Origin of the sequence: Streptomyces sp. NPDC001599 (genome assembly GCF_042893535.1) — a bacterium.
GTDB lineage: Bacteria > Actinomycetota > Actinomycetes > Streptomycetales > Streptomycetaceae > Streptomyces.
Window position 1 is genome coordinate 57672 of the sequence record NZ_JBIAVA010000019.1, and the last position, 56629, is coordinate 114300.

Consider the following 56629-nt stretch of genomic DNA (forward strand, 5'->3'; position numbering starts at 1 on the left):
AGATGGCCGAAGGCGCGGACCGGCCCCGGCCGACGCTGATGACGGTGCTCGACATCCTGGGCGGGCTCATATCGGCCGAGGGCGTTCTCGCCGGGCTGCTGGCACGCGAACTCGGGGGCGGACCCCAGCGGGTGGACACGTCCCTGCTGTCCGCGGCGTCGGTTCTCCAGCGCCTGGAAGCAGACCGCGCCCCCTCCGCACGGGCGCATGCGGCATGGGAGGGCCCCTACCGCACGGCGAACGGCCACATCGCCCTGTCGCTGCCGGCCGCCGGAGGTCGGAGCCTTCTGGCCACGGCGCTGAACATCCCGGCCACCGGGCCGCACCCACCCCTGCGTGACACCGTCGCCGCCCGCCTTCTGACCCGCCCGGCCCGGAGCTGGATCGAGGACCTCGGCACGAACGGGATCGACGCGGTCCTCGTCCAGGAAGACATCGCGGCCGTCGCCCGGGACCCGGCCTTCCGGGCGGACCTCCGTCATGGCGCGTGTGCGCTGGTGGCACCCCCTTGGAGATTCCTGTCATGACCGTCCCGCTGCCCGACCTCGTCCCCGCCCGACTGCGCCGGCGCTGGAAGGCCGAGGGCGTCTATCCCGGGCGCCCGCTGTTCGACCTCTTCCGCGAACGGGCCCGCGAACACCCCGACGCCCCCGCGGTGGTGGAGCCGCACGGCACCACCACGTACGCCGAACTCCTGCGCGCCGCCACGGCTCTCGCCGCCGAACTGGGCGAACAAGGCGTTCGCGGAGGCGACGTCGTCGCGGTCAACCTGGCCAACGGATGGCGAGCGCTCGCCGCCGACCTGGCCATCGCGGCGACCGGTGCCGTCGGCCTGCCGTACCCCCTCGGCCGCAGACGTCAGGACACCAGGGCCATCCTGGGAAAGTCCCACGCCGTCGCGGCACTCATCACCCGCACCGTCGGGGACCAGGACTACGCGCGGACGGTCGACGAACTCCGGGCGGACCTGCCCGCACTGCGACACGTGTACGTCGAGGGCCCCCGCCTGCCCGGCATGCGGGCGCTGGAACCGGTGTGGCACAGCCCGGTCCCGCCGCGGAACCGGCTCCCACGGGCGTCACCGGACCCCGACTCGGCCGCGCGCATCATCGTGTCGTCCGGAACGGAGGCGGCGCCCAAACTCGTGGCCTACTCCCACAACGCGCTCGCCGCCAGCCGCGGACGCCTGCTGCTGAACCTGCGCGCCGGCGACCGGGAACCGCTGCGCCTGCTGTGCATGGTCCCGCTGGCCTCGGCCTTCGGCTCGGTCGGCCTGGCCGCGCTGTGCGTGCTGGGTGCGACGGTGCTCGTCACTCCCCGCTTCTCCCCCTCGGCGGTACTCCGCATGGTCGCCGAACGACGCCCGACCCACCTTCTCGGCGTACCCACGATGTACCAGGAACTCCTCACCGACCCGACGCTGCCGGACACGGACGTGTCGTCCCTGCGCTGCGTCGTCAGCGGCGGTGCGCCACTCCAGCCGGCGATCGCCGCACGGTTGCGGCGGAGCCTGTGCGCCACAGTCACCACCGTGTACGGGTCGGCGGACGGGGTCAACTCCCACACCCGCCCCGGGGACCCCGCGGAGGTCGTGGACACCACGGCGGGACGCCCGGACCCCTCCATCGTGCGGCTCAGGATCGCCGACGAGCACGGCGCCGAGGTCCCCACCGGCCACACCGGCGAGATCTGGGCACGCGGCCCCATCACGCCGCTGTGCTACGTCAACGACCCGGACCTCAACCGCCGTTACCGCACCCCGGACGGTTGGGTGCGCACAGGGGACCTGGGGGCGGTGACCCACGACGGAAGACTACGGCTCACCGGCCGCAAGAAGGACATCGTGATCAGGGCGGGTCTCAACATCAGCCCGGCGGAGGTCGAACTCCACGTCTCGTCCCACCCCGACGTGGCCGGCGCCGTGTGCCGTGGCGTACCGGACCCGCTGCTCGGCGAACGCCTCGCGGTCTTCGTGGTCCCGACACCGGGCGCACGACCTCCGACCCTGCCCGCACTCCACCGTTTCCTCCTCGCCGACCGCGGCCTGGAGCGCGCGAAGCTGCCGGAAATCCTGCACGTCCTCCCGGCCTTCCCGTCCGGCCCGTCAGGAAAAGTGGACCGCGCACAACTCGACGCCCTCGTACGCACTCCAGAACCCGGAAATCCCCCACCGGTGAGAGAAGGCACCACATGAGCGCCGCCCTGTTCACCCCCCTCGTCATGCGCTCCCTCGACATACGCAATCGCGTGTGGATGGCGCCGATGTGCCAGTACTCCGCCCCCGTCGACGGAGAGCACACAGGGGCTCCGGGCGACTGGCACTTCACCCACCTCGCGACACGGGCCGTGGGCGGCGCGGGGCTCGTCATGACCGAGGGAACGGCCGTGACGGCGGCCGGCCGGATCACCCCGGCGGACCTCGGCCTGTGGAACGACACCCAGCAGGCAGCGTTCCAGCGCATCGCGCAAGGCCTCCGCGCCCTCGGCTCGGTGCCCGCCATCCAACTGACGCACGCGGGACGGAAGGCGTCGACCGCCCGCCCCTGGGACGGCGGCACCCCCTTGACCCCGGAGTACGGAGGATGGCACCCCGTCGGCCCAAGCCCACTGCCCTACGCCCCCGGCCATCTCGCTCCCCACGAGCTGACCGTCCCCGAGATCCACCAGGTCGTCGACGACTTCGCCCGAGCGGCACGACGCGCCCTGGACGCGGGCTTCCAAGTGGCCGAGGTGCACGGCGCACACGGCTACCTGATCCACCAGTTCCTTTCCCCCTACACCAATCGCCGCGGCGACCAGTACGGCGGCTCCTTCTCCAACCGGATCCGATTCGCGCTGGAGGTGGTCGACGCGGTGCGCTCCGTATGGCCCGACGGCCTCCCGGTCTTCTTCCGCGCATCGGCCACGGACTGGCTGGAGCGGTCTGCCGCCGAGGGCCCGGGACACGGCTGGGAGGTCGAGGACACCGTGCGCCTCTCCGTCGAGCTCCTGGACCACGGCGTGGACCTGCTCGACATCTCCTCCGGAGGGGTGGCCCCCGGGATCAGGAAGCCGGTGGCACCCGGCTACCAGGTCCCCTTCGCCACAACGGTCCGGCACAAGTCCGGCGCCCCGGTCTCCGCCGTCGGCCTCATCACCGACCCGCACCAGGCGGAACACATCGTGGCCACGGGCCAGGCCGACGCGGTGATGCTGGGCCGAGAACTGCTCCGCACCCCGTACTGGCCCCACCGGGCGGCACAGGAACTGGGCGCGAAACCCACCTGGCCACAGCCCTACGAAATGGCCCACCCATGACACCCCCACCGCCCCCGGAGCACCCCACCCCTCACATACGGCGCCCCCAGCGACCGCCGGGACTCACCCGCTACACTGTCGCCAGTCTCCTTCGCCTCCGTAGCTCAGGGGATAGAGCACCGCTCTCCTAAAGCGGGTGTCGCAGGTTCGAATCCTGCCGGGGGCACAGGAAAGGGCACCTACGTTTTTCTCGTAGGTGCCCTTCACCGGTTCAGGCGGCGTGCGGGGTGAAGGTGACGTGTGAGTCACCTTCGTCAATGGTGAGGTTCAGCGTGCCGTCCAAAGCCTTGGCCAACCGCCGCAGCAGCGGGAGCGTCGGCACGGTGTCACCCCCCTCCATCCGGGAGACCTGGGGCTGGGTCATCCCGGCCCGCTCTGCCAGTTCCGTCTGAGACAGGCCGAGCTCGATCCGCCGGTCGTAGACCGCCTGCCCGAGGTCGCCGGCCAGGCGGGCGTCGACGTACTCCTGGTCGTACTCCACCGACTCACCCGCGAGCTGCCGAGTCCGACGCGTCCTCCATGTGCTGTGATTCATCAGCTCTCCTTGCGCCGCTCGTAGATGTGCTGGGCGTGGCCGTGTTCGGTCTCGCAGACCTTCTGGACTTGGTGCGCGCGCTCAACTTCTGCTGCCTCACGCATCCTCGTCTTGCGGAAGACCGTCAGCAGCACGATCCGCTGCCCGGGCGCGAGCCAGTAGGGGATGCGCACCGCCTCGCCGTCCAACTCGAAACGGAGCTCTCGTAGTTTGCCGCCCAGGTGGCGCGAGTACGGCTCTCCAAGGGTCGTCGGCTCGTCCAGCAGCCGGTCCGTCTTGTCCTCGACCCGCCGGTACAGGCGGAACGGAAGCAACTCCAGCCAATCCCGCACTTCGGGCTCGATCTCGATCTGCCATCGCTCCGTCATGCAATCAACGGTATATACCTCGAAATGCATGACGCAAGCCGCCGCAGGCCTCGGTGCCGCGCGCCTGTAACTCGCGCGGCCACTGGCCCGGCCGGCACGGGTACGACTCACACGAGGACGGGTTCCCGGACCGGACAGCTACCAGCACACCTTTCCGCTTGATGTGGGCTCGTCACGACAGACGGCCTTCAGGACGCGTCGGCATAGGCGAGGTGGTCACCACAGACGGTGCAACGGAAGAGCATGGCGGTCATCCCCCCGCCGAGGTGGGTCAAGAGGCTCTCAAGCCGGCTTTCGTCATGGCAGCCATCCATGCGCAGGTCGGTCCGCAGCTGCTCGAGCGCTTCGGGGTGCTCCGCCAACTCGCTGTACCCGACTTCACCCACGAAGGCACTGGCGTCGTAGCAGTGGACGAGCCAGTGCGGATCCTGCCAGGCGTGGAACCCGGGTGTGCGGCGGGTGACCTCGTGCAGCACGTCGCCGCTCACGCCGTCGAGACCGTAGGAGTCGGTGAATTCACCCGCGAAACGATCAGCCGCGCTCCCGTCTGCGATGCACCAGGGGCAGAAGCGTCCACCGACCTCATGCGCCGAGTAGAAGGTGGCTGTGTAGATCCAGCCCGTGCTGCGGCCGCAGCAGACGCACGACTCGGCGGACGCGTGGATGGACCCGCTTGCCACGGGGTCCGGGTGATACCGGAAGAAGGGCAGGTCGACGTTCATCGCGACTTCATGATGCCGCCGCCCTGCCGCGTGCCGGTGGCCGGGGCGGTCTGGTCCAGGCGGGTGGCCAGGGTGGTGGCGAAGTCCTCGGCGCGGGCCAGCTGGGTCCGGAGTTTGCCCACCTGTTCGGCGGCGGCCTGGTGGTACGTGCGGACGCGTTGCAGCAGGGCGTCGCGCTCGGCCGTGTCGAGAGCGGCGTCGCCGTCCAGGCGGTCGGTGGCGTCGAGCAGGTCGCGCATCTGCTCGAGGGTGAAGCCGAGCGGCTTCATGCGGCGGATGACCATGAGCCGGGCGACGTCGGTCTCGGTGTAGAGGCGGAAGCCGCCCTGGGACCGGGCGGAGGGGATGACCAGGCCGGTCTCCTCGTAGTGCCGGATGGTGCGCAGGGACAGCTCCGTCCGCGCGGCGACCTCACCGATCTGCATGTGCCTGTCGTCCACGTCGTCCACGCCGTTCTCCTGGCTCTTCCCGTCGGCCCGTCGGCTCGCCGACCTCTACTCTAACGTTAGGGTAGAGTTGGGGACGGTGAGGGCGGCCTCGGCTGCCCACCCTGCCGTTCCGGGGCCGATGACGCCCCCGGCGAAGATCCGATTCCCGCGGGAGAGAGCGTGCGCGAGCCCCTGACGCCGATCGCCGCCGCCGCGTGCCCGCCGTGACCCTTCGCCCCTGGATGTGAGTCGCCCGGCCGGGACCGCGTCGGCCCCGCCCCGCCTCCCTAGCCTCCCTCGCCCTTGAGACTTCCGGCCCGTGCGCGGGTCGCCCGCCCTTGCCGCACGCCCGGCCTGCCCGTGGGTGTGCCCGAGCACGACAGGTACGCATCTCCTTGTCTTCCGCTGCTGTGACTCCCTCGACTCCCGCCGCGCGGCTGCGCGCCCTCAAGCCCGACTGGCTGAACGATCCGAAGGTCTGGCGCACCGAGGTCCTGGCCGGCCTGGTCGTCGCCCTGGCCCTGATCCCGGAGGCCATCTCCTTCTCGATCATCGCCGGTGTCGACCCGGCGATCGGCCTGTTCGCCTCCTTCACCATGGCCGTGACGATCTCGATCGTCGGCGGTCGCCGCGCGATGATCTCGGCCGCCACCGGCGCGGTCGCGCTCGTCATCGCGCCGGTGAACCGGGAACACGGTCTGGGCTACCTGGTCGCGACCGTCATCCTGGCCGGCGTCTTCCAGATCGTCCTGGGCGCGCTGGGGGTGGCCAGGCTCATGCGGTTCGTGCCCCGGTCGGTGATGACCGGCTTCGTCAACGCCCTCGCCGTCATGATCTTCATGGCGCAGGTGCCGGAGATGCACGACGTGCCCTGGCCGGTCTACCCGCTGATCATCGGCGGCCTGGCGCTGATGGTGTTCTTCCCGAAGGTCACCAGGGTGGTCCCGGCCCCGCTGGTGTCCATCGTCATCCTCACCGTGATCACCGTCGCCGCCGGGATCGCGGTGCCCACCGTCGGCGACAAGGGCGAGCTGCCGTCCTCGCTGCCGGTGCCGGGCCTGCCCGACGTGCCCTTCACCCTGGACACCCTGACCACCGTCGCGCCCTACGCGCTCGCCATGGCGCTGGTCGGCCTGATGGAGTCGCTGATGACCGCCAGGCTCGTCGACGACATCACCGACACCCACTCCTCCAAGACCCGCGAGTCCATCGGCCAGGGCGTCGCCAACATCGTCACCGGCTTCTTCGGCGGCATGGGCGGCTGCGCCATGATCGGTCAGACCATGATCAACGTGAAGGTGTCCGGCGCTCGTACCCGCGTCTCCACCTTCCTCGCCGGCTCGTTCCTGATGGTGCTGTGCATCGTCTTCGGCCCGGTCGTCTCCGACATCCCCATGGCCGCTCTGGTCGCCGTCATGGTCATGGTCGCCTTCGGCACCTTCGACTGGCACTCCATCGCGCCGAAGACCCTGAGGCGGATGCCCGCCGGGGAGATCGCCGTCATGGTCATCACGGTGATCGTCGTGGTCGCCACCGACAACCTCGCCATCGGCGTCGTCGTCGGCACCGTCACCGCCATGGTCATCTTCGCCCGGCGCGTCGCCCACCTCGCCCAGGTCACCGCCGTCACGGACCCTGACGGCAGCACGGTCGTCTACCGGGTCACCGGAGAGCTGTTCTTCGCCTCCTCCAACGACCTCGTCGGCCAGTTCGACTACGCGGGCGACCCGGACCGGGTCGTCATCGACCTGTCCGCGGCCCACATCTGGGACGCCTCCTCCGTGGCCGCCCTGGACGCGATCGAGACGAAGTACGGGCAGCGCGGCAAGACCGTCGAGATCACCGGCCTGAACACCCCGAGCGCCGACCTCCACGGCAAGCTCACCGGCGAACTCACCGGCAGCCACTGACCCTCGCGCCGGAGCCCGCAGCAGTGCACCCCGGCCCGGCAGCCGGGGTTCTCCGGTCTCCACCGGTGCCCTACCCCGGCGCGGGACCGGGGCGGGCGCCGGTCGCCGCTTCCTGCCCGTTGTTCCGGAACGCCCTCTCCAGCGCGTGACGCAGACCGAGGGTCTGGCCCTCCTGGTACGCACGTGCGTACTCGATGTCACCGAGGGACGTACGGGCGTTGCGGATGCAGCGTTCGCGGTGGGAGGTCAGGAGAGCGAAGCCGAAGAGCCGAGGGGTGCCGGACGGGTGCCACACGCGGTCCACGGCCCCCAGTACGACTGCCGCCGAGCGTACGTCGCCGTAGGAGGAGGACACCCAGGCCAGGGTCTCGCCGAGGACTGCCTCTCCCAGGTGTTCGTCGATCTCCCCGGTGTGCTGGAGCGCGCGGTGCAGGAGTCGCAGGGCGACCTCCGGTCGCTCGGCCTCGCCGTGGTCCACGGCGAGGGCCCACAGCAGGTAGCACCGGTGCCATGTGTCCCCTCGGGCCTCGGACATCGCGAGGGCCTGTTCGAGCAAGGCGGTGGAGCGTGCACGGTCGCCCTGGATGACGGCGGTGAAGCCGAGTTGGGCGATGCACTGTGCGTGCGTCAACAGGGAGTCGGACCACTGTCCGATCGCCAGGGAGGACCGCGCGTATGCCGCCGAGGCCTCCGTGTCGCCGGAGATCAGTGCCGCCAAGCCGCGTAACTGGAGGAATGCGGCGAAGATTTCGGCCCTGCTCGCCCGGTGCGCGGAGGGGCCCGTGGAGCCGGACGCGGCGGGCATGCCGGCCAGGGCTCGTTCGCCCCGGCTGATCATGTCCCCGGTCCTGCCGTGATCCCCGTGGAGAAGCAGCAGGAAGCCGGCCACCCAGACCGCTTGGCACCAGATGCCGACGGCCTCGGGGGACGGAGGCCGCGGGTTCCGTTCGAGTGTCTTGCGCATCCAACGTGCGCCCTCTCCCACGTTGGCCGACGTCAGACAGTGCAGCCAGAAGCCGAGGGAGGCGCGCAGTACGGTCTCCGCCGGTTCACCGACCGGGGGCGGTGCGGTGACGATCTGCCGCAGATTGGGGTGTTCGGCGCGCAGGCGACGCAGCCAGCCGGCCTCTTCGCGGGAGCCGTAGGCGTTTCCCGCTCGTGCGGCCAGGCCGAGATACCAGGCGCGATGGCGTCGTAGGGCGTGCTGTGCCCGGCCGCTTTCGGCGAGGCGTTCCTGCCCGTAGGCGCGAACGGTCTCAAGCATGTGCAGACGGGTCTGGCCGCCGGTCTCCTCGCTGGTGAGCAGTGACTTGTCCACGAGCCCGGCCACGGCTTCGAAGGCGTCGTCGGCTGCGTCGGAAACGGGCACGTCATGTTCGCCGGCGCTTGCGCAGAGTTGCTCGGCATCGGCCAGCAGCGCCCCGCCGGAACACAGCGACAGCTGCTGCCAGGCCCTTCGCTCTGCCTCGGTGCACAACTCGTAGCTCCAGTCGAAGAGCGCGCGCAGTGCCTGGTGGCGGGGGTGAACCGTGCGGTCACGGCCGCCGGGACCGAGCAGGCGGAACCGGTGGTCGAGTCGTTCCAGAAGTTCCTCGATGGTCACTGTGCGCAGCCGGCGTGCGGCGATCTCCAGGGCGAGGGGAAGGCCGTCCAGCCGCCGGCACACGCGGGCGACGGTGTGCCGGTTCGCCTCGGTGACCCGGAAGCCGGGCGAGGCCGCCTCGGCCCGGTCGGCGAAGAGAGTCACGGCCGGTGAGGCCATGGGGTCCTCGTCCCCGGCGGGGCCGTGGAGCGGATGACCACGCCCCACGGCCGGCAGGTCCAGTGGCCTCACCCGCAGCACGTGCTCGGCGCCGACGTCGAGTGGTTGCCGGCTGGTGGCGAGCACGCGGAGGTCCGGCAGGAGCGCGAGCAGGTCGCGGACGGCGTGGGCGCAACCGTCCAGCACGTGCTCGCAGTTGTCGAGCAGGAGGAGGACCTTCCGTCCGCGCAGTGCCCCGGCCAGCGTGTGCAAGGGGTCCTGCCCCGACGCGACCTCCACGCCGACGGCCGAGGTGACCGCCTCGACGATCGCGTCGCCGCTGCCCAGGTCGGCCAGCTCGGCACAGTACGTACCGTCCTCGAACCGCTCGGCCACCTCACGGACGATGCGCCTGGCCAGCCGGGTCTTGCCGACCCCGCCCGTCCCGACCAGCGTGACCAGCCGGCACCGCTCCAGAAGCCCGCTGCCGGCGGCCAGTTCGGGCTCGCGGCCCACAAAGCTCGTGGCCTCCGCCTGGTCGGGACGACGCCGGGTGGCGCGGGAGGCCTTCTCCCGCTTCTCGGCCCCGTGGACCTCACGTCGTACGGACTCCCAGCGCTCTTCCCATCCGTGCGGGTCCCCTCCGCAGGCGCGGACGTAGGCGCGGAGTACCTCTCGGGTGGGGAGCCGCTGCCCGGCGGCGGCCTGGGACAGGGTGCTGGCGGAGTACCGGGCCGCCTCAGCCATCTCCGTGTAGGTGAGCCCGGCCCGGTGGCGCAGAGCCCGCAGCCCCAGCGCGAAGCGTTCGAGCGGACCCTCTCGTGGGTCGAGCGGCTGTTCCCGACGCCCCGGCCTGCCCGCCAACTCGGACCACCTCCCGGACATTCGGATTGATTCATTGATTATGGCTCCTCCCGCCAGGTGGCGAACAAATCCCGCCGTCCCCGATGCTCAAGATCAATCACCCGTCGGCAGCGGACGCCGGGGACGGCGCGGCGCTCTGATCGAACTGGAGCGCCATCAGCGGAGGAAGAATGACACTGGATCTGCGACGTCGAGGGTCGGCCGAAGAGGACATGGTCTTTTTCGCGATGCCCTACGACGAGAAGGAACTGCCGAACGGCCGCGTGGAGAACTTCGACGATCTGTACGAAGGTCACTTCGAGGACTGGATCAGGAACTGGGAACTGCGCGCCGAGCGCGCCGACAAGGCTCCGGGTACCACCGAGAGCGCGATGGACGTCGCCTGGTCCGGGATCGACCGGGCCGGCTTCGTGGTCGCCGATCTCTCCGTTCCCTCGACGTCCGTCGCCATGGAGCTGGCCTGGGCGCTGTGCCTGAGGAAACGGCTCGTGGTGATCGCGCACGAGGGCGCCGTGGTGCCCAGCAACACCCAGGGGCAGTTCCGCGTGGTGTCGTACGAGTGGAGCTTCAGGGGCCTGGCCAAGCTGCGCAGCAGTCTGCACGCGGAGATCGAAGCGATGCGTCAGCAACGGCGTGAGCCCGAGATGGATCTGCGCCCCTATATCCCCGACCAGTTCCGCGCCAAAGCCAGGGTCGAGGAGATCAGCGAGGACCATATCCGAGTGCGCGACATCCGCAATCCGCGTCGCATCGCCGAGATGCACAAACAAGACGTGAGCTACCGGGACGTCGTCCCGGACCACATGTCGCAGAGGTTTTTCGTCGGCAAGGAAGTCTCCGGATTTTTCGTGAATCGGGAGAACACCCTCATCTTCACGCAGCAGGAAGGCGAAGATCCGTGGGAGGAGTGGGAACAGACCTATCGGCGTGGCTCGGCATTCACCGCACGCGTGTACGAGGTGAACAAGGCGGGTGTCTGGGTCGAGTTGCCCGGCGGCGGCCGCTCCCGGGTGCGGGACCATGAGGCGACGGGGCTGAAGGAGCAGGACGAGGTCCCCGTCGTCATCAGGTGGATCGACCGGGCGCGCCAGCGCATCGACATCGCGCTCGCCAACCAGCCGACCGGTGTGCCGGCTGCCACCATTCCGCCTCCGGCCCCGTCGCTGGACGCGTACCCCCGGGTCGGGGAGCGACAAGGTGCGACCGTAAGCGTCCCGAACGCGGGATTCGTGCTGGTGAAGCTGGACGGATACCCGGACCTGCCCACGCTCGCCCTGTTGCACGCGCGCAGGATGTCGCAGTCGCTGCGCGAGGAACTGGAGGCCAGCCGGGTCGAAGAGGGCAGGCGGGTGTGGGTCGCCGTCGAGGAGGTCGCCCCGTCCCGCAACAAGCCGGGAAGGATCGACATCAAGGTGCGCGAGGTCGAGGGGGAACTGCCGCCGCCGGAGGCCGGGGACGCCGAGGAAGTGCCCGCGTGAGTGCTGACGCGACGGACGCCCACGCCCTCACCGAGTTGGACGACCGACTGTGGAACGGCGGCCTGGACGCCAGGCATTACACCGCGGACAGGGAGAAGTACCAGGCGGCGATCATGGAGCAGTACAGGCTCTGCGTGGAGATGGCCGACCGGATCAGCGCCCGCAGGAGCCTGACCAACACCTTCTTCCTGACGGTCAACGCGGCTCTGCTGGCCGCCGTCGGCGCGGTCGGCGGCACCGTCCTGCGGGGCACGCCGGCCTGGGGGCTGGTGGTGGCCGGGCTCGTCGCCGTGGGCCAATGCGGAGCCTGGTTCCTGCTCATCACCTCCTACCGGCAGCTCAACCGGGCGAAGTACAAGGTCATCGGCGCGCTCGAGCAGCGGCTGCCCGCGCGCTCGTACGACGCCGAGTGGGCGGAACTGGGCGACGGGAAGACGCTCAGGCAGTACGTCCCGCTCACGCTGGTGGAGCTGTGGATCCCGGCCCTGTTCATCGTGTTCTACGTGGCGGCAGGCGCCGCAGCCCTGAAGTCGGCCTGACGGCCGGGCCGGACCGGGCTGAGCCAGGAATCGGGGAGCAGGAGGCAGGGGGCAGGGAGCGCCTGGCGCGCGTCACCCCGTCGTGCCGAACCACGCCTCCGCGAGCACCGGGAGTGTTTCCGCGCCGGGTACGGGCAGTTCGCGCAGGTACCAGGGGAGGTTGCTGTACACGTGCAGGAGCGTGTACGCGAGCAGTACCGACGGGTCGAAGGTGTGGCCGTACGCCTTGGCCAGGCGGGCCAGCAGGTCCGGGTCGCCGCCGGTGACGAACAGGCCGACGCCCACGAAGTCGTAGGCGCGGTCACCGATCATGGCGGGTTCGAAGTCGAAGAGCCCGGTCGGCCGCCACCCGTCGGGGTCGACCAGGAGGTGCTGCCGCATCACCTCGGTGTGCAGCAGGCAGCCGTCCGGGTCGCGCGGCAGCGGGACCGAGGCCAGGAAGTCGGGGATCTGCTCCAGCCAGCCAGCCAGCCGGCCGGCAGCCCGTGGGCGCGCTGCTGTCGTACGGCGCCGGCTCGCTGACGGTCCAGGAAGGCGCCCCAGTCGCCGGGGCCGAGGACGTCCCCGAGGGGACCGGGGTCGAGGGAGTGCAGTACCGCGAGGGTTTCCCCGACCTCGGTGACGAGCCGTTCGCGGTGGTCGCGGGGCACGCGGTCCCAGGCGCGGGCGAGGTTCTCGCCGCGGAGGCGGGACATCAGGACGTACTGCCAGCCGTTCTCGCAGGGGCCGAAGTCACGGACCCGCGGGGTCGGTGTCGGCAGCCGTCCCTGGAGGTGGGTGAGGACGCGGCCCTCCGCGATGCCGTGCTGCGCGGCGGCCCCCGGGAACAGCTTGAGCACGTGCTCGTCGCCCACCGCGTAGACCGGCTGGGAGCCGTCCGGGAAGCGGGTCAGCGGTTGGCCGGCGAGGCCCAGGCGTGCGCACAGGTCGGCCGCACCGCGGCGCATCACCGTCTCGTCGGGGACGACCGCGTCCCACTCTTCGTCCGATTCCACCGGGGGCAGCATGACCGGGACGCTAGGCCACCGCATGCCGGGGAGCAACGGAGATTCGCCGCTCCTCCTTCCGGCGTACGCCCGGTAGCCCCGGTCTGCCCTGCGGGCGACAGTGGCAGGGGGCGGGCGCCGTCGGCGTCCCGTCCCGGCACGCCGTACGCGAGGGAGCGTCGATGGCACGGAACGCGGGGCGGCGACGTGCGCGTCAGTCCGTGGCCGGGCGGCCCGGCGGTGTCCCGTGAGCCACCCGGGCACCCTCGTCCTGATCCTGGCCGCCGCGGTCCTGGCGCCGGTCCTCGTCCACGCGACGGGGCGGCGGGTCCGCGTCCCCCTGGTCATCTTCGAGATCGCGCTCGGCATCCTGATGGGTCCGGACGTGCTCGGCTGGGCCCGCCCCGACGACGTCGTCGACACGCTGGCCGACCTCGGCCTGTCCATGCTCATCTTCCTGGCCGGCTACGAGATCGACTTCGCCGCCGTCCGGGGCGACACCCTGCGCCGCTCCCTGTGGTCCTGGCCGATCGCCCTCGTCGCCGGGATCGCGTTGGCGCTGCTCGTCAGCGGCGGTGACGTCTTCGAGGCGTTCGTCGTCGGCACCGCGCTCACCAGCACCACGCTCGGCACCGTACTGCCGATGCTGCGGGACAGCGGCGAGCTGCGCGGCCGGTTCGGGACGGTGATCTCGGCGTTCGGCGCGGTCGGCGAGTTCGGGCCCGTGATCGCCGTGGCGCTGCTGCTCAGCGGGCGGCGGCCGGCCGAGTCGGCGGCGCTGCTGGCCGCGTTCGGGGCGATCACGGCCCTCGCCGTGTTCTGGGCACTGCGCCCGAGACCGCCCTGGTTCGCCCGGCTGACCGAGCTGACCCTGCACAGCAGCGGCCAGTTCGCGGTCCGGTTCGTGATGCTGCTGCTCGCCTGCATGCTGGGCCTCGCCGAGGTCTTCGGACTCGACGTCCTGCTGGGCGCGTTCGCGGCCGGCGTCCTGACCCGGCTCGTACTGCACCGGGCCGCGCCCGCGAGCAGCGGGGAGGTCCTCGGCAAGGTGGAGGCCATGGGCTTCGGCTTCCTCGTGCCCCTCTTCTACGTGGTCACCGGCATCGAGTTCGACCTGGACGCGCTGCTGCACGACCCGGGGGCGCTGCTGCTGGTGCCGGGGTTCCTGCTGCTCTTCCTGCTGGTGCACGGTGGCCCGGTCCACCTCCTCGCGCCCAGGGACCTCGGCCGCGGGGACCGGGCGGCGCTGGCGCTGTTCAGCTCGACGTGCCTGCCGCTGGTCGTCGCCATCACGACGATCGGCGTCGACCAGGAGCTGATCGCCACGGACCGGGCGGCTTCGCTGGTCGGTGCCGCGATGGTCTCCGTGCTCGTGTTCCCGCTGGTGGCGGCGCGGGTACGGGGGACGGGCCGGACGGCACCCGCGACGGGCGGGGCCAAGGAATCCGACTCGGAGGCCTGGTGACACCCCACCCTGGACCAGGTACCCCCGGGGGGTATATCCTCTCTGCCATGGACCGCCACATGGACCACAGCACGCACCACACCGCCCCCGCAGGCGCCGGGAACGGTCGGACCCACGGGCACGGGCACGGGCACGGACAGGGACACGGGCACGGCACCACGTGGGCGACCGCCATGCAGGCCACGCTGCACTGCCTCACCGGGTGCGCCATCGGCGAGATCCTCGGCATGGTCGTCGGCACCGCGCTGATGTGGGGCAACGTGCCGACCATGGTGCTGGCCATCGCCCTGGCCTTCGTCTTCGGCTACTCCCTCACCCTCTTCGCGGTGGTGCGCGCCGGGGTGTCCATGAAGGCCGCGGTCAAGGTGGCGCTGGCCGCCGACACCGTCTCCATCGCCGTGATGGAACTGGTCGACAACGGGATCATCGCCCTCGTACCGGGCGCGATGGACGCGCACCTGTCGGACGGGCTGTTCTGGTACGCCCTGCTCGGCGGCTTCGCCGTGGCGTTCGTGATCACCACGCCGGTCAACAAGTGGATGATCGGCCGCGGCAAGGGCCACGCCGTCGTCCACGCCTACCACTGACCGCGCGTACCACTGACCGCGCGGGTCTCGGCCCGGGTCAGCCCAGGCCGGCGAGCAGTTCCTCGCACGCCTGCTCACAGCTCCGGCACGCCTCGGCGCAGACCCGGCAGTGCTCGTGCATGTCGGCGTGCCGGGCGCACTCGTCGCCGCACGCCGCGCAGACGGTCGCGCAGGCCTGGAGCACGGCCCGGGTCACGTTGGCGTCGTAGCCCGTGTGCCGGGACAGGACCGCGGCCGTGGCGGTGCAGACGTCGGCGCAGTCCATGTCGGTGCGGATGCACTTGGCCAGATCGGCGACGGTGGGCTCCGACAGACAGGCGTCGGCGCACGCGGTGCACGCCTGGGCGCACCCGAGGCACTCCTCGATGCACCTGGCCATGGCCTCCCGGTCCACGCCGCCCAGGTCGGCCGGGTAGGTACGGAGCAGGTCGTTGACGGTGGTGGGCATGGTGGCCGCTTCCCTTCCGTTCACGCGTACGACTGGGTTCCGGCCGGGTTTCACCGTGCGGCGCACCGCAAACCGCCGCCGCACACCTGTCGGTATGCTCCCCGCCGTGGCCGTCCGCCGACCGAGAACAGCGAGAAGAGCGCCGTGACCCCGTACGACTCCAGGAACGAGAACGAGTACGAGTACGAGAAGGACGGCGCGGCCATCTACCGCCAGTCCTTCGCCACCATCCGCGCGGAGGCCGACCTGTCCGGGCTGCCCGCCGACGTCGGCCGGGTCGCGGTCCGGATGATCCACGCCTGCGGCATGGTCGACCTGGTCCGCGACCTGTCCTGGTCCCCCGGCGTCGTCTCCCGTGCCCGCGAGGCCCTGCTGGCCGGTGCGCCCGTGCTGTGCGACGTGCGGATGGTGGCGAGCGGTGTGACGCGCGCCCGGCTGCCCGCGGACAACGACGTCGTGTGCACCCTGTCCGACCCCGCCGTCCCCGAGCTGGCGGCCCGGCTCGGCACCACGCGCAGCGCCGCCGCGCTGGAGCTGTGGCGCGACCGGCTGGACGGCGCCGTGGTCGCCGTCGGCAACGCGCCCACCGCGCTCTTCCGGCTCCTGGAGATGATCGACGAGGGGGCTCCGCGCCCGGCCGCGGTCATCGGCGTACCCGTCGGCTTCGTCGGTGCCGCCGAGTCCAAGGACGCGCTGGCCGCCCACCCGTCCGGGACGGAGCACCTCGTCGTACGGGGGCGCCGCGGGGGCAGCGCGCTGGCCGCCGCCGCGATCAACGCGATCGCCCGCGAGGAGGAGTGACGCGAGGAGGAAGGCGGAGGGAGGAGGGCGGACGGACACGGACAGCGGCCGGTACGGGACTCGGTACGGCTCTTGGTACGGGTCTCGGTACGGGGACTAGGGCCGGTGGCCCGCCTGTGCCTCTCTGACCCACTGGGCCGCCTGTGCGGGTTCGGCCACGACCGGTACCCCCTCGGGCACCGGGGGCCTGCGCACCACGAGCACCGGCAGCCCCGCCTCACGGGCCGCCGTCAGCTTCGGGGCGGTGGCCGCTCCCCCGCTGTCCTTGGTGACCAGGACGTCGATCCGGTGCCGGCGCAGCAGCTCGCGCTCCCCGTCGAGGGTGAAGGGGCCGCGGTCCAGCAGGACCTCCATGCGGGGCGGGCAGGGCGCCTCGGGCGCGTCGACGGACCGTACGAGGAACCACGGGTCGGCCAGGGCGGCGAAGGCGGCCAGGCCCATGCGGCCGATGGTCAGGAAGACCCGCCGGCCGAGCGCGGGCAGCAGCTCGGCGGCCTCCGCCAGGGAGCCCGCCTCGTGCCAGACGTCGCCCTCGACCGGCCGCCAGCCGGGGCGGCGCAGCGCGAGTAGTGGGACCCGGGTGGTGGCGGCGGCGTGTGCCGCGTTGCGGGTGATGGTGTCGGCGAAGGGGTGCGTGGCGTCGACGAGCAGGTCGACGGCGTGCCCGCGAAGCCAGGCGGCGAGTCCTTCGGCGCCGCCGAAGCCGCCGATGCGTACCTCGCCCGGTGGCGTCCTGGGCGCGGAGACCCGTCCTGCCAGGGAGGTCGTCACACGGAGCCCTGCCGGCTGTCCGGCCGCCAGCAGTTCGGCGAGGCGGCGGGCCTCCGTGGTGCCGCCGAGGATGAGCACGTGCACGGCAGTCCGTCTCCCTTCCCCCGGTTCCCGCTTCCCCCGGTTCCCGCTCCCCGGTTCGCGCTCCCCGGTTCGCGCTCCCCGGTTCGCGCTGTCGGTCGCGTCGAGCCAAGCACATCCGCCGGCCGAGTTGCCGGACGGGGCCGATGCGAGAAGGTGAGGAAGGTGAGGGGGGAAGGCCGCGAAGGGAGAGCATGCGGTGACTGGCGATCCCATCGGCGACGCCGCGGTACTCAACGCGCTGTTCGCCAACTCGCCCCAGGGCCTGTTCGTCTTCGACTCCGAGCAGAAGGTCACCCGCTACAACCCCGCCGGCCGGGGGGTGCGGGGGCTGTCCGAGGAGGACGTCGTAGGACAGGGCATCGCCGACTTCGCCCCCGGGTTCGAAGCGGGCGAACTCCAGGGTCTGATCGACGAGGTCCAGGCGACCGGCGAGGCGTTGCGCGGCCGGCTGGTCCGCGGCAGGGCGCCGTCCGGCCCGCACCGCACCCTCGCCGTCGAGGTGTCCCTCTTCCCGCTGCACGACCTCGGCGACGGCAAGCCCGGTCTGGTGGGCGTGGTCGAGGACGTGACCGAGCGGCAGGCCGCGGCGGACCGGCTCGCCGTGCTCAGCGAGGTGCACGCGAGAGTCGGCTCCACGCTGGACGTACGGACCACCGGCGACGAGCTGGTGGCGGCCCTGGTGCCCGCCTTCGCCGACGCGGCCACCGTCGACCTGCTGGACGACGGTGTCGTCGCGGCCGAGCGGGCGGCCGGTCCCCCGCCGACGGAGGTTCCGCTGCGCCGGGTGGCCTTCGCCCCGCCGACCGCCGAGGTGAGCCGCAAGGAGGGCGACAGCCGCCCGCTGCCCTTCCCCACCCCGTACACCCAGGTCCTCAACGACATGCGGGCCCGGCTGGTCCGGATCTCGTCCGACGACCCCTGGCTGTCCACCGACCCGGAGGGCTTCGAGCCGCTGGTCCGGACCGGCGTGCACTCCATGATCGTCGCCCCGCTGCTGGCCCGGGACACCGTGCTCGGGCTGCTGACCCTGTACCGGCACCGGACAGACCCCTTCGAGGAGGCCGATCTGGACGTGGCCCGGCAGGCGGCGTTCACCGCCTCCGTGCACCTGGACAACGCACACAGCTACCGGCGCGAGCACACCGTGGCGGCCGCGCTCCAGCGGCGGTTGCAGCCCGGCGCGATCCCGCTGCTCTCGGCGGTGGAGACCGCCCACGTGTACCTTCCCGAGAGCGCCGGCGGCGACTGGTTCGACGTCGTCCCCCTGTCCGGCACGCGCGTCGCCCTCGTCGTCGGTGACGTCTCCGGCCACGGCATCGAGGCGGCGGCCACGATGGGGCAGCTCCGCCTCGCCGTGCGCACCCTCGCGCTTCGGGACCTGGAGACGGACGAGCTGCTGACCCACCTGGACGAGGTCGCCTCCCAGCTGGCGGACGCCTCCGGGCCGGGTCCGGGCGCCCCGGTGGCGACCTGCGCGGTCACCGTCTACAACCCCGTCTCCCAGCACTGCACCATGGTCCGCGCGGGGCATCCCGCACCCGTCGTCATCGACCCGGACGGAGTCCCCCGCACCGTGGACGTCCCCCAGGGGCCGCCGCTCGGGACCGGCGGCGGACACGTCTTCACCCCGGCCGTGCTCGAACTGGCGCCCGGAACCCTGCTGGCCCTGCACACCAACGGCCTCACCGGGGGCGACGGCGACCAGGGGGACGCCGCCCGGCGCCGCCTCGAACACATCCTCGCCTCCACGACCCGGCCGCTTCAGGAGCTGTGCGACACCGCCGTCTACCACATGGCGCCCTCCCGCCACGACGACGCCGTGCTCCTGATCGCGCGCACCCGCGCCCTGTCGCCGGAGCACGTCGCGGACTGGACGCTGCCCGCCGACGCCTCCGTGGTGGGCACCGCCCGGCGGCTCGTCGACCGGCAGCTCGCCTCCTGGGGCCTCGACGAGGCGGCCTACACCACCGAACTCGTCGTCAGCGAACTCGTCACCAACGCCATCCGCTACGGCAAGGGCCCGGTACGGCTGCGGCTCATCCGCGACCGGGGCCGGCTGCTGACCGAGGTCACGGACGCCAACAGCGCCAGCCCCCATCTGCGCCGGGCCCGGGAGAACGACGAGGGCGGCCGCGGCCTGTTCATCGTGATGCGGCTCAGCACCCACTGGGGCGTCCGGCACAGCCGGCACGACAAGACCATCTGGTCCGAGCAGCGGCTCGACGCGGGGCCGCCGGACACGTCCGGCCTGCTGGACGCCTTCGACGTGACGGAGGCGGCGGAACCGTGAGCGGCCCCGCGGTCACCGTTCCGGTCCGCCGGCGGCGTGCCGCGCGTGCGGGCCGGCCGGGAGGGGGCGGGGGTCGGCGGCGCGGGTGATGGCGGACTCGACGGCGGCGACCCGGTCCGCGAGCAGGCCCAGGGCGGCGACGGCCTGGGTGAGCGGGTCGTCGCCGGGGCCGCCGCCCAGGGTGCGGGCGCGGACGTGGGCGGTGCGCACCTCGGCCCAGCGGTCGGCCTGCTCGGGGGTGAGCGTGCCGCGCAGCTCGGCGAGCTTGAGGAGGTTGGCCTCGGCCCCGTGGGTCAGGGTCTGCGCCTCGGCGGTGTAGTGGTCGTCGAGGACGGCGGCGCGTTCGGCGTCGTTCATGACGGGGCGAATGCGCTGGGCGATCTTGTTCATGTTGCGGTAGGAGCCCTGGAGCCGGAAGGCGGGTTCGGTACGGGTCTCGTCCGACCGGGCCGCGGAGGCGATGTAGGCGGCGTTGACGGCCAGCACCGTCTCGCGGACGGCCACCAGGTGGCGCAGGACGGACAGGATCCGCTCCAGTTCGGCCGGCGGGTAGGCGTGGTCGAGGCGGTCGGCTCGTGCCGTGGGGTCGCCGGTGGCGAGGCGGACGAGCAGCTCCAGGTCGGCACGGTCGCGGCCGGCGAGCGGGGCCAGGACCGGGTTGGCGGTGAGCGCGTTCTCCAGGAAGCTGAGCGCGAAGGCCTCCTCCTTGCCGGTGAGGACGTCGCCGAGGTTCCAGACGTCGGCCCGGTTGGCGAGCATGTCGGGGACCTGGAAACGGGCACCGGACTCCGTGTAGGGATTGCCGGCCATGCAGACGGCGAAGCGCTTGCCGCGCAGGTCGTAGGTGCGGGGTGCGCCGTCCCACACGCCGTCCACGCGGCGGGTGGCGTCGCACAGCGGGATGAACTTCTGGAGGAGCTCCGGGGAGGTGTGCTGGATGTCGTCCAGGTAGAGCAGCGTGTTGTTCCCGGCCGCCAGCGCGAAGTTGATCTTCTCGACCTCCTGGCGTGCGGTGGCGTTCGGGGCGTCGGCCGGGTCGAGCGAGGTGACGCCGTGGCCGAGCGCGGGGCCGCTGGCCTTCACCAGCATCAGACCGAGGCGCTCGGCGACGTACTCGACCAGGGTCGTCTTGCCGTACCCGGGCGGGGAGAGCAGCAGCAGGAGGCCGCCCGTGTCGGTGCGCTTGCCGTCGCCGGTGGCACCGAGCTGTTTGGCCAGGCTGTCGCCGACGAGCGGCAGGTAGACCTCGTCCACGAGGCGGTTGCGGACGAAGGCGGACATGACGCGCGGCCGGTGGTCGTCCAGGCGAAGGCGGGCCCGCTCGGCGCCCACGAGGGCGGTACGGCGCCGCTGGTAGGCGCGGAACGCGGGGACGTCCTCGGCCGCGAAGCGCGCGGTGCGGGCGAGGAACTCGTCGAGGCGCAGCGGCAGCCGGCCACCCGTTGTGCGCGGGTGGCTGCCCAGCAGGCCCTCGGCCGTGGCCGTCGGCGGGGCGTCCCCGTCGTAGCGGGGCAGGTCCGGGCACAGCTCGGCGGCGACCGCCTCGGCCAGGTCGCCGGGGGTGAGTCCGGTGCCGGTGGCGGCGGCGTACGAGGAGATCCACGCCTCGGCGAGCTGCCCGCGGGCGGCCAGGTCGTCCAGCGCGGCCAGGTCCTCGTCGTAGGCCGGGGTGCCCACGGTGCGGCGGAACTTCTCCAGGAGCGTGCGGGTGCCGGCACCGAGGACGAAGCCGTCGGGGTCGGTGGTCAGTTCGTGAAAGAGGTACGCGGCGGCCGCGGGGCCGTCCACCGTCTCCACCGGCCCCGGCCCCGGCCCCGGCCAAGCGCCGACGGCCCCCGCCAGTTCCTCCTCCAGGGCCTCGATCGCCGCGGAGAGGCCGAAGGTGTCGCGGGCGCGGGCCAGGGAGCGGGCGCGCCGGGTCCACGTCTCGCGGGCCCGCGGGGTGGTGCCGTGGGCCCAGAAGAGCTGGGCGGCGGCGCGGGCGGCCGGTTCGTGGCGGAGGGTCCCGGCCCTGTCGTACAGGGGCAGCAGCGCCGTCAGGACGGCCGTCGCGTCGTGGTCGTGCACGCCCCGCTCGTAGCCCTCGTCGTACGCCTCCTGCGCGGCCTCGCGGACGAGGGCGGGCAGGTCGTCGGCGCCGGCGAGGGCGCTCGCGCCGTGCTCCCGGAGCAGGCGGGCGGCGAGGTGTTCGGCGCGGTAGACGCTGGGGGACTCCGAGGGGAGGGTGCGGTCCCAGTGGGCGCGGGTGGCCGCGAAGTCCGGGTCGGTCACCGGTGAGCGGTAGTCCGTGCCGGTGAGGGCGAAGGCAAGCCCGTCGCCGTCGGGGACGAGGGTGAGGTCGAGGGGCTGGGTGTTGACGGCGAAGCGGTGGGCGCCCAGGCGCAGGGTGCGGCCGTCGTCGGCGTACAGGTCGGTGCGGTCGCGCAGGGCGCGGGCGGCCTCCTGGCGGGCCGACTTGAGGCGCCCGTCCAGTTCCTCGGCACGGACGGTGTCGCCGAGGGCGCGCAGTTCCTCGGCGGTGCGGCGGACCTTGGCCGGCATGGGGTCGGAGGCGAAGTACGTGCTGACCGCGTCGGCGTCGGCGAGCGTGGCGCACCGCCGGGTGATCGTCTCCATGATCCGGGCGGCGGAGGCCGCGAGTTGCTCCGCGCGGCGGGCGCGGGTGTCGGCGAGGGCCTGCTTGCGGGCGGCGAGCGCGTCGTAGATCTCGGTGCGCTTGCCGGCGAGTTCGGCGAGGAAGCCGTCGAACTCCGCGAAGCGGGACTCCAGGTCCTCCAGACGGGCCAGCAGCCGCGCCAGCTGGTCGTCGCAGCGCTCGGGGGTGTCGGCGGCGGCGAGCGCCGCGGTGACCGCCTGCCCGAGCAGGGCCGTCTCGGCGGTGAACTCGGCGCGGCCCTCGTGGTCGAGCAGGGTACGGCGGCGGGCGTCGAGGGTGGCGCGGGCGCGGTTGACGCCGCCCAGGACGGCGGCGACGCGTTCCAGCAGGGCGGTGCGGACCGTGGCGTCGCCCATGTCGAGCTCGGCGACGACGTCGGTGACCGTGCGCAGCCCGTCGGCGAGTTCGTCGAGCCGGGCGGCGACCGGCCCGGCCTCGGCGACGGTGGTGATGGCCTCCGCGTCGGCGACGAGCGCCTCGACGTCCGCGCGCTGGGCGTCGAAGGCGTCCTCGCGGGCGAGGAAGGCCACGGCCCGCCGGCCCAGCTCCGCGAGGGACGCCTCGGCCTCCTCGGCGAGGGCGTCGATGCCGGGGGCGTCGGCGTACCGCATCTCCTTGACGGTCAGCAGGTGCCCGTGGGCGTGCCGCAGTTCGGTCAGGCCCCGTACCCAGGCGGCGGCCTCCTTGGGCGCCTCGCCGCGCAGCCGCCGGACCACCGACGCGATCCGTTCGGCGGCCTCGTCGCGGGCCTCGGCCGCCCGCCGGGTCAGGTCCCGCACCGTCTCGAACTCGGCCAGCACCTGCTCGGCGGTCTCCCGGACCGCGGCCAGCGCGCCCGCCAGGTCGCCCAGGTCCGCCTCGCCCAGCCAGTGGTGGCCGTCGGCCGCGCGCACGCAGGAGGCGGCTAGCGCCCGGTAGCCCTCGGCGGTGGTGATGCCCTCGCCGACGGCCCCGGCGACGGACAGACAGGCGGAGATGCCGCGCACCAGGTCGGCGTTGCCCACGCGGGCCAGGGGTCCGCTCCCGGTGGGCGCGGCGGCGGCGTGCGTGTCGGAGACGTACGGCGAGTGCCACAGCTGCACGGGGTGCACCTGGGCGGGTTCGTCGCCGTCCGCGCGCAGCACGGTGAAGGTGCCGTCCTCCGCCAGGGCCCAGCCCCGGCAGGGCAGCGGGTTCGCGACCTCCTTGCGGATGGTGTTGTACGACAGCAGCAGGCCCCGGCTCTCGCCGCGCGCGTGGAATGCGTACAGCACGTCCTCGCCGTTCGGCGAGCGCATCTCCCGCTCGAACTCAAGCCCGGCCGCGTCGAGTTCGTACGACTTGTGAACGCCGGTGGCCAGGCAGTAGCCGCCGGGGAAGACGATGCCCTGGTCGTCGGGCAGGCGGCGGCAGGCCAGGCCGATGCCGTCCAGGCGGACCACCGACTTGGTGAGGGTGTTGAAGACCAGGTACCGGTCGGTGTCCTCCTTGTAGGGCCGTACGCGCAGCAGGATCAGGGCGCCGACCCGGGCGTGCGCGATGTCGGCGTCGGCCAGGGACTGGAGGGGTTCGTCGACGGGCTCGGAGTAGACGCCCCCGGCGGTCTCGGTGTCGTCCTCCAGCTTGACGGTGAGGGCGCCGCCGACCGCGCTGACATGGAACTCGCCGCGCACCGACACGTGCGGGTGGCGGCCCAGGACGTGGTCCTCGCGACTCGCGGCGGTCCACTCGAAGTCGTGGGACGGGGGGAACACGTCGTCGCGTTCGCCCCGCGCGTCGAGGAAGGCCGCCCGCCCGTCCTCGGTGAGTTCCCAGCGCAGGACGCGGATGTCGTCGGCCTTCTCGCCGGTGCGGAAGACGGCCAGCAGCCTGCCGCTGACGGGGCGCAGCCGCAGCAGCCGGGCCTGCCGGTAGTAGCGGTGCAGGTCGGCGAACTCCCGTGCGAAGGCCGGGTCGTCGAGCAGGCCCGGCACCGCCGACTCGGGCAGCGGGTTCAGGTCGCGGTCGTACAGCGTGAAGACGTCCGCCACGGCCGCCGTCCGGGTGTGGTGGCCCGGGCGGCCGGTGGAACCGAGGAGCAGGGCGTCGCTGACGGCGGCGAGGTCGCGGGGCACCCCCGGGTGCTCGGTGCGCAGCCGCTCGGTGGAGGCCAGTTCCAGCCGGGCCGAGCCGAACTCCGCCACCCGGCGGGTGTTGAGGAGTCCGGCGCGGCGGGCGAGGTCGGCGCTCTGCGCGGCGAGACGGTCGCGCAGCACCTCGTACGCGCCGGCGTCGGCGGTGTCGTACGCGACCGTGGCGGATGTGACCGTGGCGGACGTCGTAGCCGTCTCCGCAGCGGTGGCCATGAGCGGTTGGTCCCTTCCAGGAGGCGGGGGGTGCCGAAGCCGCCGACCCCCGTACGGCGGTCCCGGCACCCGGTCTGTGGTGGCCGGTCAGACCCTGGCCGTGCCGTTCGGCGCGGTGAGCGGGGTGTCGGCGAGGCCCAGTTCGCCCGCGCGGTCCAGGAGGCGCTGGACCTGCCCGGCGTCCGTGCCGCCCGACTTCATCAGCTTCATCAGCAGCGCGGAGACCGTCAGGTTCTGCGCGTCGGCCGTGGAGAAGGAGCCCAGCACGCGGGTCAGGTCGTCGGTGAAGCTCGACGAGCCGTCCAGCCAGGGCCCCGCGAGGGCCTGTGCCGTCTCGGAGTGCTTGACGAACCCGTCGACGCCCTTGCCGAGCGCGATCGAGGACAGCAGGCGGTCGAAGAAGACCGTGTCGCCGCCGACGATGTCGATGTCGGCGTTCTCCAGACCGGTGGCGAGCACCGTGGCCTGGGCCTCGGCGACCTGCCGCTGCACGTCGAGCCCGGCCAGCCGGATGTCCTTCTCCGCCTGCAGGCGCAGCCGGTACTCCTCGTGGCCGCGCGAGGCGTCGTCCAGGGCGGCCATCGCCGCGGCCTTCTCGGTGAGCCCGGCGGCCTCTGCCTTGAGCTTGCCGCCGATGGCCTCCGCCTCGGCCAGGGCCTTGGCCCGCGCGCCCTCGGCCTCGGCGCGCATCCGGGCACCGGTCGCCTCCGCCTCCGCACGGCCGGCCTTCTCGATGACCTCGGCCTCCTTGTCGCGGACCTGGACCGCGGCCAGCCCCTGCGCGGCGGCCTCGGCCTGGAGTCCCTCGGCCATCCGCAGCTTGGCCTGCGCCTCCAGGTCGGCGCTCTTCAACCGGGCCTCGGCCATGGTGAGTTCCTCGGCGGCGCGGTGGGTGGCCGCGGCCTCCGCGGCCTCGGCGGCCTTGATGTCCTTGACCAGCCGCTCCTGCGCCTGGGCCTCGGCGGCGATGATCACGGTCTGCCGGTCTCGCTCCGCCTCCTCCACGGCGCGCAGCTTCTTGATGGACTCCTCCTGCTCGGCGACCGTGCGGTCCACGGCGACGCGCTCGCGGATGACCTCGGCGATGTCCCGCTTCTCCGCCTCGACCTCCTTCTCGGCGGCGATCCGGGTCAGCTCGGTCTCCCGCTCCCGGCCGATGGCCTCCAGCATGCGGTCCTTCTCGATGCGCTCGTTCTCCACGGCGATGACCCGCTCGCGGTTCTTCGCGGCGACCGCGACCTCACGGGCCTGGTTCTCGCGCTGCACGCCGAGCTGCTCCTCCGTGCGCAGGAAGGCCGCCTGCGCGCGCAACCGCTCCTCCTCCACCACCCGTGCCGTCTCGGCCTCCTCGCGGGCCCGGGTGGTGTCGATCTCGCGCTTCTGCTTGATCTCGGCGTCGGCCTGCCGGCGCTCCAGCTCCAGTACGGCCTCGCGCGCGTCGACGTTCTGCCGGGTGATCTCCTTCTCCTCGGTGCGCCGGGCCTCGTTGGTGCGCACGTGCTCGACGGCCGTCAGCTCGGTGATCTTCCGAATGCCCTGGGCATCGAGGACGTTGGCCGGGTCCAGCTGGGTCAGCGGCGTCTGCTCCAGGTAGTCGATGGCCGCGTCCTCGAGGTGGTATCCGCTGAGGTCGACGCCGATGACCTCGATGATCCGGTACCGCAGCTCCTCGCGCTTGGTGTAGAGGTCGGTGAAGTCCAGCTGCTTGCCGACGGTCTTCAGCGCCTCGGAGAACTTCGCGTGGAACAGCTCCTGGAGCGTGTCCCGGTCGCTGGCGCGGGCCGTGCCGACCGCCTGGGCGACCTTGACGACGTCCTCGGCGGTCTTGTTGACCTTGACGAAGAACGAGATGCGGATGTCCGCCCGGATGTTGTCTCGGCAGATCAGCCCCTCCTTGCCGGCCCGCGTGATCTCGATCGTCTTCACCGAGATGTCCATCACCTCGGCCTTGTGCAGCACCGGCAGCACCACCTGACCGGTGAAGGTCACGTCCACCTTGCGCATCTTCGAGACGATCAGCGCCTTGCCCTGCTCCACCTTGCGGAAGAGCCGAGAGACGCCGAACAGCACGACGGCGACGAGGAGCAGGCAGACGAGGGCGAGGACACCGATGACTTCCATGGCATACGTCCTTACGGCGGGAGAGGGCTGTCACGGGCGGCCGGTCGTGGTGCGGCCGGCCGCCGCAGCCGTGGGTGTGGTGACGCCCGTTCGGACGGGCGCGGGCCGGGCGTCGGGTCTTCGGGCACACCGCGCCCCTGCGGGGCCCCGGCAGGGGCGGGAGGCGGGTTTCAGACGGCGCGGCGGCCGTGTGCCGCGGCGCCGGCGGCGCGAAGGGCGCGGCCGGGTTCGTCAGGACGGGGGCGGAGCCGGTGGAGGGGGCGAACGAACGGACTGTGCGTCGTCGTCTTCGACGTCTTCGTCTTCGACGTCTTCGTCGTCTTCGTCTTCGTCTTCGTCGTCTTCGTCATCGTCCGGCCCCCTCTCCGCAGTGCTCCCCGTGCGCCCCATGATGCGTGGCGGTGCCACCTGTCCGCATTGCCGGTTCCCGGAAGCGTTCACCCGGCCTTGGGTGCCGGTGAACCGCCCCGGGAGGACCGGCGGAGCGATCAGCGGGGCGGCCATACCGGAAGCCGATCGGAAGCGCATCGGAACCCCGGAAATCTGGTTCCGGAAGCGCCGCCACTGGTCGGATCGGTCGATGCACATGGCACATCGGCCCACTCGGGGCGCGTGCCGTATCCGCCCGGCCGGATACCGGCGGCAATGAGGTGACAGATGAGCAGTACACGCGTCCCGTCCGGCGCCCGGGGTTCCTACCCCGCACCGGGGCTCGCACTCACGCCCGGCCCCGTACGCAACCAGGCCCTGACCGTGATCGCGGTCCCCTTCGTCCTCATAGTCGTGCTGGCCGTCGTGCTCGCCACGACCGGCCCGGACGACGGGGCGCCCGCCACCGACGGGCTCTACGGCAGCGGAGCGCTGCCGGGCTGGGGGTCCGGCACGACCGACGACGGCACGACCGACGACGGCACCTCGGGCGACGGCACCGACCCCGACGGCGCGTACGGCAACGGCACGTACGAGGACGGCACGTACGGCGACGGCACGACCGACGACGACACGTACGGCGACGGCACATACGGCGACGACACCACGGACGGCACCCCCACGGACGACACCACGACCGACGACACGGCCACCGAGGACACCACCTCCGACGGGAGCGGGCCGGAGGCGACCGTGACGGCCTACTTCGACGCCATCAACAACCGCGACTTCGCGACCGCGTGGGAGCTGGGCGGCAAGAACCTCGACCAGGACTACGACTCCTTCGTCGCCGGCTTCGAGACGACCCTGCGGGACGACGTCACCGTGACCGGCACGTCCGGCGACGACGTCTCGGTCACGGTCGTGGCCCGGGAGACCGACGGCACGCAGACGACGTACGAGGGCACCTACACCGTCAGCGGCGGCGTCATCACCTCGGCCGACATGCGGGAAGGGAACTGAGCAGCCATGACCACCCACGCCGCCCCGCCGCCCCCGGACGCCACGAGCAACGCCACGCGCCTGCTGTGCGCGGGCACCTACCTCGACCCCGTCTACCGCAAGGCCGTCATCCGGGAGCTGCTGACCCACCGCTACCGGGTCGTGGCCCCCTCCTACGGCTACGACGCCGCGCCCGTCCTGGCGCACGCCCTGGCCGCCCACAACCTGCGCCGCAACCAGCTGATCGCCCTCGGCGCGGGCGCGGTCGTCATCGCGCTGCTCATCGCCGCGGACGTACTGGACGGCTGGACGGCCGCCCTGTTCGCGTTCTGGCTGGCCTGGGCCACGATGTTCCTGCGCAGGCTCGCCATCCTGCAGACCCTCGCCGAGCACCTCGCGCCCCCGGCGGACGACCGCGCCGGGTTCGACGGCTCCCACCCGATCACCTCGCGCCTCACCCCGGAACTCGTCGGCAAGATCAACCGGGAGCAGGCCTCGGACACCGTGTACTACGGCGGCTACAAGCCCTTCGTCGGCGCCGGGGGCTCGGTCAAACGGTGGGCCAACGCGGAACTGCTGCTCGGCGTTCCGAAGTCCCGGGCCGGCGCGCTGGGCCAGAACCTGCTCAACGGACACCTCCCCGCCCAGCACGGACCGGCGGACGGCGCGGACGGCACGGGCGGCACGGGCGAAGCCGGAAGGACGGAACGCAAGCCGATCATCCCCTTCACGGTCGAGGACATCACCACCCGGGTCTGCGAGGAGCTGCTCGCGGAACTGCGCGACAAGCCCGCGCCGAGCGACCGCGTCGAGCTGCTCTCCGTCGACCGGCGCCGGTTCACCAAGGCGGTGCGGACCGCCGAGGGCAGCGACCCCGTCGCCGTGCTCCTGGACACGCCCGACCCCGGCCACCCCGACCACACCGCCGCACACTGGCGGGAGGACTACGACGCCCGCCGCGAGTACCTGTGCGTGCGCATCGGAGCCTGGCAACAGGAGCTGGTCACCTCGGTGTTCATCGGCTTCGACATCAAGGGCAGCACGCTGCACACCGAGTTCTACACCTACGTACTCGGTCCCCTGCCGGAGAGCTTCCACCTCGCCGACCGGCTGCCGGCCGCGATCGACGGCAAGCTCATGTGCCGCATCGCCTGGGACGTGACCCGCAGCGCGCCCGGCGAGCTGCTGCGGCTGATCGCCAACCCGCTGCGCGAACGGCTGCCCAGCCGCCACTCCACCGACACCGTCCGCAAGCTGGTGGGCCAGCCCGCCGACACCAGCGAGTTCCGGCTCGGCCGCTACGCCCTGACCGCGGTGGACTGCGGCGCCCTCACCAGCGTCCGCGAGCTGGCGCCCGACCACTCCTTCCACCACTTCTTCCAGGAGTCGGACGCGATCAAGTACATCCAGATCATCGAGCGCCATCTGCTGCAGATCGTCGGCGACTTCCTGCGCGACCACGACGTCGACACCCGGGAGCACGAGGCGAACCAGACCAACATCCTCCAGCAGAACTTCGGCGCCAACAGCACCAACAACTTCGGCGGCAACCAGAGCGTCGGCAACACCAACACCACCCAGACCTTCGGCAACAACTCCGGCGTCACCAGGGAGGCACGGCAGGCATGAGCGGCCAGCAGTTCCACGGCAACAGCTTCGGCCAGGGCAGCACCAACAACTTCGGGGGCAACCAGAGCACCGGCAACACCGACACCACCCAGACCTTCGGCGACAACTCCCCCGTCCACGCCGCGCCGCCCGCGCCGTCCACCCCGCCCGCACAGCCGTACGCCGACGGATGGCGGCGCCCGGCCGCCGCGGTGCCCCGGGACGCCGAGCGGGCCCGCAGCGTCTTCGTCGTGCACGGCCGGGACGACCAGGTGCGGCGCGAGATGTACGAGCTGCTGCGCCGCCTCGACCTGCGGCCCAAGGAGTGGGAGGACCTGGTCCGGGCGACCGGCCAGGCCTCCCCCTTCCTCGGCGACGTGGTCGCGGGAGCCCCCGCCCAGGCCCAGGCGGCGCTGGTCCTGCTCACCCCGGACGACATCGTCACCCTCCACCCGGACCTGCGCGGCCACGACGAACCGGACCACGAGACCCGGCCGGTGTGCCAGCCGCGCCCGAACGTCCTGATCGAGCTGGGCATGGTGCTGATGGCCTACCCGGAGCGCACGCTGATCGTCGAGGTCGGCGCGGTGCGGCCGATCGCCGACATCGCGGGCCGCAACGTGGTCCGCTTCGACGGCTCCGAGACGGCGCTCGGCAAGGTCGTGGAGCGGCTGAAACTGGCGGGCTGCACGGTCAACGACACCGGCTCCGACTGGCGCCAGACCTACCCCTTCCGCCACCTGTCCGCCTACCGCCGCCGGCCGTAGGCCTCCTGCCACCGCCGGCGCAGTCGTCCGGCGGATCCGGCGCCGCTCGGGGGACCGGCGCAACCGGCCCCCGGGGCACGTCCCGTCACCGCGGTACGTGTCCCGGGGGCCGGCCCCGCACGAACCGACCGAAACCACAACTCCCCCAAACGGACAATTGATACGCTGCCGACACCTCTCCCGCGACCACCGGTCGGGAGAGTGTGAAGCGAGTGGAGACCACTTGTATGGCGCGCATCCGTGTGAGCGTCCTGGGTCCGGCCAGGCTCGAAATCGACGGCGTACCCGCCCGGTTGACCCCGTTGACGACACGGCTGCTGGTCCGGCTGGTGGCGGCGGACGGCGAGCCCGTCCCGGTGCGCCGGCTGCACCGGGACGTGTGGGCACTCGACGGCGAGCAGCCGCACGCGGCGCAGCGCCACCGCAACGAGGTGCAAAAGCGCGTCCTCGAACTGCGCCGCGCCCTCGATCCCGCGCAGCGCGGTGACGGCGCCCGGGTGCTGCGCACCGAGCAACTGCTGGCCGGCCCGGCGCCCGAGACGGCGTACCGGCTGGTGCTCGCGCCCGGCGAACTGGACTGCGCGGAGTTCACGGACCTGGTCGACTCCGCGCTGCTCGCGGCGCCCGCGTCGGCCGCCGACCGGCTGGCCGCGGCGCTGGCCCTGGTGCGCGGCCGCCCCCTGGCCGAGGCGGGCGACGAGGACTTCGCGCGGCCGCTGGTGCGCCGGCTCACCACGCTGTACGAGACCGCCCGCCGCCAGCTGATCCGCAGCCGGATGGACCTGGGCCGCCACGACCTCGCGCTGCCGGTCGCGGAACGGATGGCCCGGGAGCGGCCGGACGACCAGGACGTCGCCGAGCTGCTCGGCGCCCTGCGGGCCCGGCTGCGCGAGCGGCACGGACGGGAGTTGCTGCGGCAGCCGTTCCCCGGCGCCGGTGACCTCGTGGTGGTGCGGGGCGACCTGTTCGACCAGGACGACGCCAATCTGGTCGTCGGGTTCACCGACACCTTCGACACCGCCACCGAGCAGGACCTGGTGATCAGCCGGGACAGCGTCCAGGGCCAGCTGGTGGAGCGGTTGTTCGGCGGGGAGCGCAAGCTGCTGGACGACCGGATCCAGGCCGGACTGCGGGCGTTCCGGCCGCTGCGCACCGAGCGGCCCCAGGACAAGCCGCGCGGCCGGCGCGTCCGCTACCCCCTGGGCACCACCGTGCCGCTGACGGTGGGCGGCCGCCGGGTCTTCGCCGTGGCCTACTCCCGGCTCGGCAACGACCTCGTCGCCCGCTCCGGACCGGCCGAGCTGCGGGCGAGCCTGGACACCCTGTGGCCGGCCGTCGCCCGGTACGGGATGTACCGGCCGCTCGCCATCCCCCTGATCGGCTCCGGGCTGGCCCGGATCGTGGAGCTGGACCGCACCCGGCTGCTGCTCATGATCGTGGAGAGCTTCGCCGACCACTGCCGCCGCGATCCGGCGACCGCCCCGGAGCTGCGCGTCGTGATCCGCCCGGCCGACCTGGAGCGGACCGACCTGTCGGTGCTCGGCACCTATCTGCGCACCAGGCGCCTCCCCGGCACGAACACCACCGCCGGCGCCGGCACCAGCGCCGACGTCGGCGCCGGCATCGGGAGTCAGGACACCGGTGCCGGCGCCGGCGACAGCGGTGGGGCGTACGGCCGCCGATGACGTCGACATGCCCCTACGGCATCAGCGATCCCGCTTCCGGAACCAGCGGCGCACCGCTTCCGAACCGCTTCCGGTTCCGGGTTCCGAGTGCCGGGTTCCGGCGCCGGTCCGCGCCGGTCGGCGGCCCTTCCTACCGGGAGTCCGCCCGGCGCGCGGCCCCCGCCGGCCACACGACGTCGACGGGGATCCCCGCCTCCCGGGCCGCGAGCACCAGGTCGGCGGTGCCGCCGCCCCGGCCGCTGGGCGGTTCGCCGTTCCACACGGCCACCAGCCGGTCGGCACGTTCGAGGAGCAGGGCGTTGGCGGCCTCGTACGCCTGCCGGTCGGCCCTCTCGCGGGGCAGTACGACGACCTCGTCGGCGGCGGCGGCGAGGCGGTCGAAGAGGGGGGCGTCGTCGGGCTCGACCGTGCTGCGGCGGTAGTCACGCGAAGGGACGACGACGACCAGGCGACCGCCGACGGCCAGTACGGCTTCGGCGAACAGCGAGTCGGCTCCCTTGGCGATGCAGGAGATCCCGACCAGCGTCTTCCCGGATCCCGGCCCCCCGTCCCGGTCCCGGTCCACGTCCCGGTACCGGGCGAGCAGTTCGTCCAGGGCGGCGCGGACCGCGGGGAGGCTCTCCTCCGTCAGGTCCATGTGCCCGGTCACCGCGAGGGCCGTCACGCTCTCCCCCTCGGTCGATGGCCTGCCGGCAGGCCCCGGATCCTATCGCGGCCCGTGGCTCACCGGGCGACGAGGGCGCAGAAGCCCATCACGTAGGAGACGGCGAAGACGACCGGGACCCACTGCTCGACGTAGGTCAGGGGAAGATACCGGCGCCAGTCCCGGCCCTCGCCCAGCGCGCCCCACTCCGCCCTGCTGTACGCGAACGCCGGCAGCCGCTCCTCGAAGGCGCCGATCACCGCGTACTTGGCGCGGTTGAGCTGCCGGTACGACCGCACCATGACGTACCAGGCGGCGCACTGGACGAGCAGGATGACCAGCCCGGCCAGCAGCAACGGGACGGACGCGCCGGCCAGTGCGCCGCCGGCCACCGCGGCCAGCACGGCGACCACCGCGCTGTTGAGCGACAGGAAGAACGTGTTGGTCAGATTCCGCCGGGCGCTGACCCGGTCGGCCATCTCCACGCACAGCTTGTACTGGTCGAGCACCGCCTGCCGGTAGCGGTCGTCGGTCACCGAGTACTCGGCCGGGCCGACCTCCGTGTTCCACAGCGCGTCCCCCATGTCGCTCATCCCTCGCCGTGCCTCCCGTCCGCCCGCCGTTCGAGTCCGAGTTCGAGTTCGGTCAGGCGCACCATGGCGGGCCACATGGCACGGTCCAAAGAGCCCACGAGCTGGTCTTCGAGCGGTGAGGGCCGGCGCAGGGCGACGAACTCCGCCGTCCAGTCCGGCTCGAAGTGGATGATTCCCCGGACCCGGGCCGACAAAGCGCGGCCGCGCCGGTACGCGGGCAGCGCACCGGGCGTCAGGTCGCCCGCGAGCGCGCGGAACTCGTCGTACGCCTTCTCCCTCATCGGTACGAGCAGCAGCAGCCGCTCCGGCGGCAGGATCCGCATCGCCTCGCGGATCTCCCAGAGCGTCCCCCGTCCCTTGCCCAGCACGATCACGACGAGTGCGGCGCCGCGCATCATGGTGCTCACCGGCGTCTGCCAGTCGTCCGGCGGCAGGTACATCCGCCGGGCACCGGCCCGGGGCACACGCTCCCCGGGCGCCCCCACCCCGACGAGGGTCCCGGCCCAGGAGAGGGCGTCGGCGATGCGCTCCTCCTCGCCCTGGCCGATGCCGACGGCCGCGCCCAGCCAGGCACCCGGCAGGGGGATGCGGTGGGGGCGCGAGAGCCGCTGGTCGTCGCGGAAGGAGCGCAGGTAGAGGACGTACCGGCGGCCCGCGAGGTCGTTTGGGGAGGAGACGACCGTGTCGTAGTACTGCACCGAGGTACGCAGGATCGTGTTGCCCAGGCCGATGAAGAGGACCGTCTGCACGAACAGGCCGACGACGACCAGGGAGGCCCACCACGGGTTGTCGTCGGTCGTCAGCAGGTCCCGCAGGGCGAGCAGGGTGAAGCAGAGGAACAGCGAGCCGAGCCCGGAGACGACCGCACCGAAGATCCCCGTCGTCGCGAAGGGAATCCAGCGCGACCCGGGCCGCGGGCCGCCGAGCGGCTCGGCGGGCTCGAGCAGCCCGTTCTCCTCACGGTGCCGCCGCAGTCCCGACAGGGCGAGCTGCGCCGCCCGCCGCACCTTCCTGCCGTGCAGGAAGAACTGGAGGCCCAGAAGGAAGAGGACGGCCGCACTTCCGTGGGGGCCGAGCGAACCGTCCCGCAGCATCAGGTAGTAGGCGAACGCCTGCGCCAGCACACCCGTCGCGCACAGCCCGGTCCCGGCCGCCAGGTGCCACAGCGCGGGCTTCCTGGTCGTGGCGTAGCCCACCGCCACGAAGGCCACGCCGCACAGCACCGCCGCGTGGACCGGCCCCCACAGGACGGCCACCAGGAGGGACACGGGGAACACCGCCGGCAGCCACCGGGGCAGCGGCGGCTCGGGTAACCGGTCGGGCGACTGCCCCGGCTGGGGTCTGCTCATCCTGGCCACACCGTAGTGAACCGCCGACCGGGCCCGGCGGGAACCCCGTCGGCGTCACACGATCCGGTGATACGACCGATGCCCGGCCCCCGCCGGCAGCAGCCGCCCTACGGCGCCGGGCTCGGGCCCGGGACGCTCAGCGCGGCGAGCCGCTCCGCGAAGGGCGTGACCTCCTCGAAGGAGTCCCGCTTCGGCAGCGGGCGCCCCGTCGAAGGACCGGCCGCCCGCGAGGACCCCGACAGCCCCGCCATCAGGGCCGCCAGCTCGGCCGCGGCCCGCCCGATCCGGGCGTCCAGCCCCTCCGCGCCCCAGTCCTCGGATGCGGCGTACACGCCGGTGGGGACGATCACCGCCTTCAGGTAGGCGAAGAGCGGCCGCAGCGCGTGCTCCAGCACCAGGGAGTGCCGGGCGCTGCCGCCGGTCGCGGCGATCAGCACCGGCTTCCCGGTGAGGGCGTCCTCGTCGGTGACGCTCAGCGCGTCGAAGAACGACTTGAACAGCCCGCTGTACGACGCCGAGAACACCGGCGTGACGACGATCAGTCCGTCGGCCGCCGCGACCTCTGCGAACGCGTCCGCGAGCGCCGGTGCCGGGAAGCCGCTGGTGAAGGTGTGCGCGATCTCCACGGCGAGGTCGCGCAGCTCGATCACCCGGACGTCGGCCGGGGCGGGCTCGGGCGCGGTGGCCGCCGGGGCGGCGACCGCGGCCAGCCGGTCGGCGAGCAGCCGGGTGGACGACGGCACGCTCAGCCCCGCGGAGACGACGACGAGCTTCATGCGCGTACCCCTTCCTCGTCATGGCTGTCCCGCTTGTCCTGCCCGGCGGCCTTCGCGGCCAGCAGGGACGCGTGGGTCGGCGCGTCCGGCACGCCCGCCGGACGGTCCTTCGCGAACTCCTTGCGCAGCACCGGCACGACCTCCTCGCCGAGCAGGTCGAGCTGCTCCAGGACGGTCTTCAGGGGCAGCCCGGCGTGGTCCATCAGGAACAGCTGGCGCTGGTAGTCACCGGCGTAGTCGCGGAAGGCGAGCGTCTTCTCGATCACCTGCTGCGGCGAGCCGACGGTGAGCGGTGTCTGCGCGGTGAAGTCCTCCAGCGACGGTCCGTGCCCGTAAACGGGCGCTTCGTCGAAGTACGGCCGGAACTCGCGCACCGCGTCCTGACTGTTCTTCCGCATGAACACCTGGCCGCCGAGGCCGACGATCGCCTGCTCGGGCGTGCCGTGCCCGTAGTGGGCGTAGCGGGCCCGGTACAGCTCGATCATGCGCTTGGTGTGGTCGGCGGGCCAGAAGATGTTGTTGTGGAAGAAGCCGTCTCCGTAGTAGGCGGCCTGCTCGGCGATCTCCGGCGAGCGGATCGACCCGTGCCAGACGAAGGGCGCGACCCCGTCCAGCGGACGCGGGGTGGAGGTGAAGCCCTGGAGGGGGGTGCGGAACTTGCCCTCCCAGTTCACCACGTCCTCGCGCCACAGGCGGTGCAGCAGGTTGTAGTTCTCGACGGCGAGGTTGATGCCCTCGCGGATGTCCTTGCCGAACCAGGGGTAGACCGGGCCGGTGTTGCCGCGCCCCATCATCAGGTCCACCCGGCCGTCGGCCAGGTGCTGGAGCATCGCGAAGTCCTCGGCGATCTTCACCGGGTCGTTCGTGGTGATCAGGGTGGTGGAGGTGGACAGCACCAGCCGCTCGGTGCGGGCCGCGACGTAGCCGAGCATGGTCGTCGGCGACGAGGGCACGAAGGGCGGGTTGTGGTGCTCGCCGGTCGCGAAGACGTCGAGCCCGACCTCCTCGGCCTTGAGCGCGATGGCGACCATGGCCTTGATGCGCTCACGCTCGGTCGGCGTACGGCCCGTGGTCGGGTCGGGCGTGACGTCGCCGACGGTGAAGATGCCGAACTGCATGATCGCTCAACCTCCGTTTTGTTGACGGTTCAACTATACCTGCCCAACGGTCGGCCCCCGGCCGTTATTCCGCATGTCCGTGCGAAGCTGCCCCCATGCTGGTCCTCCGCTCCGCCGCCCTCTTCGTCGTCGCCGCCCTCTTCGAGATCGGCGGCGCCTGGCTGGTCTGGCAGGGCGTGCGCGAGCAGCGCGGCTGGCTGTGGGCGGCGGGCGGGGTCCTCGCCCTCGGCGCGTACGGCTTCGTCGCCACCTTCCAGCCCGACGCGCACTTCGGCCGCATCCTCGCCGCGTACGGCGGGATCTTCGTGGCCGGCTCGATCCTGTGGGGCGTGGTCGCCGACGGCTACCGCCCGGACCGCTGGGACATCGCGGGGGCGCTGGTCTGTCTGGCCGGGATGGCCCTGATCATGTGGGCCCCGCGCAACGGCGGCTGACTACCCTGGTCGGCGACCCGCACCACCGACCGAGGAGCAGCCCCATGGCCACCGCAGCAGCCGCCCCGTCCGCCGCCTCCCGCATCGCCGTCGTCACCGGCGCGAGCAGCGGCATCGGCGCCGCCACGGCCCGGCAGCTGGCCGCGGCCGGGTACCGCGTCGTCCTCACCGCGCGCCGCAAGGACCGCATCGAGGCGCTGGCCGAGGAGATCGAGGCGGCCGGGCACAAGGCGACGGCCTACCCCCTGGACGTCACCGACCGCGAAGCGGTCGACGAGTTCGCGACCGCGTTCAAGACGGTCGGCGTCCTCGTCAACAACGCGGGCGGCGCACTCGGCGCCGACCCGGTGGCCACCGGCGACCCGGACGACTGGCGCCGCATGTACGAGACGAACGTCATCGGCACCCTCAACCTCACCCAGGCCCTGCTCCCCAAGCTGGAGGCGAGCGGCGACGGCACGATCGTGGTCGTCTCCTCGACCGCCGGCCTGTCCACCTACGAGGGCGGCGCGGGCTACGTCGCCGCCAAGCACGGCGAGCACGTCCTCGCCGAGACCCTGCGCCTGGAGATCGTCGGCCGCCCGGTCCGCGTCGTCGAGGTCGCGCCGGGCATGGTCAAGACCGACGAGTTCGCCCTGACCCGCTTCGGCGGCGACCAGGAAAAGGCGGCCAAGGTCTACCAGGGCGTCGCCGACCCGCTGACCGCCGACGACGTCGCCGACACCATCACCTGGGCGGTCACCCGCCCCGCCCACGTCAACATCGACCTCCTGGTCGTCCGCCCCCGCGCCCAGGCCTCGAACACGAAGGTGCACCGGGAGGGCTGACGCCGATGAGTAACTCACAGGGGTGAAGCGGGTCCGATTACCCGAACGGCTGTTGAACTGGCGATCTAGGCTCGCGCCACAACATCCAACGTGACGGCCCCCGACCGGGATGCCGGTCCTGGCCGGGGACCTGACCAACACGGAAGTAGAGCTTCCCTGTGGCTGAACACGAGCCTAGCGGTCATCAGTTCATGGACCTCACGGTCCCCGAGTACGCGTACATGTTCGGCTTCTTACAGGCGGACGGACATCTCTCCCAGCAGTCGCGGCAGCGAGGGCGACTGACCGTCGAGATCAGCGCGCGGGACATCGATCTCCTGCGTACGTTCCAGGAACTGACCCCATACAACAGCAGCATCACTGAGCGCACACGCTCCACGAACTTCGCCGAGACCGCTCACTCGGCGGTCTGGAGCGTCTACTCTCTCGAAGCCAGGACCAAGCTCAACGAAATTGGCTTACCTTACGGCCGCAAGTCGAAGGCGATCAGGCCGCCGAGTGTCGAGTTCTCGGATCGCGACTATCTGCGAGGCGTCATCGACGCAGACGGTTCCTTGGGCAACACCAGCCAGGGGTACCCGTTCGTTTCACTGACCTCAGCAAGTACCGCCATCGTGCTCTGCCTCTGCTCCTTCGCAGAGGCGGCGACCGGTGTGGAGCGGACCGCCAAGCGCAACCAGCGTGACGGCATCTACAACATCATGTACGTCACAGAGGCGGCGCAGATTCTGAGCAGAAACCTCTACTACCCCGGCTGCCTGTCACTGTCCCGGAAGTACGCAGCCGCCGAGAGCATCGCGAGCTGGGTCCGCCCGTCAGGCTCGAAGCCGAGGCCACCGCGCATCTGCTGGACGGGGGAGATGGACCGGATTCTGCTCGACGCGCCAACGATCGCAGACGCCGCAGCAGCGCTTGGGTACTCGAAGAGTGCCTGTCAAGTCCGCCGCTGGAAGCTCCTGCATGGCCTAGCAGCACTGTCAGGCTGACCGGCCAAGCGATGAGCGCGGCGGATTGCGCTGCGCTCATCGTCGGTCAGCCCTTTACACATACGACCTGCTTCAGCTTGGCCACGACCTCGACGAGATCACGCTGCTGCTCCATTACCTGGTCGATGTTCTTGTAAGCACCCGGGATCTCGTCCAGCACTCCGGAGTCCTTGCGGCACTCAACACCCCGCGTCTGCTCTTCCAGGTCTCGTACGGTGTAACGCCGCTTCGCGGCATTGCGACTCATACGCCGACCTGCACCGTGCGATGCCGAGTTGAAGGCCTTCTCGTTCCCGAGGCCTCTCACGATGTACGAGCTGGTGCCCATAGAGCCGGGAATGATGCCGTACTCGCCGGAACCTGCACGGATCGCGCCCTTACGCGTAACCAGCAGTTCCATCCCCTCGTACTGTTCCTCGGCCACGTAATTGTGGTGGCAGGAGACCTCATGTTCGAAGACCGGCTTCGCCTTCTTGAACTCCTTGCGAACCACGTCCTTGAAGAGCGCCATCATCAGGGTGCGGTTGTACTTCGCGTACTCCTGCGCCCAGAACAGGTCGTTGCGGTACGCCGCCATCTGCGGGGTGTCCGCGACGAACACCGCGAGGTCGCGGTCGACCAGACCCTGGTTGTGCGGGAGCTTCTGGGCGACGCCGATGTGGTGCTCGGCAAGTTCCTTGCCGATGTTCCGCGAGCCCGAGTGCAGCATGAGCCAGACCGCACCGGACTGATCGAGACAAAATTCGATCATATGATTTCCAGATCCGAGCGTCCCCATCTGCTTCCCGGCCCGTTCGTGACGGAACTTGACCGCTTCGGCGACTCCGTCGAACCGCCCCCAGAAGTCGTCCCAGCCGCCCGTCGCCAGCCCGTGGAAGCGCCCCGGCTCAACGGGACTGTCGTGCATCCCCCGCCCCACCGGAATCGCCTCCTCGATCTTCGAGCGCAGCCGGGACAGGTCGCCCGGGAGGTCGTTCGCCGTCAGGGACGTCTTCACCGCCGACATGCCGCAGCCGATGTCGACGCCGACCGCCGCCGGACACACGGCGCCCTGCATCGCGATCACGGAGCCGACCGTCGCACCCTTGCCGTAGTGCACGTCCGGCATGACCGCGAGGCCCTTGATCCACGGCAGGGTCGCGACGTTGCGCAGCTGCTGGAGCGCGCCCTCCTCGACCGTCGCCGGGTCGGTCCACATCCGGATCGGCACCTTCGCGCCCGGCATCTCCACGTACGACATATCGTCCTCATTCCCCCGGAAAAACTACAGAAGTCTCAAAGCGCAAAACCGGCACCAAGGGCAGCCAAAGGGACGACTGACCGGCGTTCACGGCGGCGCGTGCGATACACATTGTCTCCAGGGGACGCCCCCGCGCGGCAAGCGAATAACCAGCGGGGACACTGGAGTACCGACCACAGCCACACCGGCGAGAGGAGCCGCACCGTGCAGCGGAAGGCCTACGTACCGGGCGTCGCCGCCCTCCTGGCGGCGTTGCTGGCCGGCTGCACCGGCGGCTCGGGCGGCGGCGCCACGGCGGACGACTCCAACCCGGGGCAGCCCGGGGTCGCGACCGAGGCGGCCGAGCCCGGCAAGTACCGCACCCTTCCGGAGCCGTGCGGCGCGGTAGGCCACAAGGCGCTGGACACCCTCCTGCCCGGCATCGAGGAGATCGCGGACGAGGAGCAGCGCGAGAAGGCGTACGGGGGCGAGCCGACGCTCGCGTACGACACGGACCGCAAGGTCGGCTGCCGCTGGAAGGTGGAGTCGGCCGAGGCCACCGACCATCTCTTCGTCGACTTCGAGCGGGTGGTGTCGTACGACGGCTCCGTGAGCGACGACAGCGAGGCCGAGCAGCTCTTCGCGCAGCAGGTGGAGGCGGCCGACCTGCCCGAGCCGGTCGTCTCGGAGTCCGGGTCCGCCACCTCGGACTCCCCGTCCGGCAGCCCCTCGTCGTCCGCCGGGGAGCCCGGAGAGTCCGGAGAACCGGCCGCCGGCGCCGGCGGCACGCCCTCGTCCTCGGCGTCCGCCCCCTCGTCCTCCTCCTCGGCGTCGGGCTCGTCCTCGTCGACCGCGTCCCCCGCCGAGGTCCAGCCCCGGCTCCTGGACGACCTGGGCGACGAGGCGTTCGTGGACGACGCGCTCAGCAGCTCCGGCTCGACGGCGAAGCGGCGCACCGTGACTGTGGCGTTCCGCACGTCGAACGTCATGGTGACCATCGAGTACGCGGAGCAGTCGGCGACGCTCGGAGTCGTCCCGGACAGCGAGGAAATGCAGGACATGGCGCGGAAACTGGCCTCCCAGCTGGCGGATTCACTGGGCGGCTGAGTCCCGCCGGGGCTCCCCCGGGCCCGCGCGCGCTGCCGCCGAAGCGGGGCCGCACGATTTCCTCACCGCGTACGGTGGCTGCTCGGACCCGTTCCGAACGCAGGAACCACTAGTGCCATGAGTGAAGGAACCATGCAGCTACGAGCCCAGCGTGACCAGCGAGAGCAGCGAGCGAAGCGACTCACCCGCGTCCTTGTCGGCGCGGCCGCCGTACCCGTGATGCTGGTGGCAGCCGGCTGCTCCTCGGACTCCGGCTCCGACGACGGCAAGGACAAGGCCGCGGAGGAGTCCGCCGCGTCCTCGTCCGCGAGCCCGTCCCCGACGGTGAAGGCGGCGGCGTACGGGAAGCTTCCGGAGCCGTGCTCGGTGGTGTCGAAGAAGACGCTGGACGACCTGGTGCCGAAGGGCGACTCCGGCAAGGAGGGCTCGTCCGACGACACGGCGACGCGGGCCAGTTGCTCCTGGGACAGTCTCGACGACAACGGCGTGAAGGGTTCTCAGTTCCGCTGGCTGAGCGTGTCGATGCTGCGCTTCGAGTCGGACGTGACGCGTGGCGAGGGTGAGAAGCTGGCGCACGACTACTACCTGAAGCAGCTGAAGGACGCGCAGGCCGCGGAGGGCGCGAAGAGCCTCAAGACCGCGCCGGTGAGCCGCACGGGCAACGAGGCCTCCGTGGTGAGCTACGACCTGAAGAAGAAGGAAGGCACCTTCAAGCAGCAGACGGTCGTGACACGGGCCGAGAACGTCGTCGTCACCGTCGACTTCAACGGCGCGGGCCTGGCGGGCGACAAGACCCCGGACGCCGACGACCTGGTGAAGGACGCGCAGAAGGCGGCCAAGGAGGCGGTGGCCGCGGTGATGAAGGCCAACGACACCTCCGCCGGCGGCAAGCCGAGCGGCACCCCGAGCGGCACGCCGGCGCCCTCCGGCTCGTCCTCCAAGGCGCCGTCGAAGGACAGCTGACGGTCTCTTCGACCCACCGGTCACCCGTCCCCCGCACACATGTGCCACTCTGTTGCGCGCAACAACACGCAATGGGAGGGGAGTACGGGTGGCCGCGCCACTTCAGCTGACCCGGACGCATCGCGTCCTCATCGGCCTGGTCGTCTTCGGTGCCGTCATCATCGCCGGGATCGGCTTCGCGGGTTCGTACGCGGCGGTGCGGGAACTGGCCCTGAAGAAGGGGTTCGGGAATTTCTCGTACGTCTTCCCGATCGGCATCGACGCGGGCATCTGTGTGCTGCTCGCCCTGGACCTGCTGCTGACCTGGATCCGCATCCCCTTCCCGCTGCTGCGGCAGACGGCGTGGCTGCTGACGGCGGCGACGATCGCGTTCAACGGCGCCGCGGCCTGGCCCGATCCGCTGGGCGTGGGCATGCACGGCGTGATCCCGATCCTGTTCGTGGTGTCGGTGGAGGCCGCCCGGCACGCGATCGGCCGGATCGCCGACATCACCGCCGACAAGCACATGGAGGGCGTCCGCCTCACCCGCTGGCTGCTCTCGCCGGTGCCGACGTTCCTGCTGTGGCGGCGCATGAAGCTGTGGGAGCTGCGCTCCTACGAGCAGGTCATCAAGCTGGAGCAGGAGCGGCTGGTCTACCGGGCCCGGCTGCGGTCCCGCTTCGGCCGCGCCTGGCGCCGCAAGGCGCCCGTGGAGTCCCTGATGCCGCTGCGGCTGGCCCGCTACGGCGTCCCGCTGGCGCAGACCGGCCCCGCCGGGCTGGCGGCGGCGGGCATCGAACCGGCCCTGCTCCCGCCGGCGCCGCGGCAGCTCGAGGAGACGGGCCCGCAGGCCCCCGTGGGCGAACAGCGTGCCGAGTTGGTCAAGGGCCCCGAGGCGGACGGGCCCCGGCCTGCGGACCGGTCCGGACCCGCGGACCGGTCCGGACCCGCGGACCGGTCCGGACCCGAGGACGGGCCGCCGCACGGTGCCGGGGAGGAGGACGGCCCGGAGCAGAGCCCCTGGTTCAACACCCGCCAGGTCGCCTACCAGGGCGGTTACGACCCCAGCTACGACCCGGGCGAGCAGTACGCCCAGTGGTACGAGGAGCAGCAGCAGGCCGACCAGTACCGGGACCAGTACGAGGAGGAGCCCCCGCTGCAGGAGCCCTCGCCGGAGGAGACGGGCAGCTTCCCGATACCGGTCGTGCCGGGGCGCACCCGCGAGCTGGGTGAGGGCGTCGGCACGGCCGAGCCGGAACCGACGGAGGAGGACTACTACACGGTCTTCCGGAAGTCGATCGACGGCAGCTACCCCACGGTTGCCCAGTTCCGCAACGACGTGGAGGCGACCTTCGGCGTGCCGCTGGCTCCGCGTGAGGCCGATCGCATGGTGAAGGCGTTCACCGAGCGCCACATGCGGGAGCTCCAGGAAGAGCACATCGCCTGAGGCGGCTACGGCGAAGGGGGCGCCCGGCGAGAACCGGGTGCCCCCTTCTTCGTACCGTCCGTGCGGTGCTACTCCCCGAGCAGGGCCCGCACCCGGTCCTGTCCCACCGCGAGCAGCAGCGTGGGCAGGCGCGGGCCGGTGTCGCGGCCGACGAGCAGGTGGTAGAGCAGCGCGAAGAACGTCCGCTGGGCGGTCTTGATCTCCGGCGGCAGTTCCTTGGGCGTGGCGTCGGCGGGGAAGCCCGCCTGGACCTTGGGGACGCCGTAGACGTGGTGGGTGAGCCCGTCCAGGGACCAGTGGTCGGCCAGCCCGTCGAGCAGCAGCCGCAGCGACTGGCGGCTCGGCTCGTCGAGGGACTTGAGCAGCTCGGCGTCGGGCTCCTGGCGCACGATGGTGCGCTGGTCGGCGGGGACGTGGGTGTTGATCCACGCCTCGGCCTTGTCGTAGCGCGGCCGGGCCTCGCCCAGGGACGCGATCGGGTTGGCCGGGTCCAGCTCGCCGAGGATGCGCAGCGCCTGGTCCTCGTGTCCCGCGGTGATGTCGGCGACGGAGGCGAGCGTGCGGTACGGCAGCGGCCTGGGCGTGCGCGGCAGCTCACCGGCGGCCGTGCCGACGGCGCGCGCGTGGGCGGCGGCGTCGGCGGGGAGGGCGCTGCCGTCGGCGACCTTGGCGTCGAGGCGGTCCCACTCGTCGTACAGCCGCTGGATCTCCTGGTCGAAGGCGATCTTGAAGGACTGGTTGGGACGACGGCGGGCGTACAGCCAGCGCAGCAGCTGCGGCTCCATGATCTGGAGCGCGTCGGCCGGGGTGGGGACTCCGCCCTTGGACGAGGACATCTTGGCCATGCCGCTGATGCCGACGAAGGCGTACATCGGGCCGATCGGCTGCCTGCCGCCGAAGATGCCGACGATCTGCCCGCCGACCTGGAACGACGACCCGGGCGAGGAGTGGTCCACGCCGCTGGGCTCGAAGACGACGCCTTCGTACGCCCAGCGCATCGGCCAGTCGACCTTCCAGACCAGCTTGCCGCGGTTGAACTCGCTCAGCCGCACGGTCTCGGAGAAGCCGCAGGCGGTGCAGGCGTACGTCAGCTCGGTCGAGGCGTCGTCGTAGGCGGTGACCGTGGTCAGGTCCTTCTCGCAGTTGCCGCAGTACGGCTTGTACGGGAAGTACCCGGCGGAGCCGGAGCTGCCGTCGTCCTCGGCGGCGGCGCCGGAGCCCTCGGCGGCCTCCAGCTCGGCCTCGTCGACGGGCTTCTGCTGCTGCTTCTTCGGCGCGGCCTTCTTCGTCCGGTACTGGTCGAGGATCGCGTCGATGTCCCGCCGGTGCTTCATGGCGTGCAGGATCTGCTCGCGGTAGACGCCGGAGGTGTACTGCGCCGTCTGGCTGATCCCGTCGAACTCGACGCCCATCTCGGCGAGCGAGGCGGTCATCGCGGCCTTGAAGTGCTCCGCCCAGTTCGGGTGCGGGGAGCCCTTCGGGGCCGGGACGGAGGTCAGGGGCTTGCCGATGTGCTCGGCCCAGGTCTCGTCCACGCCGGGGACACCGGCCGGGACCTTGCGGTAGCGGTCGTAGTCGTCCCAGGAGATGAGGTGCCGCACCTCGTACCCGCGGCGGCGGATCTCGTCGGCGACCAGGTGCGGGGTCATGACCTCGCGCAGGTTGCCCAGGTGGATGGGGCCGGAGGGGGAGAGTCCGGAGGCGACGACGACACCTGGTTTGCCCGGGGCACGACGCTCCGACTCGGCGATGACCTCGTCCGCGAAACGGGAGACCCAGTCGGTGGTCTCTGTGCTCTGAGCCACGATCGGCACGTCCTCTTTCCTGAAGCTTCCCCGGAACCGCTCCGGAGACAGCCGGTACGGTCGCACGGCTGACCGCTCCATTCTCCCAGCCCGGCCCGCATCCGCGAAAACCGCTTTTCACCGCGTGGGATACTCGGTTTCTGTACCACTTCCAGGAACCCGAGCAGAACGGCAGCCACTCCATGGCCTCGGTCACGTCCCTCAGCGACTCCGTCCAGCAGCACCTCGCGTCCGCCCTCACGGCCACCCGGCCGGAGGCCGCCGGCGCGGACCCGCTGCTGCGACGAAGCGACCGGGCCGACTACCAGGCCAACGGCATCCTCGCCCTGGCCAAGAAGGCGAAGGCCAACCCGCGGGAGCTGGCGACCGAGGTCGTCGCCCACATCACGACCGGTGACGAGCTGATCAAGGACGTCGAGGTCTCGGGACCCGGCTTCCTCAACATCACCGTCGCCGACCGGGCGATCACCGCGAACCTCGCCGCGCGGCTCGCGGACGGCGAGCGCCTCGGTGTGCCGCCGAAGCAGGACGCGGGCACCACGGTCGTCGACTACGCCCAGCCGAACGTGGCGAAGGAGATGCACGTCGGCCACCTGCGTTCCGCGGTCATCGGCGACGCCCTGCGCGGCATGCTCGACTTCACCGGCGAGAAGACGATCGGCCGGCACCACATCGGCGACTGGGGCACCCAGTTCGGCATGCTCATCCAGTACCTGTTCGAGCACCCCGGCGAGCTGGCCCCGGCCGGGGACGTCGACGGCGAGCAGGCCATGTCGAACCTGAACCGGGTGTACAAGGCGTCGCGCGCGGTCTTCGACGCGGACGAGGAGTTCAAGGAGCGGGCCCGGCGGCGGGTCGTCGCCCTCCAGTCCGGCGACAAGGAGACGCTCGAGCTGTGGCAGCAGTTCGTGGACGAGTCGAAGGTCTACTTCTACTCCGTCTTCGAGAAGCTCGACATGGAGATCCGCGACGAGGAGATCGTCGGCGAGTCCGCGTACAACGACGGCATGCCGGAGACCGCCCGCATCCTGGAGGAGACGGGTGTCGCGGTGCGCTCCGAGGGCGCGCTCGTGGTGTTCTTCGACGAGATCCGCGGCAAGGACGACCAGCCGGTGCCGCTGATCGTGCAGAAGGCCGACGGCGGCTTCGGCTACGCGGCCTCGGACCTGACCGCGATCCGCAACCGCGTCCAGGACCTGCACGCCACCACGCTGCTGTACGTCGTGGACGTACGCCAGTCGCTGCACTTCAGGATGGTCTTCGAGACCGCCCGCCGGGCGGGCTGGCTCGGCGACGAGGTCACCGCGCACAACATGGGCTACGGCACGGTGCTCGGCGCCGACGGCAAGCCCTTCAAGACGCGTGCGGGCGAGACCGTGCGCCTGGAGGACCTGCTGGACGAGGCGGTGCAGCGGGCGGCGGAGGTCGTGCGGGAGAAGGCGCGGGACCTCACCGAGGACGAGATCCAGGAGCGGGCCGCGCAGGTCGGCATCGGCGCCGTGAAGTACGCGGACCTGTCGACGTCGCCCAACCGCGACTACAAGTTCGACCTGGACCAGATGGTCTCGCTCAACGGCGACACCAGCGTCTACCTCCAGTACGCCTACGCCCGTATCCAGTCCATCCTCCGCAAGGCCGGCGAGGTCCGCCCCGCCGCCCACCCGGAGCTGGAGCTGCACGAGGCGGAGCGCGCGCTGGGTCTGCACCTGGACGCGTTCGGCACCACCGTCTTCGAGGCGGCCGCGGAGTACGCCCCGCACAAGCTGGCCGCGTACCTGTACCAGCTGGCGTCGCTGTACACGACGTTCTACGACAAGTGCCCGGTCCTGAAGGCCGAGACGCCGGCGCAGGTGGAGAACCGCCTGTTCCTGTGCGACCTCACGGCCCGCACCCTGCACCGGGGCATGGCCCTGCTGGGCATCCGGACGCCCGAGCGGCTCTGAGCACCCCCGCGCCACGGCACGCGGCCCGTCCTCTCCCCCGTGGGAGGACGGGCCGCGTCCGGTTGTGCGGTGTCCGGGTCCGGTTCAGCAGGTCTCGTTGAACTCCCAGAACGCCGCCTTGGTCTTCGGTCCGGCGATCCCGTCGGCCGGACCGGCGTTGTAGCCGTGGGAGTTCAGGTAGCGCTGCAGTCCCCGGATCGTCTTGGGGCCGACGATCCCGTCGATCTCGTTCCTGGGGTAGAAGCCCTCGGACGCGAACAGGCGCTGCGACGCCTTCCAGCTGTTGGTGCCCAGCAGCCCGTCGGTCTTGCCGGGGTTGTAGTCCAGGAACTTCAGGTAGCACTGCCAGTTCATGGCGTGCTCCGTGTCCAGCCCCAGGTTGTTCACGGCGAGCACGGACACCGCCTCGGCGCTCACCGCCCGCTGCTGGGCCGGCGCGGGCGCGGCCGCCGCGGTGCCCGCTGCCGCGAGTGAGCCGACGGCGATCCCGGCCGCGGTGCTCACACTCACGAGTGCCCTGGTCATAGCTCGCATGGTTTCCCCTCCGATGCGTTCGCGGTGCTGTCGACGACGATCCTGCGGTCCCGGCGGCGGGGTCGGCGAGGGTCCCACCGCAAGTGGCGTACTCGTGGGACGTCCCGCCCCGCGACCTGCGGGGACGCCACCCGCCGAGGCGGCGCCGCGGGACGGCTGGGGCGGGCGGTGGCCGATTCCGTACGGGTGCGGGAACCGATGCCCGACGGGTGTCGTGGTCGCTGATGCAGAATGAGGCCGGGGGAACGGGGACCTGGACCAGTGAGCCCGGACGCGAGTGGGGGAACATGTCGCGTTGGAAAGAGCTGCCCGCCGAACTCGACCCGCGCGTCCACCAGTTGGTGGTGCGATTACGCCGGGTGAAGGACCACGGCGGACTGAGCATGCGGCAGCTGGCCGCGAAGACGGGGTACAGCGCGAAGTCCTGGGAGCGCTATCTCGGCGGGCGGTCGCTGCCGCCCCGGGAGGCCGTCGAGGCGATGGCCCGGATCGCCGGCGAGGAGCCGACCCGGCTGCTCGCACTGCACGAGGTCGCCGCCGAGCGCTGGGCCCGGACCCGCGGGGACGTCCCGGCCGAGCCGGACGGCACGGCAGCAGCCGGGCGGGAGGGCTCGGCGGCCGTGTCCCCGCCCAGGGACGGGCGGACCGGGGGGCGTTGGCCGCGCGGCGCCGTGGTGGCGGGTGCGGCGGCCCTCGTCCTGGCCGTCTCCGCCGCCGTCCTGCTGGCGGTGCGGCTCCCCGGCGACTCCGCCCCCGGCGCGGGGGGCGGCGACCGTGCGAACGGTACGACGACGGCCACGCCCGTCCCGGCCACCGCGTCGGCGTCCCGCTCACCGGTCACCTACACCTGCCGGATCACCCGGGCCGACGGCCTCTGGTACGCGGGCAACAGCCGTACTCGGGACGCCGTCGTGGCCTTCGGCGAGGCGGGCCCGGAGGTGGCCGAGGCACAGTGCCTGCTGGCGCGGGCGGGGCTCTCGCCGGGGGAGGTCGACGGCATCTTCGGCCCGCTGACGCAGCGCGCGGTCAAGCGCGTCCAGAAGCGGCACGGGCTCGTCGTGGACGGCATCGTCGGCCCGCACACCTGGAAGGCGCTGCGGGGGAAGGCGCCGGAGTGACGCCGGAGGGCGACCGGCTGACCGCGGCGCTGCGGGAGTTGCGCACGCGTACGGGCCTGAGTCTGGCGGCGCTGGCCGAGCGCACCACGTACAGCAAGTCGTCCTGGGAGCGCTACCTCAACGGCAAGACCGTGCCGCCGCGCCGGGCCGTGCGGGACCTGTGCCGGCTCGCGCGGGAGCCGGAGGGGCGACTGCTGGCGCTGTGGGAGATCGCGGAGTCGGAGTGGAGCGGGCGCGGGGCACGGCCCGCCCCGGCCCCGCCGGAGGCCGCCCCTGCGGAACCCACTCCTGCGGAACCGTCGCCCGGGTCCCCGCCTTCCCGGTCCGGGGCCCGGCCGCCCCTCGGCCGCGGACGCCTGCCGGCGGTGCTGGCGTCGGTGTGCGCGGTCGCCGCCGGATGTGTCGTCGTCACCGCGCTCCTGCTGCTGCCGCACCGGCAGGGCGACCGGGACACCCACGGACCGCCGTCCGCCGCGCCGTCCGCACCCGGTCCCCGCTGCCGGGGCGCCGCCTGCGAGGGTCAGGATCCGATACATATGTACTGCGGCTCGGGACCCGACACCCTCACCACCGAGCGCACCGCCACCGGGGCCCGGGTGGAGCTGCGCTACAGCCCCAAGTGCCAGGCCGGGTGGGCCAGGATGTGGGGGACGCGGGTCGGGGACCGGCTGGAGGTGACGGCGGGCGGCCCGACCCGGCGCGCGGAGATCGCGGACGAGGTCGACACGGAGTCCTACGTGTACACGGTCATGACCGCGGCCCGTCCCGGGACCGTCGTCCGGGCCTGCTTCCGGCCCGCGTCGGCCGACGGCGAACGGGAGTGCGTCGACGCCCGCGTGCGCGGTGCCGCCGACACGACGCCCCGGTCCCCCTCGCCCGGGTAGCACCGGCACCGGGCGTACCGGCAATCTGACGCCGGGGTGGGACAACCCCCCCGGGTGGCACCGGGGCACCGCAGTGCACAGACGGCCGTGCACAGACGGCTGTGCACGCATGCCCCCGGAACCCGAAGCACCCGACCCCGCCGCGCTCAAAGGCGCTCGCGCATCCGCGCCGACAGCGGGTGCTGCACCACCTGAGCCTGCACGGTCCGGCCGGGTACGGCTGCGTGGAGGAGACGGAGCGCGGTGGCGCCCGGGAGCGCCGGCGGCGTACGGTGCCCCGCGACCGCCGCGTCCCGGGGCCCTGTCGCTGCTCCTGCTCGCCACCACGCTCGGCAGCGCCATCACCCTGTCCGTCCCGACCGCGTTCGGCGTCGGCATGACCGGCCGGGTGGCCCTGCGGGTCCGGGCGGTGACGGTCGCGACGGCCGGGGAGTGACCCAGCCTGCGCCGGTCTAACTCGCGGCCCGCAGCCCCTCCCCCAGCCTCCGCAGTCCCTCCGCGATCTCGTCCGGTGTCTGGGTGACGAAGCAGAGCCGCAGCGTGGCGCGGTCGGGCTCGCCGGCGTGAAAGGGGGCGCCGGGGACGTACGCCACGTCGTGCCGGACCACCCCGGGGAGCAGGGCGGTGGTGTCGTACCCCTCCGGCAGCCGAGCCCACAGGAACATGCCGCCCTCGGGGCGGGTCCACACCGACCCGGCCGGGAGGGCGTCCGCGAGGCCCGCGAGCATGGCGTCACGGCGCCGGCCGTAGACGGCGGCGACCCGGGCGACGTGGGCGTCCAGGTCGCGGTCGGCCAGGTAGCGGGCGGCGGCGAGCTGGTTGACGGTCGGGGTGTGCAGGTCGGCGGCCTGCTTGGCGACCGCGCAGGCCCGGCGCAGCTCGGCGGGCGCCCGCAGCCAGCCCAGGCGCAGGCCGGGCGCCATGACCTTGGAGAAGGAGCCCAGCAGCACGGTCCGGTCCAGGGCGCCCTCGTAGGAGGCGATCCACGGCACCCGCTCGCCCTCGAAGCGCAGTTCGCCGTACGGGTCGTCCTCGACGATCCACAGGCCGCACCGCCCGGCGACCTCGGCGACGGCGGCCCGGCGGGCGGCGGGCACGGTGCGGCCGGTGGGATTGGAGAACGTGGGGACCGTGTAGAGCAGCTTGGGGCGCTCGCGCACCACCAGCTCCTCCAGTGCCCCGGGGTCTATCCCGTCCTCGTCCCCGGGCACGGCCACCACCCGGGCGCCCGCGAAGCCGAAGGCCTGGAGCGCGGCCAGGTAGCAGGGGCGCTCGACGAGGACGGTGTCGCCGGGTTCGAGCAGGGCGGTGGCCAGGAGCGACAGGGCCTGCTGGGAGCCGGTGGTGACGAGGATGTCGTCGGCGCCGGTGGCCAGCCCGCGCGCCGAGGTGCGGGCGGCGAGCGCGGTCCGCAGGGCGGGCTCGCCCTCGGTCGTGGAGTACTGCAGGGCCCGCGCGGGCGTCTCGGCGAGGACGTCCCGGTACGCGGCGGCGATGCCCTCCGCGTCGAAGAGTTCGGGGGCCGGCAGCCCGCCCGCGAAGTTGATCACCTCGGGGCGGGCGGTGACGGCGAGGATGTCCCGTACGGGCGAGCCGCCGATCGACCGGGCCCGCGCGGCGAGCGGCGGCAGTGGAGCGGTGGCGGCGGGCGCGTTCTCAGTCACGGTCATGGGCGCAGCGTAAAGAAATACGTGCCGCCTACAGGTGACTTTCCGCGATCCGGACACCCGTACGACCCGCGACCGCCGTGCCGTCAGCCCTTGGTGCCCAGCCCGCCGTACACGTTGATGTCCGCGTCCGTGACGTCGTTGATGTCCCGGTAGCGGACCTTCTCGATGTCGTCCAGGTCGGCCAGGTACGACTCCTCCGGCTGCTCCGGCACCGGTGCCGCGTGGTCGGGCCGCCAGTGGTGCACCGGGACGACCCCCGGCTCGGCCGGCTCGAGACCGGCCTCGGTGAAGAAGCGCTCGACGTCCTTGCGGGAGCGCAGCACGAAGGTGAAGCCGCGCTCCGTGTACGTCCGCTGGACCGCGCGGATGTTCTCCGGGTTGAGGTCCTCCGTGAGGTGGCTGAGGACGAGCCGGCTGCCGGCGGGCAGCGCGTCCATCAGCTCGCGGACGATCGGGTACGCCTCCTCGTCCTCGACGAAGTGCAGGATGGCGACGAGGCAGAGCGCCACGGGCCGGTCGAAGTCGAGGGTTCCGGCGGCCTGTTCCAGAATCTGCGCCGGGCTCTTCAGGTCGGCGTCGATGTAGTCCGTACGCCCCTCGGGACCGCTGGTGAGCAGGGCGCGGGCGTGGGCCAGCACGACCGGGTCGTTGTCGACGTAGACGACCCTCGACTCGGGGGCGATGCGCTGGGCGATCTGGTGCACGTTCTCGGCGGTGGGCAGCCCGGTGCCGATGTCGAGGAACTGCCGGATGCCGTCCTCGCGGGCGAGCGCGGTCACCGCGCGCCGCAGGAAGTCGCGGTTGTGCCGTACGTCGAGGTAACCGCGCGGGTTGGCGGCGAGCCCGGCGGCAGCGGCGGCGAGGTCGGCGGGGTAGTGGTCCTTGCCGCCGAGGAAGACGTCGTAGACCCGGGCCGGGTGCGCCTTGCTGCTGTCGATCCTCCTCCGCAGCTCCGCGGGGTCCTGACTGAGGGCGTCACCGGGCATGGGCGTCCCACCTTTCGGATGTCGCCTGACGAAGCGAACCGGTTAGATGGTCAACAACCTATCCCCCGGGCCGACTTGCCGCTGCCCCGCCGTGGCCGCCGCGTCACCCGCCCTCGACCGGCTCCCAGTGGTCGCCGCCGAGGGGGTACGCGTAGTAGGAGTCGTCCCGGGAGGCGCTGGTGCGGAACGGCTTGCCGTGGTCGTCGACGCGTGTCATGCCGTGCCGGCCGCCGCTGGACCACTCCAGCTCCAGGTACCAGCTGACGTCCTGGCCACTGGTGTGCGCGGTGGCGTGGAAGACCTCCGTGTCGGACTCGGTGACGCTGTACGGAAAGTCCCGCTGGCCCCCGATCGGTACCGCCGTCGGTGTGCCCAGGTCGAGCGAGACGTCGAAGGACGCGGTGTCCACCTGGCCGCCGCAGCCGTTGCCCATCACGTACTGGTTCCAGTCCAGCGCCGGACCGCTGCTCACCACACGGACGTGCAGGTCCTCCAGGACCACCGTCTCCGGGCCGGTGCCCTGCACGGTGAGGACGACCTCCTGCCGGTTCGCGGAGACCGCCTTGAGGGGGGCGGCCCAGCCGACGGCGCCCTGCTGCGGCGGCGGCTTCGGCACGTTCTGCGGGCTGCGGTCGACCAGGAAGGCGTGGTCGCAGGGCACGTCCCAGTAGTACGGGGTGGTGGACACGGTGAGCGGAGGCCCGGCGGGGGGCGCCTCGCGGCTCGGCCCGTCGGTGGCCCGGCGCGATGGCGTCGAGGAGGGGGACCCGGACGGGGACGCGGAGGCGGACGGGGAGGACGTGGAGGCGCTCGCGCTCGGGGAGCCCGACCCGGTCGCGGTCGCGGACACCGACGCGGAGGTCTGCGCGACGGCCCCGGCCGGACCGTGCCCGCCGTCCTCTCCCGGGCCGGAGACGAGATTCGCCACCAGCGCCACGGCGGCGCTGACGGCGACGACGCCGGACGCGGCGTAGAGCGCGGCGCGCGGGACCCGACGGCGGGCCGGGGCGGGTGCGTCCAGGACGGACGGCGCGTCCGGCACGGGCGGCGCGTCCGGCACGGGCTGCGTCGCCGACGCCGGTGGGGCGGGCGGGGCGCTGCCCGCGACCGGACCCTCGGAGCTCCCGGGGCTCCCGGAGTCCTCGGCATCCCCGGAGCCCTCGGAGCCCTCGGAGTCCTCGGAGCCCTCGCCGCCCTCGGCCTCCTCCTTCTTCACGCCGCGCAGGGCGTCCGCGCGGATCCAGCGGCGGTGGAGTTCGAGCAACTCCTCCGGCGTCGCCCGGCACACGCGGGCGAGGCGTTCGACGGGCGCGAACTCGACCGGCACCACCTCCCCGCTGACGTACCGGTGCAGGGTCGAGCCGCTCATGTGCAGCCGCTTGCCGAGAGCCCCGTAACTGAGTCCGGACCGCTCCTTCAGCTCCCGAAGCAGTCCCGCGAAGTCGTCCCCCGCCACCGTTCCTCCCTCTCCTCGCATCCCCGTACCGCATCCCAGAGGGACAACATTCCCGCAGGTCAAGGCGTTCCCGGCGTCCCATTGTCCCGCATGATCGCCCGTCGCTGGCGGCTGGGACGAACCCGGCCGCAAGCTGTGGTCATCAAAGCAGCCGCTCCCGGAGAACGGTCGACCGGCTCGCCTCAACTCCCCACTTGTGAAGGAGAACTTCCATGTCCGCACGCCGCATCACCCGTACCCGCCTGTTCGCCGCCACCACGGTCGCACTGGCCGCGCTCTCCCTCACGGCCTGCGAGGGCGACGAACTCACGGGCTCCCCGGCACCCGACTCCACCGCCTCCGCGCCGGCCGACGGGAACAGCGTCCAGCCGGCGGGCAGCGCGAAGGGTGTCGAGGGATCGACGGGCTCGAACGGATCCACCGGCTCCACCGGCTCGAACGGATCCACCGCCTCGAACGGCTCCGCCGGAAACGACAAGGCATCGGGCTCGGGCTCCGGCTCGGCCTCCGGTTCCAGCACCGGCGCCGACAAGGGCTCCGACTCGGACGTCCCCGGCGAGTGCTCCGCCTCCGACGTGCGGATCACCGCGGCGAACGCCCCCCGCCCGATCAACCACCTGCTGCTGACCGCCACCAACACCGGCTCGAAGACGTGCGCGCTGCCGCAGTACCCGGCGGCGCGGTTCGGCGAGGCCCAGTCCGTGCCGCCGGTCGCGGAGTCCAGCAAGCCGCAGTCGCTGACGACGCTGGCCCCGGGCGAGTCGGGCTACGCGGGCGTGCGCCTGTCGTCCGCCGACGGCAGCGGCGAGAACGGCTACGACGCGAAGACCCTCACCATCCCGTTCGAGGACGGCTCCATCGCCACGGTGAAGCTGCCCTCCGGCGGCGTGTACGTCGACACCGCGCTGACGGTCACCTACTGGCAGACCGACGCTTCGAACGCGCTCGAGTACTGAAGGGGCCCGCACCCCCGGACGCCCCGCACCCCTTGTGTGCGGGGCCGCCACCGGTCGCTCAGCGCAGGGTGCGAGCGACCTCGGTCGCCCAGTACGTCAGGATGTTGCGCGCGCCCGCCCGCTTGATCCCGGTGAGGGACTCCAGGATGGCCCGGTCGCGGTCGATCCACCCCTTCTCGGCGGCGGCCTCGATCATCGAGTACTCGCCGGAGATCTGGTAGGCGGCGACGGGCACGTCCGAGGCCTCGGCGACCTTGACGAGGATGTCGAGGTAGGGCCCGGCCGGCTTGACCATCACCATGTCGGCGCCCTCCTCCAGGTCCAGCGCCAACTCCCGCAGCGACTCCCGCGCGTTGGCGGAGTCCTGCTGGTAGGTCTTGCGGTCGCCCTTGAGCGAGGACCCGACGGCCTCCCGGAAGGGCCCGTAGAAGGCGGAGGCGTACTTGGCGGTGTACGCGAGGATCGCGACGTCCTCCCGCCCGATCTGGTCGAGCGCGTCCCGGACGACGCCGATCTGCCCGTCCATCATCCCGCTGGGCCCGACGACATGGGCGCCCGCGTCGGCCTGGACCTGCGCCATCTCGGCGTACCGCTCGAGCGTGGCGTCGTTGTCGACGCGCCCCTGGTCGTCGAGCACCCCGCAGTGTCCGTGATCGGTGAACTCGTCGAGGCAGAGGTCGGACATCACCAGCAGCTCGTCGCCGACCTCGGCCCGTACGTCCCGCAGCGCGACCTGAAGGATCCCGTCGGGGTCGGTGCCCGCCGTCCCGGCGGCGTCCTTCTTCCCCTCCTCCGGCACCCCGAAGAGCATGATCCCGGAGACACCGGCCTCGACCGCCTCCGCGGCCGCCTTCTTCAGCGTGTCCCGCGTGTGCTGCACGACACCGGGCATCGCCGCGATCGGCACCGGCTCGCTCGCGCCCTCGCGGACGAAGGCGGGGAGGATGAAGTCGGCGGGGTGCAGCCGGGTCTCGGCGACCATCCGACGCATCACGGGGGTGGTCCGCAGTCGCCGGGGCCGGGTGCCGGGAAAGGATCCGTACGTCGTCATACCACCTACGCTACGCCCGCCCCACCCGTGCCTTTGCCGACGGGAAGTCGGCCCGGGCGGCCCCTTCCCGCGGGCTCCCCTACGAGGCCGGAGGGCCGGCCGGCGGCCACGGCACGTCGGCCAGCAACGGGAGCAGTACCTCCTCCTCGTAGTCGAGATGCGCGTTGAGCTGTGCGGACATCTCGTCCATCTCGGCCCGGAAGCGCACCGGATCGGCGATGGCGACACCGTCCAGCAGGGCGGCCAGCTCACCCTGGATGCGGGCGACCGTGCGGTGCTCGTCGGCGAGCCGGTCGAAGACGCCGGTCAGGTGGGGGTGGTGCCGGGCGATCCCGGGGAACAGGTGCCCGTCCTCGCTCACGTGGTGGAACTCCAGCGCCTGGCAGAACGCCAGGCAACGCTGCCGGATCTGCAGCCCGAGGCCCGGCGACGCACCGGCCGTCGCCGGGGAAGCGAAGTGGGCCTCGGCCTCGGCGCGTACCTGCCGCAGCTGCCCGCGCAGCCAGGTGTGCACCTCCAGGAGCTTGTCGGCGAGCGTACGGACTTCTCGGGGCCCCTCCCACCCCTCGGGCTCGGCCCGCTCAAGCACCACGACCGGCAGCCGCCTGCCGGTGCGGGCCTGGTAGTCGCCGTAGCCGGGCGCAGCCCGCACGACGTGCGCGAACAGTTCCTCGCGCCGGGCCCCCTCGGCGGGCACCGCGAGCGCCTCGAAGCTCGACGTGCCCACCTCCACCCGGACCACGGGGTGGGCGAGCAGGTTGTGGTACCAGCCGGGGTGGCGCGGCCCCCCGAGGTTGGACCCGACGACGAGCAGGGCGTCCCCGTGGCGGACGTAGCCGAGCGGGGTGGTCCGTGCGGCGCCCGACCTGGCGCCGGTGGTGGTCAGCAGGAGCAGGTCTCCGCCCTCGAAGGGGCCGCCGACCTTCCCCTCGTTGGCGC

Annotated in this window: 47 protein-coding genes, 1 tRNA gene and 1 pseudogene (2 of these 49 only partly in view); 25 read left to right on the forward strand and 24 right to left on the reverse strand. The window is 72.2% G+C overall.

Features of this window, described 5'->3' with window-relative positions; translation table 11 throughout:
• The 4 genes from ACFYZ3_RS33345 to ACFYZ3_RS33360 form a co-directional block, all read left to right on the forward strand.
• Positions 1-527, forward strand: partial view of a CoA transferase gene (locus ACFYZ3_RS33345; RefSeq protein WP_388525685.1) — the 3' end only. 1534 nt of this gene lie to the left of the window's left edge; the window shows 527 of its 2061 coding nt (coding positions 1535-2061); its start codon lies beyond the left edge, outside the window; it ends in the stop codon at positions 525-527.
• Positions 524-2194: an AMP-binding protein gene (locus tag ACFYZ3_RS33350; RefSeq protein WP_388525688.1), complete on the forward strand. Its 1671-nt coding sequence runs from the start codon at positions 524-526 to the stop codon at positions 2192-2194. The genes ACFYZ3_RS33345 and ACFYZ3_RS33350 overlap by 4 nt, the downstream gene beginning before the upstream one ends.
• Positions 2191-3297 (forward strand): NADH:flavin oxidoreductase/NADH oxidase, encoded by a 1107-nt coding sequence (locus ACFYZ3_RS33355; protein ID WP_388525691.1) that lies wholly within the window; start codon positions 2191-2193, stop codon positions 3295-3297. Before ACFYZ3_RS33350 ends, ACFYZ3_RS33355 begins: the two co-directional genes overlap by 4 nt.
• A gap of 93 nt (positions 3298-3390) precedes the next feature.
• Positions 3391-3463, forward strand: a tRNA-Arg gene (locus tag ACFYZ3_RS33360).
• A 45-nt stretch (positions 3464-3508) separates the two neighbouring features.
• Here the strand turns inward: ACFYZ3_RS33360 and ACFYZ3_RS33365 are convergent.
• The 4 genes from ACFYZ3_RS33365 to ACFYZ3_RS33380 all read right to left on the reverse strand — a co-directional run bounded on the left by ACFYZ3_RS33365 (position 3509) and on the right by ACFYZ3_RS33380 (position 5362).
• Positions 3509-3832 (reverse strand): helix-turn-helix domain-containing protein, encoded by a 324-nt coding sequence (locus ACFYZ3_RS33365; RefSeq protein WP_388525694.1) that lies wholly within the window; start codon positions 3830-3832, stop codon positions 3509-3511.
• On the reverse strand, positions 3832-4200 hold the full coding sequence (locus tag ACFYZ3_RS33370; RefSeq protein WP_224221507.1) for a type II toxin-antitoxin system RelE/ParE family toxin: 369 nt from the start codon (positions 4198-4200) through the stop codon (positions 3832-3834). Before ACFYZ3_RS33370 ends, ACFYZ3_RS33365 begins: the two co-directional genes overlap by 1 nt.
• 188 nt (positions 4201-4388) lie before the next feature.
• Positions 4389-4922: a CbrC family protein gene (locus ACFYZ3_RS33375; protein ID WP_388525698.1), complete on the reverse strand. Its 534-nt coding sequence runs from the start codon at positions 4920-4922 to the stop codon at positions 4389-4391.
• The gene (locus ACFYZ3_RS33380; protein ID WP_388525866.1) at positions 4919-5362 is read right to left on the reverse strand and encodes a MerR family transcriptional regulator; all 444 of its coding nucleotides are present in this window, start codon (positions 5360-5362) and stop codon (positions 4919-4921) included. Before ACFYZ3_RS33380 ends, ACFYZ3_RS33375 begins: the two co-directional genes overlap by 4 nt.
• Positions 5363-5760: 398 nt before the next feature.
• On the opposite strand from ACFYZ3_RS33380, the gene ACFYZ3_RS33385 reads away from it, so the two are divergent.
• Positions 5761-7260, forward strand: a complete 1500-nt coding sequence (locus ACFYZ3_RS33385) for a SulP family inorganic anion transporter (RefSeq protein ID WP_388525701.1) — start codon at positions 5761-5763, stop codon at positions 7258-7260.
• A gap of 70 nt (positions 7261-7330) precedes the next feature.
• Here the strand turns inward: ACFYZ3_RS33385 and ACFYZ3_RS33390 are convergent, their stop codons facing one another.
• Positions 7331-9865 (reverse strand): ATP-binding protein, encoded by a 2535-nt coding sequence (locus ACFYZ3_RS33390; RefSeq protein ID WP_388525704.1) that lies wholly within the window; start codon positions 9863-9865, stop codon positions 7331-7333.
• 170 nt (positions 9866-10035) lie between these two features.
• On the opposite strand from ACFYZ3_RS33390, the gene ACFYZ3_RS33395 reads away from it, so the two are divergent.
• Positions 10036-11343: a hypothetical protein gene (locus tag ACFYZ3_RS33395; protein WP_388525707.1), complete on the forward strand. Its 1308-nt coding sequence runs from the start codon at positions 10036-10038 to the stop codon at positions 11341-11343.
• Entirely contained in the window at positions 11340-11882 is a 543-nt protein-coding gene (locus ACFYZ3_RS33400) for a hypothetical protein (RefSeq protein WP_388525710.1), read from the forward strand. Before ACFYZ3_RS33395 ends, ACFYZ3_RS33400 begins: the two co-directional genes overlap by 4 nt.
• Before the next feature lie 72 nt (positions 11883-11954).
• Here the strand turns inward: ACFYZ3_RS33400 and ACFYZ3_RS33405 are convergent.
• Positions 11955-12889: pseudogene (locus ACFYZ3_RS33405) on the reverse strand (phosphotransferase).
• A gap of 226 nt (positions 12890-13115) precedes the next feature.
• Here ACFYZ3_RS33405 and ACFYZ3_RS33410 point away from each other — a divergent pair.
• Together ACFYZ3_RS33410 and ACFYZ3_RS33415 are read left to right on the forward strand one after the other, a co-directional pair.
• Positions 13116-14333: a cation:proton antiporter gene (locus ACFYZ3_RS33410; protein WP_388525713.1), complete on the forward strand. Its 1218-nt coding sequence runs from the start codon at positions 13116-13118 to the stop codon at positions 14331-14333.
• Between the two features lie 59 nt (positions 14334-14392).
• The gene (locus ACFYZ3_RS33415; protein ID WP_388525869.1) at positions 14393-14920 is read left to right on the forward strand and encodes a DUF4396 domain-containing protein; all 528 of its coding nucleotides are present in this window, start codon (positions 14393-14395) and stop codon (positions 14918-14920) included.
• A 37-nt stretch (positions 14921-14957) separates the two neighbouring features.
• Here the strand turns inward: ACFYZ3_RS33415 and ACFYZ3_RS33420 are convergent, their stop codons facing one another.
• Entirely contained in the window at positions 14958-15368 is a 411-nt protein-coding gene (locus ACFYZ3_RS33420) for a four-helix bundle copper-binding protein (RefSeq protein WP_388525716.1), read from the reverse strand.
• Between the two features lie 144 nt (positions 15369-15512).
• Here ACFYZ3_RS33420 and ACFYZ3_RS33425 point away from each other — a divergent pair, with 144 nt between their 5' ends.
• Complete coding sequence (locus ACFYZ3_RS33425) at positions 15513-16169, forward strand: precorrin-8X methylmutase (RefSeq protein ID WP_388525719.1); 657 nt, start codon at positions 15513-15515, stop codon at positions 16167-16169.
• A 96-nt stretch (positions 16170-16265) separates the two neighbouring features.
• Here the strand turns inward: ACFYZ3_RS33425 and ACFYZ3_RS33430 are convergent, their stop codons facing one another.
• A complete protein-coding gene (locus ACFYZ3_RS33430; protein ID WP_388525721.1) occupies positions 16266-17024 on the reverse strand; it encodes a cobalt-precorrin-6A reductase in 759 nt (252 codons plus the stop codon).
• 196 nt (positions 17025-17220) lie between these two features.
• Between ACFYZ3_RS33430 and ACFYZ3_RS33435 the strand changes: the two genes are divergently transcribed.
• Entirely contained in the window at positions 17221-19314 is a 2094-nt protein-coding gene (locus ACFYZ3_RS33435; RefSeq protein WP_388525723.1) for a SpoIIE family protein phosphatase, read from the forward strand.
• 12 nt (positions 19315-19326) lie between these two features.
• On the opposite strand, the gene ACFYZ3_RS33440 is transcribed toward ACFYZ3_RS33435, so the two are convergent.
• From ACFYZ3_RS33440 to ACFYZ3_RS33450, 3 genes are all read right to left on the reverse strand, one after another.
• Positions 19327-24294, reverse strand: a complete 4968-nt coding sequence (locus ACFYZ3_RS33440) for a DNA repair ATPase (protein ID WP_388525726.1) — start codon at positions 24292-24294, stop codon at positions 19327-19329.
• A gap of 87 nt (positions 24295-24381) precedes the next feature.
• Complete coding sequence (locus ACFYZ3_RS33445; RefSeq protein ID WP_388525729.1) at positions 24382-26415, reverse strand: flotillin family protein; 2034 nt, start codon at positions 26413-26415, stop codon at positions 24382-24384.
• Positions 26416-26585: 170 nt separating this feature from the next.
• On the reverse strand, positions 26586-26765 hold the full coding sequence (locus ACFYZ3_RS33450) for a hypothetical protein (protein ID WP_388525732.1): 180 nt from the start codon (positions 26763-26765) through the stop codon (positions 26586-26588).
• A gap of 307 nt (positions 26766-27072) precedes the next feature.
• Here ACFYZ3_RS33450 and ACFYZ3_RS33455 point away from each other — a divergent pair, with 307 nt between their 5' ends.
• The 4 genes from ACFYZ3_RS33455 (at position 27073) to ACFYZ3_RS33470 (ending at position 31846) form a co-directional block, all read left to right on the forward strand.
• Positions 27073-27807 carry a hypothetical protein gene (locus ACFYZ3_RS33455; RefSeq protein ID WP_388525735.1) on the forward strand — a complete coding sequence of 245 codons (735 nt, stop codon included), beginning with the start codon at positions 27073-27075 and terminating at the stop codon, positions 27805-27807.
• A 6-nt stretch (positions 27808-27813) separates the two neighbouring features.
• Positions 27814-29415, forward strand: a complete 1602-nt coding sequence (locus tag ACFYZ3_RS33460) for a hypothetical protein (protein ID WP_388525738.1) — start codon at positions 27814-27816, stop codon at positions 29413-29415.
• Positions 29412-30161, forward strand: a complete 750-nt coding sequence (locus ACFYZ3_RS33465; protein ID WP_388525741.1) for a TIR domain-containing protein — start codon at positions 29412-29414, stop codon at positions 30159-30161. Before ACFYZ3_RS33460 ends, ACFYZ3_RS33465 begins: the two co-directional genes overlap by 4 nt.
• 227 nt (positions 30162-30388) lie before the next feature.
• A complete protein-coding gene (locus ACFYZ3_RS33470; RefSeq protein ID WP_388525744.1) occupies positions 30389-31846 on the forward strand; it encodes a macro domain-containing protein in 1458 nt (485 codons plus the stop codon).
• A gap of 130 nt (positions 31847-31976) precedes the next feature.
• On the opposite strand, the gene ACFYZ3_RS33475 is transcribed toward ACFYZ3_RS33470, so the two are convergent.
• The 5 genes from ACFYZ3_RS33475 to ACFYZ3_RS33495 all read right to left on the reverse strand — a co-directional run bounded on the left by ACFYZ3_RS33475 (position 31977) and on the right by ACFYZ3_RS33495 (position 36325).
• Positions 31977-32510 (reverse strand): hypothetical protein, encoded by a 534-nt coding sequence (locus tag ACFYZ3_RS33475; protein ID WP_388525747.1) that lies wholly within the window; start codon positions 32508-32510, stop codon positions 31977-31979.
• Between the two features lie 59 nt (positions 32511-32569).
• Entirely contained in the window at positions 32570-33082 is a 513-nt protein-coding gene (locus ACFYZ3_RS33480) for a hypothetical protein (protein ID WP_388525749.1), read from the reverse strand.
• A complete protein-coding gene (locus tag ACFYZ3_RS33485; protein ID WP_388525752.1) occupies positions 33079-34431 on the reverse strand; it encodes a transferase in 1353 nt (450 codons plus the stop codon). Before ACFYZ3_RS33485 ends, ACFYZ3_RS33480 begins: the two co-directional genes overlap by 4 nt.
• 107 nt (positions 34432-34538) lie before the next feature.
• Entirely contained in the window at positions 34539-35207 is a 669-nt protein-coding gene (locus ACFYZ3_RS33490; RefSeq protein ID WP_388525755.1) for a CE1759 family FMN reductase, read from the reverse strand.
• A complete protein-coding gene (locus ACFYZ3_RS33495; RefSeq protein ID WP_388525758.1) occupies positions 35204-36325 on the reverse strand; it encodes an LLM class flavin-dependent oxidoreductase in 1122 nt (373 codons plus the stop codon). The genes ACFYZ3_RS33490 and ACFYZ3_RS33495 overlap by 4 nt, the downstream gene beginning before the upstream one ends.
• Before the next feature lie 95 nt (positions 36326-36420).
• On the opposite strand from ACFYZ3_RS33495, the gene ACFYZ3_RS33500 reads away from it, so the two are divergent.
• The 3 genes from ACFYZ3_RS33500 to ACFYZ3_RS33510 all read left to right on the forward strand — a co-directional run bounded on the left by ACFYZ3_RS33500 (position 36421) and on the right by ACFYZ3_RS33510 (position 38572).
• A complete protein-coding gene (locus ACFYZ3_RS33500; RefSeq protein ID WP_030145264.1) occupies positions 36421-36759 on the forward strand; it encodes a YnfA family protein in 339 nt (112 codons plus the stop codon).
• A 44-nt stretch (positions 36760-36803) separates the two neighbouring features.
• Positions 36804-37586, forward strand: coding sequence for an SDR family NAD(P)-dependent oxidoreductase (locus ACFYZ3_RS33505; RefSeq protein ID WP_388525761.1), 783 nt, complete (start codon positions 36804-36806; stop codon positions 37584-37586).
• Between the two features lie 191 nt (positions 37587-37777).
• Positions 37778-38572 (forward strand): hypothetical protein, encoded by a 795-nt coding sequence (locus ACFYZ3_RS33510; protein ID WP_388525764.1) that lies wholly within the window; start codon positions 37778-37780, stop codon positions 38570-38572.
• Positions 38573-38618: 46 nt separating this feature from the next.
• Here ACFYZ3_RS33510 and ACFYZ3_RS33515 read toward each other — a convergent pair whose 3' ends face one another.
• Positions 38619-39812 (reverse strand): RtcB family protein, encoded by a 1194-nt coding sequence (locus tag ACFYZ3_RS33515; protein ID WP_388525767.1) that lies wholly within the window; start codon positions 39810-39812, stop codon positions 38619-38621.
• A gap of 204 nt (positions 39813-40016) precedes the next feature.
• Here ACFYZ3_RS33515 and ACFYZ3_RS33520 point away from each other — a divergent pair, with 204 nt between their 5' ends.
• From ACFYZ3_RS33520 to ACFYZ3_RS33530, 3 genes are all read left to right on the forward strand, one after another.
• Positions 40017-40898, forward strand: a complete 882-nt coding sequence (locus ACFYZ3_RS33520) for a DUF3558 domain-containing protein (RefSeq protein WP_388525770.1) — start codon at positions 40017-40019, stop codon at positions 40896-40898.
• 132 nt (positions 40899-41030) lie between these two features.
• A complete protein-coding gene (locus ACFYZ3_RS33525) occupies positions 41031-41861 on the forward strand; it encodes a DUF3558 family protein (protein WP_388525773.1) in 831 nt (276 codons plus the stop codon).
• An 88-nt stretch (positions 41862-41949) separates the two neighbouring features.
• The gene (locus tag ACFYZ3_RS33530) at positions 41950-43287 is read left to right on the forward strand and encodes a DUF2637 domain-containing protein (RefSeq protein ID WP_388525776.1); all 1338 of its coding nucleotides are present in this window, start codon (positions 41950-41952) and stop codon (positions 43285-43287) included.
• A gap of 68 nt (positions 43288-43355) precedes the next feature.
• On the opposite strand, the gene lysS is transcribed toward ACFYZ3_RS33530, so the two are convergent.
• Positions 43356-45101, reverse strand: a complete 1746-nt coding sequence (gene lysS / locus ACFYZ3_RS33535; protein WP_388525779.1) for a lysine--tRNA ligase — start codon at positions 45099-45101, stop codon at positions 43356-43358.
• Between the two features lie 173 nt (positions 45102-45274).
• Here lysS and argS point away from each other — a divergent pair, with 173 nt between their 5' ends.
• Complete coding sequence (argS, locus tag ACFYZ3_RS33540) at positions 45275-47035, forward strand: arginine--tRNA ligase (RefSeq protein ID WP_388525782.1); 1761 nt, start codon at positions 45275-45277, stop codon at positions 47033-47035.
• 84 nt (positions 47036-47119) lie between these two features.
• Here argS and ACFYZ3_RS33545 read toward each other — a convergent pair whose 3' ends face one another.
• On the reverse strand, positions 47120-47560 hold the full coding sequence (locus tag ACFYZ3_RS33545; protein WP_388525784.1) for a peptidoglycan-binding protein: 441 nt from the start codon (positions 47558-47560) through the stop codon (positions 47120-47122).
• A 296-nt stretch (positions 47561-47856) separates the two neighbouring features.
• Between ACFYZ3_RS33545 and ACFYZ3_RS33550 the strand changes: the two genes are divergently transcribed.
• Together ACFYZ3_RS33550 and ACFYZ3_RS33555 are read left to right on the forward strand one after the other, a co-directional pair.
• The gene (locus ACFYZ3_RS33550) at positions 47857-48687 is read left to right on the forward strand and encodes a peptidoglycan-binding protein (RefSeq protein WP_388525787.1); all 831 of its coding nucleotides are present in this window, start codon (positions 47857-47859) and stop codon (positions 48685-48687) included.
• Positions 48684-49571 (forward strand): DUF2690 domain-containing protein, encoded by an 888-nt coding sequence (locus tag ACFYZ3_RS33555; protein WP_388525790.1) that lies wholly within the window; start codon positions 48684-48686, stop codon positions 49569-49571. Before ACFYZ3_RS33550 ends, ACFYZ3_RS33555 begins: the two co-directional genes overlap by 4 nt.
• 452 nt (positions 49572-50023) lie before the next feature.
• Here ACFYZ3_RS33555 and ACFYZ3_RS33560 read toward each other — a convergent pair whose 3' ends face one another.
• The 3 genes from ACFYZ3_RS33560 to ACFYZ3_RS33570 form a co-directional block, all read right to left on the reverse strand.
• Positions 50024-51241: a PLP-dependent aminotransferase family protein gene (locus tag ACFYZ3_RS33560; protein WP_388525793.1), complete on the reverse strand. Its 1218-nt coding sequence runs from the start codon at positions 51239-51241 to the stop codon at positions 50024-50026.
• A gap of 83 nt (positions 51242-51324) precedes the next feature.
• Positions 51325-52227 (reverse strand): SAM-dependent methyltransferase, encoded by a 903-nt coding sequence (locus ACFYZ3_RS33565; protein ID WP_388525796.1) that lies wholly within the window; start codon positions 52225-52227, stop codon positions 51325-51327.
• Between the two features lie 103 nt (positions 52228-52330).
• Positions 52331-53683: a helix-turn-helix domain-containing protein gene (locus ACFYZ3_RS33570; protein ID WP_388525799.1), complete on the reverse strand. Its 1353-nt coding sequence runs from the start codon at positions 53681-53683 to the stop codon at positions 52331-52333.
• A 212-nt stretch (positions 53684-53895) separates the two neighbouring features.
• Here ACFYZ3_RS33570 and ACFYZ3_RS33575 point away from each other — a divergent pair, with 212 nt between their 5' ends.
• The gene (locus tag ACFYZ3_RS33575; RefSeq protein ID WP_388525802.1) at positions 53896-54639 is read left to right on the forward strand and encodes a DUF4232 domain-containing protein; all 744 of its coding nucleotides are present in this window, start codon (positions 53896-53898) and stop codon (positions 54637-54639) included.
• Positions 54640-54697: 58 nt separating this feature from the next.
• Here ACFYZ3_RS33575 and hemB read toward each other — a convergent pair whose 3' ends face one another.
• Positions 54698-55690, reverse strand: a complete 993-nt coding sequence (gene hemB / locus ACFYZ3_RS33580) for a porphobilinogen synthase (protein ID WP_388525805.1) — start codon at positions 55688-55690, stop codon at positions 54698-54700.
• A gap of 79 nt (positions 55691-55769) precedes the next feature.
• A protein-coding gene (locus ACFYZ3_RS33585; RefSeq protein ID WP_388525808.1) for a nitroreductase/quinone reductase family protein crosses the window boundary here: on the reverse strand, positions 55770-56629 show its 3' portion. It continues 40 nt past the right edge of the window; only the last 860 of its 900 coding nucleotides appear in the window; its start codon lies beyond the right edge, outside the window; it ends in the stop codon at positions 55770-55772.

What these genes read in the sequence shown, in the direction of transcription:
- ACFYZ3_RS33500 (WP_030145264.1), top strand. Translation starts at nt 36,421, where the DNA reads ATGCTGGTCCTCCGCTCCGCCGCCCTCTTCGTCGTCGCCGCCCTCTTC.
- ACFYZ3_RS33440 (WP_388525726.1), bottom strand. Translation starts at nt 24,294, where the DNA reads ATGGCCACCGCTGCGGAGACGGCTACGACGTCCGCCACGGTCACATCC.
- ACFYZ3_RS33505 (WP_388525761.1), top strand. Translation starts at nt 36,804, where the DNA reads ATGGCCACCGCAGCAGCCGCCCCGTCCGCCGCCTCCCGCATCGCCGTC.
- hemB (WP_388525805.1), bottom strand. Translation starts at nt 55,690, where the DNA reads ATGACGACGTACGGATCCTTTCCCGGCACCCGGCCCCGGCGACTGCGG.
- ACFYZ3_RS33395 (WP_388525707.1), top strand. Translation starts at nt 10,036, where the DNA reads ATGACACTGGATCTGCGACGTCGAGGGTCGGCCGAAGAGGACATGGTC.
- ACFYZ3_RS33355 (WP_388525691.1), top strand. Translation starts at nt 2,191, where the DNA reads ATGAGCGCCGCCCTGTTCACCCCCCTCGTCATGCGCTCCCTCGACATA.
- argS (WP_388525782.1), top strand. Translation starts at nt 45,275, where the DNA reads ATGGCCTCGGTCACGTCCCTCAGCGACTCCGTCCAGCAGCACCTCGCG.
- ACFYZ3_RS33445 (WP_388525729.1), bottom strand. Translation starts at nt 26,415, where the DNA reads ATGGAAGTCATCGGTGTCCTCGCCCTCGTCTGCCTGCTCCTCGTCGCC.
- ACFYZ3_RS33370 (WP_224221507.1), bottom strand. Translation starts at nt 4,200, where the DNA reads ATGACGGAGCGATGGCAGATCGAGATCGAGCCCGAAGTGCGGGATTGG.
- ACFYZ3_RS33515 (WP_388525767.1), bottom strand. Translation starts at nt 39,812, where the DNA reads ATGTCGTACGTGGAGATGCCGGGCGCGAAGGTGCCGATCCGGATGTGG.
- ACFYZ3_RS33460 (WP_388525738.1), top strand. Translation starts at nt 27,814, where the DNA reads ATGACCACCCACGCCGCCCCGCCGCCCCCGGACGCCACGAGCAACGCC.
- ACFYZ3_RS33465 (WP_388525741.1), top strand. Translation starts at nt 29,412, where the DNA reads ATGAGCGGCCAGCAGTTCCACGGCAACAGCTTCGGCCAGGGCAGCACC.
- ACFYZ3_RS33420 (WP_388525716.1), bottom strand. Translation starts at nt 15,368, where the DNA reads ATGCCCACCACCGTCAACGACCTGCTCCGTACCTACCCGGCCGACCTG.
- ACFYZ3_RS33495 (WP_388525758.1), bottom strand. Translation starts at nt 36,325, where the DNA reads ATGCAGTTCGGCATCTTCACCGTCGGCGACGTCACGCCCGACCCGACC.
- ACFYZ3_RS33510 (WP_388525764.1), top strand. Translation starts at nt 37,778, where the DNA reads ATGGACCTCACGGTCCCCGAGTACGCGTACATGTTCGGCTTCTTACAG.
- ACFYZ3_RS33560 (WP_388525793.1), bottom strand. Translation starts at nt 51,241, where the DNA reads ATGACCGTGACTGAGAACGCGCCCGCCGCCACCGCTCCACTGCCGCCG.
- ACFYZ3_RS33550 (WP_388525787.1), top strand. Translation starts at nt 47,857, where the DNA reads ATGTCGCGTTGGAAAGAGCTGCCCGCCGAACTCGACCCGCGCGTCCAC.
- ACFYZ3_RS33450 (WP_388525732.1), bottom strand. Translation starts at nt 26,765, where the DNA reads ATGACGAAGACGACGAAGACGAAGACGAAGACGACGAAGACGTCGAAG.
- ACFYZ3_RS33485 (WP_388525752.1), bottom strand. Translation starts at nt 34,431, where the DNA reads ATGAGCAGACCCCAGCCGGGGCAGTCGCCCGACCGGTTACCCGAGCCG.
- ACFYZ3_RS33375 (WP_388525698.1), bottom strand. Translation starts at nt 4,922, where the DNA reads ATGAACGTCGACCTGCCCTTCTTCCGGTATCACCCGGACCCCGTGGCA.
- ACFYZ3_RS33565 (WP_388525796.1), bottom strand. Translation starts at nt 52,227, where the DNA reads ATGCCCGGTGACGCCCTCAGTCAGGACCCCGCGGAGCTGCGGAGGAGG.
- ACFYZ3_RS33350 (WP_388525688.1), top strand. Translation starts at nt 524, where the DNA reads ATGACCGTCCCGCTGCCCGACCTCGTCCCCGCCCGACTGCGCCGGCGC.
- ACFYZ3_RS33470 (WP_388525744.1), top strand. Translation starts at nt 30,389, where the DNA reads ATGGCGCGCATCCGTGTGAGCGTCCTGGGTCCGGCCAGGCTCGAAATC.
- ACFYZ3_RS33575 (WP_388525802.1), top strand. Translation starts at nt 53,896, where the DNA reads ATGTCCGCACGCCGCATCACCCGTACCCGCCTGTTCGCCGCCACCACG.
- ACFYZ3_RS33480 (WP_388525749.1), bottom strand. Translation starts at nt 33,082, where the DNA reads ATGAGCGACATGGGGGACGCGCTGTGGAACACGGAGGTCGGCCCGGCC.
- ACFYZ3_RS33490 (WP_388525755.1), bottom strand. Translation starts at nt 35,207, where the DNA reads ATGAAGCTCGTCGTCGTCTCCGCGGGGCTGAGCGTGCCGTCGTCCACC.
- ACFYZ3_RS33545 (WP_388525784.1), bottom strand. Translation starts at nt 47,560, where the DNA reads ATGACCAGGGCACTCGTGAGTGTGAGCACCGCGGCCGGGATCGCCGTC.
- ACFYZ3_RS33455 (WP_388525735.1), top strand. Translation starts at nt 27,073, where the DNA reads ATGAGCAGTACACGCGTCCCGTCCGGCGCCCGGGGTTCCTACCCCGCA.
- ACFYZ3_RS33525 (WP_388525773.1), top strand. Translation starts at nt 41,031, where the DNA reads ATGCAGCTACGAGCCCAGCGTGACCAGCGAGAGCAGCGAGCGAAGCGA.
- ACFYZ3_RS33365 (WP_388525694.1), bottom strand. Translation starts at nt 3,832, where the DNA reads ATGAATCACAGCACATGGAGGACGCGTCGGACTCGGCAGCTCGCGGGT.
- ACFYZ3_RS33415 (WP_388525869.1), top strand. Translation starts at nt 14,393, where the DNA reads ATGGACCACAGCACGCACCACACCGCCCCCGCAGGCGCCGGGAACGGT.